The sequence below is a fragment of the Mucilaginibacter sp. P19 genome (assembly GCF_050632265.1).
GTDB classification, from domain to species: Bacteria; Bacteroidota; Bacteroidia; order Sphingobacteriales; family Sphingobacteriaceae; genus Mucilaginibacter; species Mucilaginibacter gossypii.
The window spans coordinates 4844145-4900073 of record NZ_CP192586.1; the positions used below are offsets into that span (position 1 = coordinate 4844145).

General features: G+C 41.9%; 62 protein-coding genes, 2 tRNA genes, 4 pseudogenes and 1 riboswitch (3 of these 69 only partly in view). Of the genes and pseudogenes, 33 read left to right on the forward strand and 35 right to left on the reverse strand.

The genetic code is table 11. The features are described from left to right. Positions 1 to 12, reverse strand: the beginning of a protein-coding gene (locus ACQ86K_RS23450; RefSeq protein WP_431198908.1) for a TonB-dependent receptor domain-containing protein. Its footprint begins 1746 nt before the window's first position; 12 of the gene's 1758 nt are visible here — the first part of the coding sequence; the start codon lies at positions 10 to 12; its stop codon lies off the left edge, out of view. After that, positions 1 to 1529, reverse strand: the 5' portion of a protein-coding gene (locus tag ACQ86K_RS23455; RefSeq protein WP_431198909.1) for a carboxypeptidase-like regulatory domain-containing protein. Its footprint begins 61 nt before the window's first position; only the first 1529 of its 1590 coding nucleotides appear in the window; it begins with the start codon at positions 1527 to 1529; its stop codon lies off the left edge, out of view. Before ACQ86K_RS23455 ends, ACQ86K_RS23450 begins: the two co-directional genes overlap by 73 nt. Positions 1530 to 1843: 314 nt before the next feature. Next, on the reverse strand, positions 1844 to 2857 hold the full coding sequence (locus tag ACQ86K_RS23460; protein ID WP_091175168.1) for a FecR family protein: 1014 nt from the start codon (positions 2855 to 2857) through the stop codon (positions 1844 to 1846). 91 nt (positions 2858 to 2948) lie between these two features. After that, a complete protein-coding gene (locus ACQ86K_RS23465) occupies positions 2949 to 3344 on the reverse strand; it encodes an RNA polymerase sigma factor (RefSeq protein ID WP_431198910.1) in 396 nt (131 codons plus the stop codon). Between the two features lie 666 nt (positions 3345 to 4010). Here ACQ86K_RS23465 and ACQ86K_RS23470 point away from each other — a divergent pair. Then, positions 4011 to 4979, forward strand: a complete 969-nt coding sequence (locus ACQ86K_RS23470) for an SDR family oxidoreductase (protein ID WP_431198911.1) — start codon at positions 4011 to 4013, stop codon at positions 4977 to 4979. A 111-nt stretch (positions 4980 to 5090) separates the two neighbouring features. Continuing rightward, positions 5091 to 5777, forward strand: a complete 687-nt coding sequence (locus ACQ86K_RS23475; protein ID WP_431198912.1) for a helix-turn-helix domain-containing protein — start codon at positions 5091 to 5093, stop codon at positions 5775 to 5777. Positions 5778 to 6040: 263 nt separating this feature from the next. On the opposite strand, the gene ACQ86K_RS23480 is transcribed toward ACQ86K_RS23475, so the two are convergent. The 5 genes from ACQ86K_RS23480 to ACQ86K_RS23500 form a co-directional block, all read right to left on the reverse strand. Next, positions 6041 to 6114, reverse strand: a tRNA-Arg gene (locus tag ACQ86K_RS23480). 141 nt (positions 6115 to 6255) lie between these two features. Next, positions 6256 to 6945: a polysaccharide deacetylase family protein gene (locus ACQ86K_RS23485; protein ID WP_431200919.1), complete on the reverse strand. Its 690-nt coding sequence runs from the start codon at positions 6943 to 6945 to the stop codon at positions 6256 to 6258. Next, positions 6858 to 7061 (reverse strand): hypothetical protein, encoded by a 204-nt coding sequence (locus ACQ86K_RS23490; RefSeq protein WP_431198913.1) that lies wholly within the window; start codon positions 7059 to 7061, stop codon positions 6858 to 6860. The genes ACQ86K_RS23485 and ACQ86K_RS23490 overlap by 88 nt, the downstream gene beginning before the upstream one ends. Next, a complete protein-coding gene (locus ACQ86K_RS23495) occupies positions 7042 to 8010 on the reverse strand; it encodes a glycosyltransferase family 2 protein (protein ID WP_091175157.1) in 969 nt (322 codons plus the stop codon). The genes ACQ86K_RS23490 and ACQ86K_RS23495 overlap by 20 nt, the downstream gene beginning before the upstream one ends. Positions 8011 to 8285: 275 nt before the next feature. Continuing rightward, positions 8286 to 9467, reverse strand: coding sequence for a glycosyltransferase family 87 protein (locus tag ACQ86K_RS23500; protein WP_091175154.1), 1182 nt, complete (start codon positions 9465 to 9467; stop codon positions 8286 to 8288). 107 nt (positions 9468 to 9574) lie between these two features. Here ACQ86K_RS23500 and ACQ86K_RS23505 point away from each other — a divergent pair, with 107 nt between their 5' ends. After that, positions 9575 to 10504, forward strand: a complete 930-nt coding sequence (locus ACQ86K_RS23505) for a Nif3-like dinuclear metal center hexameric protein (protein WP_091175151.1) — start codon at positions 9575 to 9577, stop codon at positions 10502 to 10504. 328 nt (positions 10505 to 10832) lie between these two features. Next, positions 10833 to 11692: pseudogene (locus tag ACQ86K_RS23510) on the forward strand (N-acetylglucosamine kinase). A 207-nt stretch (positions 11693 to 11899) separates the two neighbouring features. Here the strand turns inward: ACQ86K_RS23510 and ACQ86K_RS23515 are convergent. Then, complete coding sequence (locus tag ACQ86K_RS23515; protein WP_371328320.1) at positions 11900 to 12592, reverse strand: NUDIX hydrolase; 693 nt, start codon at positions 12590 to 12592, stop codon at positions 11900 to 11902. Positions 12593 to 12720: 128 nt separating this feature from the next. On the opposite strand from ACQ86K_RS23515, the gene pfkA reads away from it, so the two are divergent. The 6 genes from pfkA (at position 12721) to ACQ86K_RS23545 (ending at position 17316) form a co-directional block, all read left to right on the forward strand. Beyond that, the gene (pfkA, locus tag ACQ86K_RS23520) at positions 12721 to 13707 is read left to right on the forward strand and encodes a 6-phosphofructokinase (protein WP_091175145.1); all 987 of its coding nucleotides are present in this window, start codon (positions 12721 to 12723) and stop codon (positions 13705 to 13707) included. A gap of 7 nt (positions 13708 to 13714) precedes the next feature. Then, positions 13715 to 14377, forward strand: coding sequence for a hypothetical protein (locus ACQ86K_RS23525; RefSeq protein ID WP_431198914.1), 663 nt, complete (start codon positions 13715 to 13717; stop codon positions 14375 to 14377). Positions 14378 to 14388: 11 nt separating this feature from the next. Beyond that, positions 14389 to 14562, forward strand: a complete 174-nt coding sequence (locus ACQ86K_RS23530; RefSeq protein ID WP_431198915.1) for a hypothetical protein — start codon at positions 14389 to 14391, stop codon at positions 14560 to 14562. A gap of 6 nt (positions 14563 to 14568) precedes the next feature. Then, positions 14569 to 15564 carry a type I glyceraldehyde-3-phosphate dehydrogenase gene (gene gap, locus ACQ86K_RS23535; RefSeq protein WP_091175140.1) on the forward strand — a complete coding sequence of 332 codons (996 nt, stop codon included), beginning with the start codon at positions 14569 to 14571 and terminating at the stop codon, positions 15562 to 15564. Positions 15565 to 15666: 102 nt separating this feature from the next. Further along, positions 15667 to 16668, forward strand: a complete 1002-nt coding sequence (locus tag ACQ86K_RS23540) for a hypothetical protein (RefSeq protein WP_143020889.1) — start codon at positions 15667 to 15669, stop codon at positions 16666 to 16668. Between the two features lie 270 nt (positions 16669 to 16938). Further along, positions 16939 to 17316 carry a hypothetical protein gene (locus ACQ86K_RS23545; protein WP_431198916.1) on the forward strand — a complete coding sequence of 126 codons (378 nt, stop codon included), beginning with the start codon at positions 16939 to 16941 and terminating at the stop codon, positions 17314 to 17316. Between the two features lie 395 nt (positions 17317 to 17711). Here ACQ86K_RS23545 and ACQ86K_RS23550 read toward each other — a convergent pair whose 3' ends face one another. The 6 genes from ACQ86K_RS23550 to ACQ86K_RS23575 all read right to left on the reverse strand — a co-directional run bounded on the left by ACQ86K_RS23550 (position 17712) and on the right by ACQ86K_RS23575 (position 22938). Continuing rightward, entirely contained in the window at positions 17712 to 18956 is a 1245-nt protein-coding gene (locus ACQ86K_RS23550; RefSeq protein ID WP_431198917.1) for a DUF5103 domain-containing protein, read from the reverse strand. Between the two features lie 2 nt (positions 18957 to 18958). Beyond that, positions 18959 to 19393 carry a hypothetical protein gene (locus tag ACQ86K_RS23555; RefSeq protein WP_143020888.1) on the reverse strand — a complete coding sequence of 145 codons (435 nt, stop codon included), beginning with the start codon at positions 19391 to 19393 and terminating at the stop codon, positions 18959 to 18961. Positions 19394 to 19520: 127 nt separating this feature from the next. After that, positions 19521 to 19715 carry an ABC transporter C-terminal domain-containing protein gene (locus tag ACQ86K_RS23560; RefSeq protein WP_431198918.1) on the reverse strand — a complete coding sequence of 65 codons (195 nt, stop codon included), beginning with the start codon at positions 19713 to 19715 and terminating at the stop codon, positions 19521 to 19523. A gap of 26 nt (positions 19716 to 19741) precedes the next feature. Beyond that, positions 19742 to 21442, reverse strand: a complete 1701-nt coding sequence (locus ACQ86K_RS23565) for an ABC-F family ATP-binding cassette domain-containing protein (protein ID WP_431198919.1) — start codon at positions 21440 to 21442, stop codon at positions 19742 to 19744. 240 nt (positions 21443 to 21682) lie between these two features. After that, positions 21683 to 22456: an SGNH/GDSL hydrolase family protein gene (locus ACQ86K_RS23570; RefSeq protein WP_091175127.1), complete on the reverse strand. Its 774-nt coding sequence runs from the start codon at positions 22454 to 22456 to the stop codon at positions 21683 to 21685. 122 nt (positions 22457 to 22578) lie between these two features. Next, positions 22579 to 22938: a hypothetical protein gene (locus tag ACQ86K_RS23575; protein ID WP_091175125.1), complete on the reverse strand. Its 360-nt coding sequence runs from the start codon at positions 22936 to 22938 to the stop codon at positions 22579 to 22581. A 158-nt stretch (positions 22939 to 23096) separates the two neighbouring features. Here ACQ86K_RS23575 and ACQ86K_RS23580 point away from each other — a divergent pair, with 158 nt between their 5' ends. Together ACQ86K_RS23580 and ACQ86K_RS23585 are read left to right on the forward strand one after the other, a co-directional pair. Then, on the forward strand, positions 23097 to 23594 hold the full coding sequence (locus ACQ86K_RS23580; protein ID WP_091175123.1) for a TspO/MBR family protein: 498 nt from the start codon (positions 23097 to 23099) through the stop codon (positions 23592 to 23594). Between the two features lie 66 nt (positions 23595 to 23660). After that, positions 23661 to 24194 carry a hypothetical protein gene (locus tag ACQ86K_RS23585; protein ID WP_091175120.1) on the forward strand — a complete coding sequence of 178 codons (534 nt, stop codon included), beginning with the start codon at positions 23661 to 23663 and terminating at the stop codon, positions 24192 to 24194. Positions 24195 to 24342: 148 nt separating this feature from the next. Here ACQ86K_RS23585 and ACQ86K_RS23590 read toward each other — a convergent pair whose 3' ends face one another. The 3 genes from ACQ86K_RS23590 to ACQ86K_RS23600 are packed head-to-tail and all read right to left on the reverse strand — an operon-like array spanning position 24343 to position 26701. Further along, positions 24343 to 25104: a BamA/TamA family outer membrane protein gene (locus tag ACQ86K_RS23590; protein ID WP_431200920.1), complete on the reverse strand. Its 762-nt coding sequence runs from the start codon at positions 25102 to 25104 to the stop codon at positions 24343 to 24345. 2 nt (positions 25105 to 25106) lie between these two features. Next, positions 25107 to 26393: a hypothetical protein gene (locus tag ACQ86K_RS23595; protein ID WP_431198920.1), complete on the reverse strand. Its 1287-nt coding sequence runs from the start codon at positions 26391 to 26393 to the stop codon at positions 25107 to 25109. Between the two features lie 53 nt (positions 26394 to 26446). Then, a complete protein-coding gene (locus ACQ86K_RS23600; protein ID WP_431198921.1) occupies positions 26447 to 26701 on the reverse strand; it encodes a hypothetical protein in 255 nt (84 codons plus the stop codon). Here ACQ86K_RS23600 and ACQ86K_RS23605 point away from each other — a divergent pair. The 3 genes from ACQ86K_RS23605 to ACQ86K_RS23615 all read left to right on the forward strand — a co-directional run bounded on the left by ACQ86K_RS23605 (position 26692) and on the right by ACQ86K_RS23615 (position 27762). Beyond that, positions 26692 to 27441 carry a TrmH family RNA methyltransferase gene (locus tag ACQ86K_RS23605; protein WP_091175116.1) on the forward strand — a complete coding sequence of 250 codons (750 nt, stop codon included), beginning with the start codon at positions 26692 to 26694 and terminating at the stop codon, positions 27439 to 27441. The genes ACQ86K_RS23600 and ACQ86K_RS23605 overlap by 10 nt on opposite strands. A 46-nt stretch (positions 27442 to 27487) precedes the next feature. Further along, positions 27488 to 27558 (forward strand) — tRNA-Cys (locus tag ACQ86K_RS23610). A 30-nt stretch (positions 27559 to 27588) separates the two neighbouring features. Further along, positions 27589 to 27762: a spore protein gene (locus ACQ86K_RS23615; protein WP_090527770.1), complete on the forward strand. Its 174-nt coding sequence runs from the start codon at positions 27589 to 27591 to the stop codon at positions 27760 to 27762. Between the two features lie 240 nt (positions 27763 to 28002). On the opposite strand, the pseudogene ACQ86K_RS23620 reads toward ACQ86K_RS23615, so the two are convergent. Further along, positions 28003 to 29051: pseudogene (locus ACQ86K_RS23620) on the reverse strand (quinone-dependent dihydroorotate dehydrogenase). Positions 29052 to 29344: 293 nt separating this feature from the next. Here ACQ86K_RS23620 and ACQ86K_RS23625 point away from each other — a divergent pair. Both ACQ86K_RS23625 and ACQ86K_RS23630 read left to right on the forward strand, forming a co-directional pair. After that, positions 29345 to 29947, forward strand: a complete 603-nt coding sequence (locus ACQ86K_RS23625) for a DUF998 domain-containing protein (protein WP_091175110.1) — start codon at positions 29345 to 29347, stop codon at positions 29945 to 29947. A 23-nt stretch (positions 29948 to 29970) separates the two neighbouring features. After that, positions 29971 to 30333, forward strand: coding sequence for a hypothetical protein (locus tag ACQ86K_RS23630; RefSeq protein ID WP_091175107.1), 363 nt, complete (start codon positions 29971 to 29973; stop codon positions 30331 to 30333). 149 nt (positions 30334 to 30482) lie between these two features. Here the strand turns inward: ACQ86K_RS23630 and ACQ86K_RS23635 are convergent, their stop codons facing one another. Further along, the gene (locus ACQ86K_RS23635) at positions 30483 to 30905 is read right to left on the reverse strand and encodes a hypothetical protein (RefSeq protein WP_129570539.1); all 423 of its coding nucleotides are present in this window, start codon (positions 30903 to 30905) and stop codon (positions 30483 to 30485) included. A gap of 120 nt (positions 30906 to 31025) precedes the next feature. Between ACQ86K_RS23635 and ACQ86K_RS23640 the strand changes: the two genes are divergently transcribed. From ACQ86K_RS23640 to ACQ86K_RS23655, 4 genes are all read left to right on the forward strand, one after another. Then, positions 31026 to 31169: an ACT domain-containing protein gene (locus ACQ86K_RS23640; protein WP_431198922.1), complete on the forward strand. Its 144-nt coding sequence runs from the start codon at positions 31026 to 31028 to the stop codon at positions 31167 to 31169. Further along, entirely contained in the window at positions 31144 to 31848 is a 705-nt protein-coding gene (gene purU, locus ACQ86K_RS23645; protein WP_431198923.1) for a formyltetrahydrofolate deformylase, read from the forward strand. Before ACQ86K_RS23640 ends, purU begins: the two co-directional genes overlap by 26 nt. Positions 31849 to 32084: 236 nt before the next feature. After that, positions 32085 to 32579: a hypothetical protein gene (locus tag ACQ86K_RS23650; RefSeq protein ID WP_431198924.1), complete on the forward strand. Its 495-nt coding sequence runs from the start codon at positions 32085 to 32087 to the stop codon at positions 32577 to 32579. Continuing rightward, complete coding sequence (locus ACQ86K_RS23655) at positions 32567 to 32965, forward strand: endonuclease/exonuclease/phosphatase family protein (protein ID WP_431198925.1); 399 nt, start codon at positions 32567 to 32569, stop codon at positions 32963 to 32965. Before ACQ86K_RS23650 ends, ACQ86K_RS23655 begins: the two co-directional genes overlap by 13 nt. 53 nt (positions 32966 to 33018) lie before the next feature. Here the strand turns inward: ACQ86K_RS23655 and ACQ86K_RS23660 are convergent, their stop codons facing one another. After that, positions 33019 to 34479, reverse strand: coding sequence for a glycoside hydrolase family 30 protein (locus ACQ86K_RS23660; RefSeq protein WP_091175098.1), 1461 nt, complete (start codon positions 34477 to 34479; stop codon positions 33019 to 33021). A gap of 277 nt (positions 34480 to 34756) precedes the next feature. Next, the gene (locus tag ACQ86K_RS23665) at positions 34757 to 35137 is read right to left on the reverse strand and encodes a chorismate mutase (RefSeq protein ID WP_091175095.1); all 381 of its coding nucleotides are present in this window, start codon (positions 35135 to 35137) and stop codon (positions 34757 to 34759) included. A 315-nt stretch (positions 35138 to 35452) separates the two neighbouring features. On the opposite strand from ACQ86K_RS23665, the gene ACQ86K_RS23670 reads away from it, so the two are divergent. Continuing rightward, positions 35453 to 35803: a hypothetical protein gene (locus tag ACQ86K_RS23670; RefSeq protein WP_431198926.1), complete on the forward strand. Its 351-nt coding sequence runs from the start codon at positions 35453 to 35455 to the stop codon at positions 35801 to 35803. Between the two features lie 44 nt (positions 35804 to 35847). Beyond that, positions 35848 to 36486, forward strand: coding sequence for a sterol desaturase family protein (locus ACQ86K_RS23675; protein WP_431198927.1), 639 nt, complete (start codon positions 35848 to 35850; stop codon positions 36484 to 36486). 121 nt (positions 36487 to 36607) lie between these two features. Here ACQ86K_RS23675 and ACQ86K_RS23680 read toward each other — a convergent pair whose 3' ends face one another. Together ACQ86K_RS23680 and ACQ86K_RS23685 are read right to left on the reverse strand one after the other, a co-directional pair. Continuing rightward, positions 36608 to 37591, reverse strand: a complete 984-nt coding sequence (locus ACQ86K_RS23680; RefSeq protein WP_091175091.1) for a GlxA family transcriptional regulator — start codon at positions 37589 to 37591, stop codon at positions 36608 to 36610. 128 nt (positions 37592 to 37719) lie between these two features. After that, positions 37720 to 38367: an ankyrin repeat domain-containing protein gene (locus tag ACQ86K_RS23685; protein ID WP_090527806.1), complete on the reverse strand. Its 648-nt coding sequence runs from the start codon at positions 38365 to 38367 to the stop codon at positions 37720 to 37722. Positions 38368 to 38641: 274 nt separating this feature from the next. On the opposite strand from ACQ86K_RS23685, the pseudogene ACQ86K_RS23690 reads away from it, so the two are divergent. After that, a pseudogene (locus tag ACQ86K_RS23690) lies at positions 38642 to 41253 on the forward strand (DNA translocase FtsK 4TM domain-containing protein). A 69-nt stretch (positions 41254 to 41322) separates the two neighbouring features. Further along, positions 41323 to 42000 (forward strand): LolA family protein, encoded by a 678-nt coding sequence (locus ACQ86K_RS23695; protein WP_091175087.1) that lies wholly within the window; start codon positions 41323 to 41325, stop codon positions 41998 to 42000. A 219-nt stretch (positions 42001 to 42219) separates the two neighbouring features. Here ACQ86K_RS23695 and ACQ86K_RS23700 read toward each other — a convergent pair whose 3' ends face one another. Genes ACQ86K_RS23700 through ACQ86K_RS23710 form a run of 3 tightly spaced genes read right to left on the reverse strand, consistent with a single transcriptional unit; the run spans position 42220 to position 43844 of the window. After that, positions 42220 to 42759, reverse strand: a complete 540-nt coding sequence (locus ACQ86K_RS23700; RefSeq protein WP_091175083.1) for an AAA family ATPase — start codon at positions 42757 to 42759, stop codon at positions 42220 to 42222. Between the two features lie 24 nt (positions 42760 to 42783). Beyond that, entirely contained in the window at positions 42784 to 43275 is a 492-nt protein-coding gene (locus tag ACQ86K_RS23705; RefSeq protein WP_431198928.1) for a hypothetical protein, read from the reverse strand. Next, positions 43275 to 43844 (reverse strand): polysaccharide deacetylase family protein, encoded by a 570-nt coding sequence (locus tag ACQ86K_RS23710; RefSeq protein ID WP_431198929.1) that lies wholly within the window; start codon positions 43842 to 43844, stop codon positions 43275 to 43277. Before ACQ86K_RS23710 ends, ACQ86K_RS23705 begins: the two co-directional genes overlap by 1 nt. A 117-nt stretch (positions 43845 to 43961) precedes the next feature. On the opposite strand from ACQ86K_RS23710, the gene ACQ86K_RS23715 reads away from it, so the two are divergent. Both ACQ86K_RS23715 and ACQ86K_RS23720 read left to right on the forward strand, forming a co-directional pair. Then, on the forward strand, positions 43962 to 44234 hold the full coding sequence (locus ACQ86K_RS23715) for a hypothetical protein (protein ID WP_091175078.1): 273 nt from the start codon (positions 43962 to 43964) through the stop codon (positions 44232 to 44234). Beyond that, positions 44231 to 44993 (forward strand): annotated as a pseudogene (locus ACQ86K_RS23720) (MBL fold metallo-hydrolase). The gene ACQ86K_RS23715 and the pseudogene ACQ86K_RS23720 overlap by 4 nt, the downstream one beginning before the upstream one ends. Positions 44994 to 45090: 97 nt before the next feature. Here the strand turns inward: ACQ86K_RS23720 and ACQ86K_RS23725 are convergent. Together ACQ86K_RS23725 and ACQ86K_RS23730 are read right to left on the reverse strand one after the other, a co-directional pair. Further along, positions 45091 to 45369 (reverse strand): DUF3072 domain-containing protein, encoded by a 279-nt coding sequence (locus tag ACQ86K_RS23725; protein ID WP_091175073.1) that lies wholly within the window; start codon positions 45367 to 45369, stop codon positions 45091 to 45093. Between the two features lie 67 nt (positions 45370 to 45436). Then, positions 45437 to 46063: a hypothetical protein gene (locus ACQ86K_RS23730; protein ID WP_431198930.1), complete on the reverse strand. Its 627-nt coding sequence runs from the start codon at positions 46061 to 46063 to the stop codon at positions 45437 to 45439. 26 nt (positions 46064 to 46089) lie between these two features. Between ACQ86K_RS23730 and ACQ86K_RS23735 the strand changes: the two genes are divergently transcribed. Together ACQ86K_RS23735 and ACQ86K_RS23740 are read left to right on the forward strand one after the other, a co-directional pair. Then, positions 46090 to 47670, forward strand: coding sequence for a GDSL-type esterase/lipase family protein (locus tag ACQ86K_RS23735; protein ID WP_091175070.1), 1581 nt, complete (start codon positions 46090 to 46092; stop codon positions 47668 to 47670). A 204-nt stretch (positions 47671 to 47874) separates the two neighbouring features. Then, the gene (locus ACQ86K_RS23740) at positions 47875 to 48459 is read left to right on the forward strand and encodes a hypothetical protein (RefSeq protein WP_431198931.1); all 585 of its coding nucleotides are present in this window, start codon (positions 47875 to 47877) and stop codon (positions 48457 to 48459) included. Here the strand turns inward: ACQ86K_RS23740 and ACQ86K_RS23745 are convergent. From ACQ86K_RS23745 to ACQ86K_RS23755, 3 genes are all read right to left on the reverse strand, one after another. Then, the gene (locus ACQ86K_RS23745) at positions 48451 to 49389 is read right to left on the reverse strand and encodes a DUF72 domain-containing protein (RefSeq protein ID WP_091175066.1); all 939 of its coding nucleotides are present in this window, start codon (positions 49387 to 49389) and stop codon (positions 48451 to 48453) included. The two genes, ACQ86K_RS23740 and ACQ86K_RS23745, sit on opposite strands and share 9 nt — an antisense overlap. A 126-nt stretch (positions 49390 to 49515) precedes the next feature. Beyond that, positions 49516 to 50277 carry an SDR family oxidoreductase gene (locus tag ACQ86K_RS23750; protein WP_091175065.1) on the reverse strand — a complete coding sequence of 254 codons (762 nt, stop codon included), beginning with the start codon at positions 50275 to 50277 and terminating at the stop codon, positions 49516 to 49518. Between the two features lie 279 nt (positions 50278 to 50556). After that, positions 50557 to 50671, forward strand: a riboswitch (SAM riboswitch). Between the two features lie 146 nt (positions 50672 to 50817). Next, entirely contained in the window at positions 50818 to 52263 is a 1446-nt protein-coding gene (locus ACQ86K_RS23755; protein WP_091175064.1) for a DUF3943 domain-containing protein, read from the reverse strand. A gap of 253 nt (positions 52264 to 52516) precedes the next feature. Between ACQ86K_RS23755 and ACQ86K_RS23760 the strand changes: the two genes are divergently transcribed. Continuing rightward, positions 52517 to 52684, forward strand: coding sequence for a transmembrane 220 family protein (locus ACQ86K_RS23760; protein ID WP_431198932.1), 168 nt, complete (start codon positions 52517 to 52519; stop codon positions 52682 to 52684). Next, the gene (locus ACQ86K_RS23765) at positions 52630 to 52917 is read left to right on the forward strand and encodes a transmembrane 220 family protein (protein ID WP_431198933.1); all 288 of its coding nucleotides are present in this window, start codon (positions 52630 to 52632) and stop codon (positions 52915 to 52917) included. The genes ACQ86K_RS23760 and ACQ86K_RS23765 overlap by 55 nt, the downstream gene beginning before the upstream one ends. 75 nt (positions 52918 to 52992) lie before the next feature. Here ACQ86K_RS23765 and ACQ86K_RS23770 read toward each other — a convergent pair whose 3' ends face one another. Both ACQ86K_RS23770 and ACQ86K_RS23775 read right to left on the reverse strand, forming a co-directional pair. Continuing rightward, entirely contained in the window at positions 52993 to 53841 is an 849-nt protein-coding gene (locus ACQ86K_RS23770; RefSeq protein WP_091175059.1) for a transglutaminase-like domain-containing protein, read from the reverse strand. A gap of 4 nt (positions 53842 to 53845) precedes the next feature. Continuing rightward, a complete protein-coding gene (locus ACQ86K_RS23775) occupies positions 53846 to 54583 on the reverse strand; it encodes a peptidase (RefSeq protein ID WP_091175057.1) in 738 nt (245 codons plus the stop codon). Between the two features lie 140 nt (positions 54584 to 54723). Between ACQ86K_RS23775 and ACQ86K_RS23780 the strand changes: the two genes are divergently transcribed. After that, positions 54724 to 55725, forward strand: a complete 1002-nt coding sequence (locus ACQ86K_RS23780) for a nucleoside hydrolase (protein WP_091175053.1) — start codon at positions 54724 to 54726, stop codon at positions 55723 to 55725. A gap of 68 nt (positions 55726 to 55793) precedes the next feature. After that, positions 55794 to 55929 carry the 5' portion of a hypothetical protein gene (locus tag ACQ86K_RS23785; RefSeq protein WP_091175051.1) on the forward strand. 92 nt of this gene lie beyond the right edge of the window, so the window shows 136 of its 228 coding nt (coding positions 1-136); the start codon lies at positions 55794 to 55796; the stop codon falls past the right edge of the window.

Here is a 55929-nt window from a genome sequence, read left to right on the forward strand (position 1 = left end):
TTGAACCAACATTGCCACCGGGTTTGAATAATCAACGAAGTTGGATTCAAAAAACCCCCGCCGGTTAAATCATATAAAGGATCTGTAGAATGCACCGGTGCTGTGGGGTTAAAAATGGTTGCATATTTGAAAGCATCGGGAAAACCAAATTGTGAGTTTCTGTTAGTAGTATTTATATTTAAATTGAGGACCAATTTGTTATCCAACGCCTTGTGTGTGATATTCAAACGGCCATTTAATTGCTGAAAACCAGTTCTGATTGCAACACCCTGACTATTGCGATAGTTTAAAGTTGCATCATAAACAGTACGCTCATCACCTCCCGAAATGCCTAAATTATGTACATGTGAAAAAGCCGAACGGGTTATTTCTTTATTCCAATCGGTAGAAGAGCCATAGTTTGTCCCTTTGCCAAGCGCAACAAACTCGGCGGCTGTCATATGCTTGGTAAATTTGGCAGGGGTTTCTTCAGTACCTGAAACGTTATAAGTAAGCTTTGACATCCCTCTCTTTCCTGCGATGGTTGTTATAATGATAACGCCCGCCGACCCGCGTGTACCATAAATGGCAGCGGCCGAACCATCCTTCAGTACGTCAATACTTTTTATATCATTTGGATCAACTGTATTAATATCAGCCCCCACCTGGCCATCAAGCACTATTAGCGGCTGTGTGTTAGCTCCTAAAGTAGAAAGTCCCCTTAACCTGATGGCAAAACCACCGTTAGGGTCGCCACCCGGGCGTGCGATAGAAAGACCGGCTACTTTACCTTGTAATAACTGTGCAACATCGCTGATATTACCTTTATTAAATTGTGCTGCACTTACAGAGGTAATTGCGCTGGTTACTTCCCGCTTTTTCTGTGTTCCGTAACCAGTTACAACAACTTCGTCCAGGCCATTTGTACTTTCCGTTAACACCACATTAATTACACTTTGCTGATCCTCCCCTAATGCTAATGTTTTTGTTACCGATTTAAAACCAACAAAAGTAAAAGTGAGCGTATAGTTACCTGCCGGTAAATTAGCGAAGCTATAGTTACCGTTAACGTCTGTTGCTTTATTTAATGAAATTGCGCCATCCAGTTTTACCGTAACACCCGCTAACGGACTCTCCTTTGAATCGGTCACCGTTCCTTTAATTATGCCTTTGGATGCTACTATATCAGTAGTGACATCTGCTTTTTCACCGGTTGCCGCTTTATCCTGATTTGATTTTGTAATTAATATCTGGTCATCAATCTGTCTGAATTTGAGTAAAGTGTTAGACAAAATGGCCTTCAGAACTACTGCTATCGATTTATTACTGGCAGCAATATCCAGGTTGAGAATATCCTTCACATCATCATTGCGATACATAAAATGAAAACTGCTTTGTGATTCGATTTTATGAAAAGCTTTTACAAGTGATTCATTCTTGAGTGTAAGACTCACCGCTACCTGGTCAATTGTCTGACTCTTTACAGGGGCTGCTGAAAATACAGGAATTGAAGTAGCTAATATGAACATTGAAATTATCCCGATTCTCATACACTGTTTAAAATTTAAGTCAATTAGCAGATGAAATCTGAGCGGGTATTTAACAAAATGCCGCGGTTCTGCCAGAATTATGGAAAAATTCATAATTTAGTTTGTTTTAAGTGATTAATGTCTTCGATTGAATGTTAAAATTTAAAACACCCGGCTAATACAATCGATTGCAGTCGAATAGCGTTAGCGACCCTCTGAGGTTATTTCCCCGGAAATGGTTCAGAGGGTTTTTTATGCCGGAGAACTATCCGGACTTCTTTTAAACAGGATCTGTTTGTGATTTTTGAGGTACTTTTTCTTCATATACTTTAAGTTTAATTGGTTTGAGATTTAGTTGAATTGGCTTGAGATTTAGTGGTGATGGTTATGGTAGTCTTCGCTTTATCGTACGAATAAGTGGCGTCATTGAACTCACAAATGCTCTTTAATGCCTGATCCAGGTTGGCAGATTTATTGAAAGTAGAGGTGAAGTGTTTTGAGCGAACCAACTGATCTGTAAATAATATCTTAACCTTAAACCTGTCTTCCAATACCTTGGCTGCTTCCCCAAAAGTTACATCTTCAAAATACAAATCATCCTTCGCCGTCCAGATTGTATAATTTTTTGCATTTATGTTAGTTTGCATTGAAATAGATTTTTGCCGGTCAAAGGTGATCTGCTGATTGGGAACAATAATGCCCAGGAGCTTGTTATTATTGCTGACTTTTACCTTGCCTCTGGTAACGGTGACTGTTATGGTTTTATCACCGGGCACTGCTTTTACATCAAATGCAGTACCCAACACGATTGTTTTTATTTTACCGGTGTGTACAACAAACGGTTTTAAGTTGTTGTGTTTTATATCGAAAAAGGCTTCACCCGTAAGATATACTTCGCGTTTCGTAAGGCCATCAAATGATGAAGCATAACTAAGTTTGCTACCATAGCTGAGTATTACCCTGCTTCCGTCAGGCAGTACCAGAAACAGGTTAGGTTTTGGCCGATGGGCCGAATATGACTGGGGCGGTTTAACAACCGATTTATTGTGTAAAAACAAATACCCTATGCCACAAACCCCAATGATTGCCGCTGCGGAAGCTATTTTTCTGCCCCAAGTCTTGAGGCGTATTATTTTTTTATCAACACCGGTATGTTTATCGATGTTTTCCCAAATTGAGGCATTTATTTCTTCCCTGATTTCCTTCTTCTGCTCATCACTCAATAGAGAAACAATATCTGGCTCAGCAGAAAACAACTCATAATATTTAACTAAAAATTGTTGTTCTTCATCTGTTGCTTCATTATTGAGATATTTATGCAACAGTTCAAGAAAATATTGCTTGTCCATTTAAAATAGGTTGTACTACTGATTATAGATATGACCTATAAACAAACAAAAGTCCCACTCTGCTAAAAAATTTTTTTCAGACTTAATTATTTTATTGCCCAAATAAAATGATCAATAAAGAAAGGAAGGGTAATAATGACACTTTCAATTTTTCAATAGCTTTTCCGAGCTGATTTTGAACTGTTTTTCTTGTGAGACCTAATTGTGCCGCGATTTCTTTCGTTGGTAAATCGTTCTGATAATGAAGCCGGAAAATAATTTGCCTTTTAGGAGGAAGTGTATTTAAAAGTGCCTCATAAGATATTAAAAACTCTTTCCAAAGCAAATTGTCGTCAGCTTGTTGGCAAGATGCAGGCAGGTCATCAATGACATCAAAAAATGGATGAATGATTTTCTGCTTTTCAGCCAGTTTAAACACCTTATTACGTATAGCTACTGTTAAATAAGCCGGTAGATTATGAATACGGAGACTTTCTTTTTGAGCCAAATATGGGTAAATACTTCCTGGACTATATCTTTTGCCTGATCCGAATCCTTTAAACGTTTATAGGCTTCAGAATAGGCGTTTCCCCAATGCTTTTCATACAATAAATTAAATGCATGTTGACTGCCCTGTTCTATTTGCTGTAACAATAAAACGTCGTCAGTATGATTTAACTCAATTGATTTCATTATAAATTTGATGTTTATAATAGTTACAGTCCGTCTTCATTGAAAACAACTAATTTGTTTACCAGTCAATAAAAATTCACCGTGTAGAGGGAACTATAATTAGGTTTTAATTGTATTACTAATCTAAATCAATTAAATCAATAATCAAATAAAAACTTAAATTAATTGTTAAATAAACATTCATTTTAAGTTCGATAGATATACCGAAAAAACAAATATTAATATTTACTTGCCAGCGATATGAGAATTTTTCATAAGGAATTCAGTGCAATTTTAAGTGTTACTTTAACATCAATAAAAAGACAGATTGGAATTAAAATGCTTTATCCGCTTGGTAAATAACACAGTTATGTGCTAAACCTTATAGTCAGCGGCTTAAAGCAAAATCAAATCTCCTGGACTTTTAAACAAAACAAAATTGAACTTCTAAACAAAACAGGCAAGCCGCATTAGCGCCATCTTTGTCAAAAGAAAATTCAACATGGAAAATAACATCAAACAGCCAACCGTATTAGTAACAGGCGGCACAGGCTTCATTGGCATCTATTGTATCCTTCAACTCTTACAACAAGGCTACACTGTTAAAACAACCCTTCGCTCCTTAAAAAGAAAAGACGAAGTAATTAACCTGCTCAAAGGAGCCGGAATGAAATCCATTGAAAACCTCGCCTTTGTGGAAGCAGACCTGACTAATGACCTGAACTGGAATTGGGCAGCTGATGGCTGCACCTATGTGCTGCACGTAGCTTCCCCATTTCCTGCCGAAGAACCCGAAGATGCCAACGACCTTATTATACCCGCACGGGATGGCGCATTAAGGGTATTGAAAGCCGCCCGCCATGCCGGTGTGAAACGCGTGGTATTAACCTCATCCTTTGCTACCATCGGCTACAGCAAAGATCCCAAAGGCTACACCTTTACCGAAGAAGACTGGACAGACCCCGAACTGACAGACCGCGCCTACATCAAATCTAAAACGATTGCCGAAAAAGCTGCCTGGGACTGGATTAACAGCGAGGGCGACGGCATGGAACTCACCGTAATAAACCCGGTAGGCGTATTCGGCCCTGCCCTGGGAAAAGACTTTTCCACCTCTATCGGCTTTGTGAAAGGCGTATTGGATGGCCAGATCAAAGAAACGCTGCCCTTCACTTTTGGCGTGGTGGATGTGCGTGATGTAGCCGATATTCACCTCAAAGCAATGACACATCCGGCCGCAGCGGGTGAGCGCTTCCTGGCAACAGCCACCGGGGTCATGAGCCTTTACGACGTGGCTGAGCTTATCCGGAAAGAAAGACCCGAATACGCCGGAAACATCGCCGACTTGAAACCGCTGGATGAATCCTTCTATATCGCCATTTCCAACGAAAAGTCACAGCGGGTATTGAATTGGCATCCTCGCAGTAAGGAAGAAGTGATATTGGCAAGTGTGGATAGTCTTTTGAATTAAGTATTTTTGAGCATGATCACCAGTAGTCTGCAATCCTGTCATTTAGGGCCCGGAATATCTCCCGAACAGGTAATATCCGATCATTTCTTTCTGTACCTCCTAAAAGGCTCTATGCTTGCATACAGTGGCGACAAGCATTACCACTTTCATCCCGGCGATAGCTGCATCGCCCGTAAGAACCATTTGCTACGCTACACCAAGCAGCAACAGGACGGTGACTTTAAAAAGATCGTCATCGTGCTGGATGAAGCTTTTCTAAAACGGTTTTTAGCCCGGCACAGGGTAGATACCGGCATCGCCACGTCAGACGATTCCATCCTGCCGGTCAAGGACGATCAGCTGCTTACCAGCTTCATCCATTCCCTCGAACCCTATTATAGGGGCGAGGCCGAGATCGAGGAAGCTTTTGCAGATCTCAAGCGGGAAGAACTGCTATTGATCCTGCTCAAAAGCGACCCAGGCCTTGCTGCCGCATTGTTCAACTTCGGTGCGCCGCAAAAGATAGACATCGAAGCCTTCATGACCCGGAACTTCAGGTTTAATGTCCCTTTAGAGCGCTTCGCGTTTCTGACGGGCAGAAGCTTATCCGCTTTCAAGCGTGACTTCCAGCAAATCTATAACGACACGCCCGGACGCTGGCTGACAAAAAAGCGATTGGAAGAAGCTTACTTTCTCATCCACCAGCAAAGCCAAAAGCCCAAAGACATTTATCTTGAGCTGGGCTTCGAGAATCTGTCCCATTTCTCCTTTGCCTTTAAAAAGCAATTCGGGCTTGCGCCGACTGCTGTGCTTTACTGAAAAAAGCATCAGACTTTCGTATAGTCTATAGCTCGCTTACCGGGGAAGCAGCACACATGAACTCACTTAGCAATGACTTTTACAACTGGCTATAAAGTCGATACGATACTCGTTGATAGGTGGAGATTCTGTTGAACTTGCCCACTGTGTTCCGGGACAAGCTGTTACGACGAGCGTCTATTCAAGATATGGCCGGCCCTCAAAAGTGCCCTCATGTACAAAAAAAGCCGTTTCTATGTATACGAAACGGCTTTTCTTATAAGTGATCCCATTTGGATTCGAACCAAAGACCTACAGATTAGAAATCTGTTGCTCTATCCAGCTGAGCTATAGGACCATCGCACCTAAACTACAAATATAAGCATGGTTTCGAACCCATGGTATACTGTATATTTTTTTGCGGTGCAAATATGCAAAATTATGCTGAAAATAACAATCAATTTGGTAATTGATTTGCTATAAGCTGCTTAACAGCTCGTTAATGTAATACGGCCTCTTGTTTAATTTTGTTTTTGATTATTTCACAAAATCCGTCCGTCCGTCCAAAGGTGTAACCCTTGTCCATTGCCCAATCAATAAAATCAGCTATCCTTCGTGCAAAAGCTTCGCCCGAGTTTTTGGAAACATAGCCCGGGAAACCGAACTTTTCTTTATCGTGCAGATTGGTAAATTCCCAGGGGTGAAAATAAAGGTTCAGGTAGCCATCTTTTTTTAGCGTTGCCGAGGCCATCCTTTTTAATAAAGAAAGCGGCAAATTATGAAAGCTCAGCCAGAAAAGCGGAAAACGTATTACCGGCGAAACCGAAGCCGGAATCTGCAGCACATCATGATCATAAAACCAGGTACGTGGTTTATCAAAATTATTATACCTTCCTGGCAGCCATGTCGGATTTATGGATGAGTTATACTCGTAACCCGCTTTCGCAATCTCAGCCTCATCCACCGGCATCATCCGGGCCATCCGAAAACCTGTTACTTCAGTTCCGGAAATATTCTCCAAAGCCAGCTTTGACTGCATTAAATGCTCAACCTTAAAATCGGAATGATAATACCCGTGCGAGGCTACTTCATGTCCTTCGGTCACCATCTGTTTGATGACATCCGGCCTATTGATGGCATAATTGGCAGTGCAAAAAAAGTAACCTTTATATTTTTCTGCCCCAGTAATTTGAGTATAGTATTGGTACCCCTTGTTGAAATTTCAAGCTGCTCATCAAATGGTATTGATTTGCCGTACTCAAACGGCATATCAAACTCCTCAACATCAAACCCTAATAAAATCATTATCTACAATAACAACATTTGATGACCGGATAATATAATGCGGGCGATGTTTTGACTGCATAAAAATTTTTCCCACATATACCCCTATAACACTCATCACAAGCAACTGAAGGCCGCCAAAAAAGGCTATGGTAGCAATAATTGATGCCCATCCCGAAACTGCGTAACCTAAAAAGTAGCTTACTAATACATAAGGGATATACAAAATAGCCAGTGATGAAATCAATAGCCCAATTAACGATACAATATAAAGCGGGCGCGCGCTGAAAGCTACGATACTGCCTACAGCAAGCTTAACCAGCTTTGAAAAAGAATAGCTTGCCTCGCCTGTATGTCGTTTTGATGGTACATAAGGAATGCCAACCTGTTTATATCCTGCCCATTTAATTATCCCCCTAAAAAAGATTTCGTATTCGTCAATCAGTTTAAGCTGCTTTACTACTTTTTCATCAATCAACCTAAAATCGGCAGTGCCATTTTCCATTTTGATATCCGAAAGCATGTTAAGGCCTTTGTAAAACAATTTTGAGGTAACTTTCTGATAACCTTTACCATGAGGGTTTTCGCCTTCGCGATAGGTATAAACAATATCATAGCCATTTTCCCAAAGGTTTAACATCTTCAGGATCAGTTGTGGCGGGTGCTGCAAATCAGCATCCATTGTTATCACGGCATCGCCCTGCGCCATTGCAATACCGGCCTTAAGGGCATAATCTTTACCAAAATTGCGCGAAAGCTCTACATAAAAAACATTGGGATGCAACTCGGCATTGATCTTTAATTCATTTAAGGTGTTATCACGGCTACCATCATCAACAAATATCAACTCATAGGCATATCCTGTGGGCGAAAGCGTCTCGCGGAGTTGCTCAATTAGATAACTAATATTCTTTTCCTCGTTATGGGATGGTATAACAATAGAGATCTTTTTATCAGCAAGGTATGTCATAGTTATACTATGGAAAATTTTAATTGTAACAGGCGGTATTAATAATTAAAGCTTATATTTGATTACAATCTCATGTACCCTTTTTATAAAATAACCTTACGATAAATTGTTACAAAATGTAACTGCCGTCATCAAGTTTTAATAAAAGGTGCCAAAGCTCTCAAATGTAACTTTCCAGTTACAAACATAAATAATAATTATCTATTAACCTGCAAGTTTTCGGGGCTCTACAGTAAAAAATAATCATTCAAGACTGTTTTCAAACCGGTGATCCTCTAAACTGCTGCCTGGGTCAATACACCTTCCTTTTCATTAACAAAATCCCTGGTGAGCGTTTCATAAATTATTTTAAGCCAAATTAAAAAACAGGGTATCGATTTTAGTTTATAAGGAACGATATATTGGGTGCGGATAAAAGACGGAAAAAGATCTGAAGGGGAAAGACTTGTGATCAACAATGCTAAAACCAGCAAAAAAATCTCGAAGCCGGTTACCTGGCGGTTCAGATTCATAAACCAAACGGCAACTCCTACAAAAGCAATAATATAAGTTGATGACTCGGCCGAACTGCTGAATATCACAGCGAAGATCAATACCGATGAAAGGATCAGGCGCTGGTATTCCAAAACCTTATAAGCCTTAACGCGCAGGTACGACAAGCCAAACAACACCAGTGCAGGTCCTATTACGTACATATTCTTAAGATCCTGGAAATGAAACGCTCTCCGTATAAAACCAGTAACACAAATTTCCTGCATATATGATTGCTGGTTATCCGAATTTTTAATCACCAGGTCGGTATACCAGTCGTGATAAGTTTGTATAATAAACGAGGGAGATGAAATGGCCATAGGCAAAACAAACAACACTGCCGACCAGAAAATAAAGCTTAACACAAACTTTGGTTTATTTGTGGAGAAGAAAAAGAAGGCCAACCCAACTATACCGTAAAGCTTAATAAATGCGCCGAGGGCTATCATTAATGCAGCCCAAAAATCCTGTTCACGTTTTATAAAATTAAAACCTAATATAATCAACGCTGCTATCATCGGATTACTCTGCACATTGGCTGATGCTGTCATTAGTTCGTGGGCGCACAGTAAAAGCACAATAACATACTGGTCCTTTTTCAGCGGTAAAAGCTGGATAGCTTTAAACAGGATGAATGCATTAAACAACACCCATAAAATAACGCCTATACTATCTGGCAAAATAGCAAAAGGTGCCATGATTATTGAAAATACCGGCCCGTAATGGTTCAGGTCGTAATAATGCTCCGGCTGATAAGCGTATAGGTTATGCTGATGGATAGTATTTAAAAAATTGTATTTAAATATGGTATAATTGTTAAACCCCTGATGGGTTAAAACACCTTTAATTACCAGAAACAGACTTAGGCCAAACCATAAAGAATAAACAAAAGGTTTGTTGGTGATAAGCTTAGCAAGTTTTTGCACGGATTAGGGGTCTTTAAATTTATGCGAAGATATAAATATGTCACACAATTATTACAAATCTGAAATTAACTTGCCCTGTGTTATCTTTGAACAAACCCAATCATACCATGAATTCAAACCTCTCCCCCATTAATCATAATCCCGATCGCCGTAAGTTCATTACCCAGTTAAGTGCTTTAGCAGGCACCGCTGCGTTATTATCAACTTCGTTTACTGTAGATGCCATCACCTTCACTAACCCTGATGAACACATTACGGTAGGGCAAATCATTGATCTGTTTATGAAACAGGTGCCGGGCGCACCCTTCCCTAATACGGTTGACACCCTAAAATCAGGCAACCGCGATATTGTTGTTACCGGCATAGTTACCACCATGTTTGCAACCATAGGCATTATTGAAAAGGCCATTAGCTTAGGCGCTAACTTTATTATAGCCCACGAGCCAACTTTTTATAACCATGCCGATGAAACCACCTGGCTGGCTAATGATGATGTATTTCAGTACAAAAAACAACTGCTTGATAAACATAATATAGCCGTTTGGCGCAACCACGATACCATCCACAGTCTTAAACCCGATGGTGTTGGTATTGGGCTATTGAAACAGCTCGACTGGGTAAGCTATTACAAGCCGGAAACCGGAAACCTGTTAAGCATTCCATCTACCTCGTTAAGCTCCCTTATCGAAACACTGAAAAAGAAACTTAAAATAGAAAAGGTACGCTACATAGGCAATCCATCACAAAGCTGCCAAAAGGTGCTGCTGTTACCTGGAGCGGCCGGCGGTAAAAGACAGATCACCGAAATGAGCACCAAAAAGCCCGATGTACTGATTTGCGGCGAGATTTCGGAATGGGAAACCGCCGAATATGTAAGGGATGCCCAAGCCAAAGGCGATAAACTTTCATTAATTGTATTAGGGCATATTGCCAGCGAAGAACCCGGCTCCGAATTTATGATAGGCTGGCTAAAGCAAAACGTGCCAGGTATTAAAGCCACACACATTCATCCGGGCAATTCACTTGCGTTTCTGTAACGAGTTTGTAATACAAAATACACGTTTTAGCATTAATTAAAGCCAATATTTTGCTTAATAATGTAACATTGCGTACAATTGTAAATTACTCTGTTTTTAAATTGTACGGCGCACTGCTTATCTGTAAACTTTACATTTAAAAAAAGGTATAGTTGACCTGATTAATTATTGATAACAATGGTATAAAAACACCATTTAAAGTTTAATTTATACAAAAAAGTAGCTATAACTTAAGTAAAAATCGCAATTTTCAATTTTTAAAATACTAAGTGTTTTTTTTACAATAAGTAAATCCTACTTTTAACCGATTTTTAAAAAAACAAAATTTATGATCATAATTGCTGACGGTGGCTCAACCAAAACAAATTGGTGCCTGGTTACCGAAGAGGGAAAAAAGTTTACTTCAATACCGAGGGTTATAACCCATACTTTTCAAGTACAGAGTATATTATACAGTCACTGAACGAAAGCCTGCCAACCGATCTTGAAAAAAACCTGATCACAGAGGTAAATTACTATGGTGCCGGCTGTTCAACCCCCGAAATGCGCAAAATTGTTGAGGAAGCTATGAAAGTAGTTTTCACAGGCGCAAAAGTTAATATTGGTCATGACTTGCTTGCTGCTGCCCGTGCCCTGCTCGGCAACACCGAAGGCTTTGCTGCCATATTAGGTACCGGAACTAATACCTGCATTTATGATGGTAAAGAAGTTGTACACAATATTGATTCGGGCGCTTACATCCTGGGTGATGAAGGCAGCGGTTGCTACATTGGCAAAAAGCTGTTAACAGATTACCTGCGCGGATACATGCCTGAGCCTGTACGTGCCCTTTTCTGGGAAACTTATAAACTTACTCCTGATGATATCAACGAGCAGGTATACACCCAGCCCCGTGCTAACCGTTTTTGCGCAAGCTTCAGCAAATTTGTTTACGATAACAACGTACACATCGAATACTCACGCAACCTGGTGCGTACCTCGTTCGACGATTTTTTCCGCAACCTGGTAACCCACTACCCTGATTATCAAAAATACACTTTCAACTGCATCGGTTCGGTAGGTTATAACTTCCGTAACGTGCTGGAAGAGGTAGTTACTGAAAATGGCATGGTTGTTGGCAACATCATCCGCTCGCCTATAGATAATCTGGTGAAATACCATTTGGAATTAGCACCAAGCTCTTTGTAAGATTCAAGAAGTCAAGAGTCAAGACCTAAGACGTTACGATTTTAAAAAGAAAGGACCGGAAGATTTTCCGGTCCTTTCTTTTTAAAATCGACGCAATCGCGAACTGTACGGAGGCGCTTGCAAAAGCCCTCTATTACTTTCGTGCTTACTGAATCTTGACATCCTGTTTCTGTCTTAATTCCTGATTCTTGACGTCTTGCTTCTATCTTACACCAAATTCATCTCTCCCTGAAAAATCTTCCCGTATTTGCGTTTATCAAATTTGTAGAGCTTAGCGGCGCGGTACGATACACCTTTCTGCTTTTCATCAAGCTCCTTCAAAAAGCCATAGCTGAGCATCTTTTTGCGGAAATTGCGTTTATCAAGCTTCTTATCCAAAACAGCCTCATAAAGCGACTGCAGTTGAGTGAGCGTAAATTTTTCGGGCAACAGCTCAAATGCTATCGGCTGGTAGTGTAGCCGGCGCTTTATTTTATTGAATCCTGTTTTAAAGATCTCACTATGGTCAAACGCCAGTTTAGGTAGTTCGCTTACCGGGTGCCAGAACGCTTTTTTGGCATATTGGGTAACCGGTCGTAATTCCTTTTGCCCGTTTATGCGGATCAATGCATAGTAAGCAACCGTAATTACACGACCCTGGGGGTGGCGGTTCACTTCGCCAAAAGTATGAAACTGTTGCATGTGCAAATCGCGCAAACCCGTAAGTTCATACAGGATCCGCTCGGCAGCATCATCAATACTCTCGTCTTGCTCAACAATATAGCCAGGCAGTGCAAGCCAGTCTTTATATGGCTCCTCGTTTCGCTCAATAAGCAAAATTTTGAGCTCGCCGGCTTCAAAGCCGAATATCACGCAGTCAATCGAGAATACGGAATCAAACTTGGGTAACATTAGTTCCAAACTATTAGTGAGATTTAGTTAATAAGTTTAAATATATAGCCTTAATTCCTAATCCAAAAAAAATAAATAAAATTTAATGGTGTAATCTACACACACTATCTTCGTAGCGTAAAATTAAGGAGCGAAAGATGCGTAAAATTTCAAAAATAGGGGTTTTAACTTCAGGTGGTGACGCCCCTGGAATGAACCCTTGTATACGTGCCGTTGTGAGGACCGCACTGTATAACGGGCTGGAAGTTGTAGGTATAAGGCAGGGTTATAAAGGCCTTATCGAAAACGATATGTATGAAATGGATAAACGCTCGGTAAGTAACATCCTTAATTTGGGTGGCACCATTTTAAAAACCGCGCGTTGCCTGCCTTTCAAAACCGACGAGGGCATGGAGATAGCATACCAAAACGCCAAAGCCCGTGGTATCGATGCCCTTGTGGTTATTGGCGGTGATGGTACTTTTACTGGTGCCCTGCGTTTTTCACGTAAGTATCCCGACATTGCAGTAATGGGCGTACCGGGTACAATTGATAATGACCTTTGCGGTTCAACCTATACCCTTGGTTTTGATACCGCTACCAATACGGTTATCCAGGCTATCGACAAAATCCGCGATACTGCCGATGCGCATGACCGCCTTTTCTTTATAGAGGTTATGGGCCGCGACTCGGGCGCTATTGCTTTACGTGCTGGTATATCATGCGGTGCCGAAGCTATTTTACTTCCTGAGCGCGCTACCGCTATTGATGATTTGATCGTAAACCTTAAAGAGGGCCACATGAACAAAAAATCATCAAGCATTGTAATTGTTGCCGAAGGTGATAAAAACGGCGGCGTTTATGATGTTGCAAAGGCTGTACAACAAGAAGTTAAAAATTACGACATAAAAGTTACTATCTTAGGCCACTTGCAACGTGGCGGTGCACCCTCAAGCTTTGACCGTATTTTGGGCAGCAGACTTGGCTTTGCAGCAGTTAATGCTTTGGTTGCCGGCGAATCACAAAAAATGGTAGGTTTGCAGGCCAATCAGATCATGATGACAGACCTGGAAGCAGCACTTAACCACCATGAGTTTAAGCTTGAAGAAGACCTTTTACAAATGATGGATATATTATCGATATAGATTATTAATGATTGCAGTTGTTTATAGCGGATCGTACTTTGCACATTGGAGGCTTACTGATAAGGGAAGAACTGTTGCTTCCTTTAAAACCAATGGCATAAATCCCTATTTTAACGACGAAAAACATATCCTTCAGCTTCTCAACAAAAACATCAATCTTATACACCATGCCGAAGTGATCAGACGCATCTACTTTTTTGGTGCGGGCGCCTCGTCAGACGAGCGGAAGAAGATAGTACATAGTGCTTTTTCAACCTTTTTCAAGTTCGGAAAAGTTTCTGTTGAGCATGACATTGCCGGGGCAGCGATAGCCTGCTGTAAAAACGAACCCGGCATTGTGAGCATTTGCGGCAGCGGCACCAATGCCGCTTGGTATGATGGAAGAAGAGTTTGGCCAAACAATTATGGCTTGGGTTATATCCTGGCCGATGAAGGCTCGGGCAACTGGCTGGGCAGGCAGCTCATCAAGGAATTCATGAACGATACCCTGCCTCTATCTATCCGTAAAAAGTTTATACACAAATACGATGCCGACCGTAAAAACCTGCTCGAAAAGGTTTACCGGCAAAAACAACCTGCTTTATTTTTAAGCTCATTTACCGATTTTTATCTCGATAATAAAAACGATCATCATCTGCAAAACGTCATAAAAAAGGATTTAGCAAGCTAATTTCCACATATTTGTTACCTTTATATCAGCAACACCCGGGTACGTCTGTTCACTTTGCAGGCTCTGTTGCTTTTAATTTTCAGGAACACTTGTATGAAGCTGCCGCCGAAGCTGATCTGCAAATCACTAACATAATTAAAGAACCCATAAATAATTTATTAACCTACTATTCAAGTAAAAATTAAAAAATCATGAAAATAGGAATTAACGGTTTCGGCCGTATTGGCCGCCTGGCATTCAGGGCTGCAATTGAAAGACCAGACATTGAAGTTGTTGGTATTAATGACCTTGTTGAGCCAGATTACATGGCTTACATGTTAAAATACGATTCAACCCATGGTCAGTTCAATGGTACTATTGCTGTTGAAGGCGGTCATTTGGTTGTTAACGGTAAAACCATCCGCGTTACTGCCGAAAAAGACCCTGCTAACCTTAAATGGAATGAAGTAGGTGCTGAGGTTGTAATTGAATCAACCGGTTTGTTCTTAACTCAGGAAACTGCTCAAAAACACATCGACGCCGGTGCTAAAAAAGTAGTAATGAGCGCTCCTGCAAAAGATGATACCCCTACATTTGTTATGGGTGTTAACCACAAAGCTTTGAAAGCCGATCAAAACATCGTTTCAAACGCCTCATGTACTACCAACTGTTTAGCTCCTATCGCTAAAGTATTGGACGATAAATTTGGTATCGAAGAAGGTTTGATGACTACTGTACACGCTGTTACCGCAACTCAAAAAACAGTTGACGGCCCATCTGCAAAAGATTGGAGAGGTGGTCGTGGTGCTTACCAAAACATCATCCCTTCATCAACAGGTGCAGCTAAAGCGGTTGGTTTAGTTTTACCTCAGTTAAAAGGTAAATTAACAGGCATGAGCCTGCGCGTACCGGTTGCCGACGTATCTGTAGTTGACTTAACTGTACGTTTGAAAAACGGTGCTTCTTATGAAGCCATAAAAGCTGCAATGAAAGAAGCTTCTGAAGGCGAATTGAAAGGCATCCTTGGCTACACCGAAGACGAAGTAGTATCTGAAGACTTTAAAGGCGATTCACGCACTTCAATTTTCGACGCTAAAGCCGGTATCGGTCTGAATGAAAACTTCGTAAAAGTTGTTTCATGGTACGATAACGAGTGGGGTTACTCAAACAAACTGATTGACCTTGTTCAGGAAATTGGCAAATTATAATCGCTGATTTTATCAGATATAAAAACGCCCTTCGGTTAGCCGGAGGGCGTTTTTGTTTGTCTGAACCGAGATGTGGGGAGATTTTTTGGATAGGCAGGATTTTTGTCAGATTTTCTATCCGCTAGTGGGAGCGTGCTTGCCGGTAATTTATTAAAAATCAGCGCGAAAAATCTCGTAAATGAAATTGGAGAGACATGGCCACCTGAATTCGCTACAGACTCGCGGGGGGTAGAGGCGCGCGAATCAATCTTAAAGCTGGCTGGTATCGAAATTGCCGAACATTTCGATAACTATAAGAAAAAAGTCAACTCAGAATTGGAACGCTTATTAAGTTTAGAGAAGCCCAATACATTCTCCTCAGTAGGTTTACTGGGAATGCCTCGTCATAATCCTGAAGTGTTGGCGGAAGTTATGCAAATGGCTTATGATAGCTCGACGCCTGCAAGTGAAATAGCGGGTCTGATACATATCAGTTATCGAAATAGAAAGCTGATTGAATCTGAAGAATTTATATTGCGGGTAAAATATTACATTAATGTTACCAAAGTAAGGAAGTATGTAGCTGGTTTCGCCCCTATGGAGAACTATCAGGATTTCTGTACTGATGTAAAGGATAACTTTAATAAAGCATTAGCACAAATGGGAGAAAAGCTTGGCGGTGATTTTCGATCGATTGAGTATGAATTTTATATGCAGGGCTCCGCTGTCTGGAAGCGTTATCCTACGGATCCTTTTCCTGAAGGGGTCGATCCGAATGATTATACCGAATTACCGGCTCCGGGGGATGTGGAGTTCGCCATAATAATGGACAGCGAGAACTTTGACGCATTTATTAGAGAACTGGATAAATGCAAGGTAAAAGCCACTGGGAGACTGAAAGATAAAATTAAAACTACGATAAAGTATACTGAAAAGAATAACGAGATTGGAAATAGTTTTCTTAAGTATTTTAAAGTTGATGACACGGATGCTCTTTCCATGATTCAAAATGCAGGCTTCACCCATCTTACAGGTGTTGCATCTTCGAAAAAAATAGGTTTTAAAATTTTCAAATCGGGAACGATTGGTGCATTGGAACCTCTCATTCCTTTCAAATACAAATAATGTTATGGCAATTGAAATAAAATATAAAAATTCATTGGGCGTAGAAGTATCCGCTCAACAGGCTAACCTTTTACAAGGTGATTACAGTTCTGAACATTATGTCGACGATGTTTTACAAAAAATTGACATATATGAGAACGGAGAGTTAAGCACCGGAGAGTATTATTTGTCGGAGGGGAAAATCTACAGAGCGTGCTTGCGGAATACCAGTCACTATGGAGGTCTGGAACGTTCTTCACCAATAAGCAACAAGTGGGAAATTATACTGTCATGAACTGGGGGCTCTATGAAAAAACAGAAAAGTTAGAAGAAGGGCGAAAGGTCTGGGATAACCAAGGTCGAATTATTGCTGAGGAACATGTTGATGCTGCAACACATCAGGTCCTATACACGGTTAAATATTTTTATTTAACAAACTTTGGAAGTTTTGCCTATACAGATAGGGTCCTTAACTACGGTACACTTGAGTTTACTTATGGTCTTAGTGAGCCAGATGAAATTACGGTATCGGTTAATTTGCCCGATTTCGATAATGAAATATATTATATAACGGAAGAGGAAAATATTTTAAATCATCCTCTTATAGCTCCTTTATTCTCATGGGATACTCAAACTTATTATCATTCTGATCAACTGTTGCCGATTTAGAAGTGGTGATCGTATCGCATCATTTATTTGAATGCGGGGAGGTTCAACGTTTGATAAATAATACTAAAAATACAGTTATGCCTACTTTAAATAAAGCGGTTACAAAGAGGTATTATCCAAGATTGTCCGAGCTAATGTCGATAGACGCGCTTCCAGAATTTCTGCATTTTGCAGAAACCCCCACTGGCGCGAGTATGCAGCGCTGACGAAAGCGTGGCGTACTCGTGACTTTTTTATTGTAAACGTATAACAGGATTTAGCAGTTAAACTCTAAACTTTTTTAGGATGAGACAGCCTTCTCCTAAGCGGAAGCTTTTAATTCGCAAACGCTGTTAAGTTTGTTTTTTAAAGTCCGCTCCTTCGTAGAGAATTTAGGTGAGGCCATTATCTTTTTGTCACCAATTCCCTGAAACCCACCAGTTCATCCCAACGGGCTGCGGGGGGCGATAATAGGTAAGCACCTGGTATTCGTTTTCGGTTTCAAAGTGACTGCCTTCAAAAGGGATATCATCTGCTTTGCCGGTTTTGGCATCCACCCAAACGTATTCATAGTCATAAACGCCTTGTTTTAGCAACATGTTTACGGTGTATCTCCCGTTATCAAGCGGGTGCAATTTGTTACTATCATCAAGGCGGTAGTTGTTGAACTGGCCTACCACATATGGCGCTCCGTCGTTAGGATTTTTATTGGTTGATAACGTGAAGTATACATGAGCATAGTCAGCATCGGTGGCTGGCGTGGTACCGTCGTTATTCAGGATGTAAAACTTGCCGTCGTTATCGTATTGAAAAATGTAGTTGGGCTTGTCGCGCACCGGGTCGCCAAGCAGTACAACAACGTTGGTAGAATCCTTATAAATTTTGGCTACCCTTTGCGAATTAAGCTTGAGCGTACGCGTATCAAACAGCCTGAACTCATTACGGCCAGGAAAATCATTAATGCTTACATCGTTATAAATTAACTGCGAACCACGGATATAGGTTGGCTGCCCGTTAAGCACTGTAGTTTCAGTACGGGCGTTTTGCATAATAAAAGTACGCAAAGCATAAGCCGGGTTCTGCACAACAAGCCCCGAATAATCAACCGTAAAGTTGATCTTCTGATTGGTTTGCCGTGTGGCATTATTGGGCGATGCTACCATATCAGCTGCGATAGATATCCTTTTGCCCAACACATACAACCTGCGGGTAAGCACCATTTTGTTTTGATCGCCATCTTCATAAACCTTCAGCACATAATTGCCCGATATTTTGGGAGCGATGTTATTGTTGGGCAGCGAAATTTCATAATGGGTATATTTTTGCATAGTACCGGTTGAATAGCTGTAGTTATACAACCGGTCATCAGTAAAGCTTTGCAGGTACTCGGCAGATGAAAGGTTTGACGAGTTCCAGTTGGCATCGCAATGCTCAATGGTATAATAGTAATTACGGCTGCCCCCGCGCAGGTCATCGAAAGTTAGCAGCACCCTTTCATCGGTCCCCAAATTAATAACCGGGAAAGAGCCCTGCTTCGCGGTATTATAAAACTCAACGCTTTTTATGGCTGAAGAGTAAACGTTGTTGTTATAGGGTGATTGAGCGAAGGTTTGTTGTATAAGCAAGGTAAAGATCACCATGCCTAAAAATATCTTTGTCAATTTCATTCCGGTTCAATATCTATTTTATCCCGCTGCAAATATTGTTTAACGTCAAAACTAAACAATGTGATTGATAATATTAAGAAGGGCGTAGCTGAACCCAGGCTAAACTCTGAAAGGCTATCGCCATTGAAAATATTATGCGTCAGAAAAAGCAGCGCTATCCACATAACAAAAAGCGCTATAAGCCGGGTAATTATGTGCTCTTTGTGAGTCGCAATAAATAACAAAAGCTGTCCTGTCAAAAGAATTAATGCGGATGCTAAAATTGAATTATCGTAATTATTTGATAAGCTAAACGACAATTTGTTTTCACTTGCAAAAGGAAACATTACTTCAAACAATATTATTGGCCCGACGCTATGCCCGGCACCAATTAAAATAAAACAACTGGATATTAATACAGCGATGGTAAGCCCACGATATTGATTGTCCATGTACTAATTTAGGTTTAACACGAATATAAAAAAGCCACTATCATAATGCAATAGCGGCTTTCATTCACGATACTTTACTCTACGCTTATCAAAGCCCTCTCCCTTTAGGGGAGGGTTTGGGTGGGGCTTACGATTCCAACTCCAAAATCTGCTCGGCCAGGGCTTCCCACTTGTCCTGCATTTGTTTCAGCTCGGTTTGTTTAGCGCTATAGGCAGCATTGGTTTGTTTTAGTTTGCCGTTATCGCTGTATATTTTTTCGTCGGCCAGCTGGGTTTCAAAGTGCTTTACCTCTTTTTCGAGGTCGGCGATCTGCTGCTCCATTTTGGCCAGGTCCTGGTTCAGTTTCTTTAATTGCTGATGCTTATTTTCGCCTTGCGGCTGTTTAACGGGCTCGGGCTTTTTCTCTTCTTTTTGGGTTGAGGTGCAGGTGCAGCTGCTTTGGGTTCCAGTTTACGTTTGGCATACCATTCGTCAAATTCGGCATAAGTACCCGGATAAATTTTAATCTTTTGATCTTCTATAAACCAGATCTTGTTGGCTACGTTATCAAGGAAATACCTGTCGTGCGATACCACAATGAAAGTACCCTCGTACTGGTCAAGCGCCTGGATCAGGATATTAACCGACTGCATATCCAGGTGGTTGGTAGGCTCATCCAGTACCAGGAAATTAGCATCAGCGGTAAGCGCCTTAGCCAATGCTACACGTGATTTTTCACCACCCGATAATACCTTGATCTTCTTGAACACATCATCCCCGGTAAACAAAAACGAACCTAAAATGGTACGCAGCTCGGTATCTGTATGCTTAGGTGCAAATGATTGCAGTTCCTGCAATATCTGATTTTCGAGGTGTAAAGATTCCAGCTGGTGCTGGGCAAAAAACGTAGTAGTTACGTTATGGCCGGTGGTTACCGTACCAGTGTAATCTTTATCGGCAGATGCAATAATGCGCAACAGGGTTGATTTACCTTTACCGTTGGCACCGATGAGTGCAATTTTATCACCTTTTTCAATTACAGCTTCGGCGTGGTCAAGAATATCGATAGCAGGGTATTTTTTGGTGATATCCTCTAAAGTGATCACGTGCCTACCCGACTGTTTGCTGAAACGGAAAGCGAAGTTAACGGATGGATTATCGTCATCCACATCGTCAATACGCTCCATTTTATCCAGCATTTTGATGCGGGACTGCGCCATTTTAGCCTTAGAAGCTTTGGCACGGAAACGCTCGATCAAACGCTCTTCCTGTTTAATTTTTGATTGCTGATTTTTAAACTCGCCACGCTGAATTTCTTCACGCAGGGCTTTTTCTTCGAGATAGAAAGAATAATTACCTGCGTAAACGGTCAACTTGCCCTTCCTCGATTCAACCGTACGATTGATCACTTTATCCAGGAACCACCTGTCGTGCGATACGATGATGATAGCACCGGGGAATGATTTCAGGTAATCCTCCAGCCATTGGATAGACGGTAAGTCAAGGTGGTTGGTAGGCTCATCCAGCAGCAGGATATCAGGTGCTTGTAACAGGATCTTGGCCAGCATTACACGCATGCGCCAACCGCCCGAAAAGGTACTCAGCTTGCGTTTGCAATCCTCGTCGCTAAAACCCAAGCCGGCTAAAATCTCATGGGCTTTATATTCGATATTATAACCATCGAGCAATTCAAACTCGTGCTGCTTGTCGCTCAGTTTATTTAATAGTTCTTCGCTATAATCCGTTTCCAGCTTTTTGAGCAGGTTCTCGATCTCATCGTGCAGCTGGTTTTGGCGCTCAAAGGCTTCCATGGCCACGTGTACGATATTTTTATCAGATGAATAAGAAAGTAGATCCTGGTTAAGGTAACCCATGGTAAGGTCCTTAGCCATTGAAACAGTTCCGGAGGTAGGCTTATAGTCGCCTACAATAATTTTTAAAAGGGTAGTTTTACCAGTACCGTTGGCACCAATTAAACCAATTTTTTCACCGGGTTTAATATGCCAGTTGGCTTCATCATATAAGGCCCGCGCACCAATCTCGAACGTAAGGTTATTTATAGCAATCATTTACGCGCAAAGATACGCTTTTTTGAGGTGAAAGGCTAAAGGCGAAAGGTCTTTAAAAAGCGACAGACAAATAAAAAGGCCAAAGATACACCAAGCCGTATGCAAAGTTGTAGCTACCTTTAGCCTTTTACCTTTTATTTGCAAAGCTGAAGCTACCTTTCACCTTTAGCCTTTACCCCTTCACCTTTTATTTGCAAAGCCGCAGCTACCTTTTGCCTTTCACCTTTATCCTTTTACCTTCTAAAGAGCTCCAACCGCTTTCAACCATGTTTGTGCCATAAGGGCTTCGCCGGCTACGCTGGGGTGTACGCCATCAAGGTTCCAGTAAGTTGCCGGTGCTCTTTGCTCGGCTTTATCAAATGCCGATTGGTAAGGCACAAATACCGCGTCGAACTCAGCAGCGATATCCTTAGCAGCTTTGCGAAACGAATCAAACGTTGGGTACCATTTATCATCAACGGCCTTCACATTTTTTTCGGCAAAGGGTTCGCAAATCACCAGTTTAATATCGGGCAGGGCCTGTTTGGTACGTGTGAGCAGTGCGCGGTAATCAGTAATATAAGTATCTATTGTGCCTTTATAACCACCGGTAAGGGTATGCCAAAAGTCATTCACGCCTATGTGAATGCTCAATATGTTTGGTTTAAGGGCAAGACAATCGGTATCCCAGCGCTCGGCAAGCTGATATACTTTATTGCCGCTGATACCTTTATTGTAAATCTTCAAACCTTTATCAGCATGTTTAAGCAGCAATTGTGAAGCAGTTAGCAAGGCATAGCCCGAACCTAAAGCACTGGTAGTATTCGGTTCGGTTTTGCTATGGTCACGCCCCCAGTCGGTAATGGAGTCGCCCTGAAAAAGCACTACATCGCCCTGGTTAAAAGTTAGCTTTTTTGCAGGTTTTTCGGCAGCTAAAGCCGATGAAACAATTGATGGTATGCCCATAGCTGCAAGCGTGCCTACAGCAGTGGTTTTTAAAAAATGACGACGGTAGTTTTGTTTGGTATCTTTCATTTGAGGATTATAAAGGTATTTGTCGAAAATACTGATTTAGTGTAACTATTAAAATTTTGTTGGGTTCTGTATCAGTATTTGTAAAAGGAATATTACGTGCATCACTACTGCAGCAACGGTTCTTATTTATCAGCCACAAAATTTATCGGCTTTGCCGGATCAAAGGTAACATACACCCGTTTCCAGGGCTCATCATCCATCAACCGCCATTTGTGCGCAGTTCCCGTAGTATCCTGCGCTATCAGTATTTCGCCGGGCTCAAGTATAAATTTTTCGCCGGGATAGGTTTCAAATTCAAGCGTACCGGTAAGGGTTATCACGTACTGATTTGTAGGGGCATTATGGTAATCATAAAATGCATGCGGTTCCGATTCCTGAAACCTAAGCGCAAGGGCTTCATTAAGTGTCCCTAAATCAACCATCCCTTTTTGTATATGTGAATGACCGTCATCACCGGTATATAACCTGTAGGCTTTTATCATACAGGCTAAACTAACATTTAACTGTTAATACTACCTGCCCCTTGTGTATTTATTGCAAAACAGTTGCTTTATTGAGCATTAATGTTTATTTTATTTAGTTTTAAAGATTATTCATTCACAGTAAAACTTAGGCTTCCTTTAAGGGTTCAGATAATATTATGTCCGTAGCTGTATCTACCAAACGTTTTCAATTTTTCCCATACCTCATCAGTTTGCTGATTGTATTATTTATTGGTTTTGTTGCCTCACTGGTAACCCGGCCCGAAATTGCCGGCTGGTATAGCACACTCAAAAAGCCATCGTTTAACCCACCACCCTGGCTGTTTGCACCGGTATGGACTGCAATTTATATTATGATAGCGACCGCCGCTTATCTTGTATGGAAACACCGCAGCCGTAAGCCGGTTTACATTATTGCCCGTTCGATATACTTTATTCAGCTTATTTTAAATTTTTCGTGGTCGATAGTATTCTTTGGCATGCATCAAATAGCCGCAGCTGCGGTTGTAATCATTTTACTGTGGCTCAGTATTGTGGCAAACATTAACTGGTTTAATAAATTTAGCCGTACTGCTTCGTGGCTGCTTGTGCCCTATTTACTATGGGTAAGCTTTGCCAGCATACTTAACATGAGTATTTATTTCCTTAACCGATAGCTCATAAAAAACACTATTTTTATTGCAGATAATTGCAGCATCGATAAAGAATCTCTCTATCAAGCCATGAAAAAACTTTTACTTATTTTTTGCCTTATTACAGCGGCACACAGCTTTGCTTTTGCCGATAAAACCGCTATCAACAACTTTGTAGTTAAAGAAAACCCCTTTGCGGTTGACGAGGTAGCTGTAGTTGCAACCGATACGGCAGGCGTAATACAGGAAAATGTAAACGGCGTTTTCACCTTTGTAATGAATGGTTTTACCGAAGAACTTAAGTTTGACAAAGGCACTGCTTTTTACCGCCACAAGCTTGATCGTTCAACCTTCCTGTACGCCAAACACATGAACGATTCCGGCACACACGCCATACTATACTACATTTACAAGCACGACAGTAAACTAAGTCCATTCCATATCAGCTGGGTATTACTGATAGCTATCCCTCTTTTACTGGTGTTACTGGCCTATATGTTTAAACGGTTCATCATTATTGCTGTAGTAATATTTTGTATCTTCCTGTATTTCAACTACCACAACGGATTAAGTATCCCAACCTTTTTTGAAAGCATTATTGACGGGTTGAAGAATATGTTTTAGAAGGAAGGTAAAAGGTCAAAGGCGAAAGGTTAAAGTTTTTTTAGGGAGAGGTGAAAGCAAAACGAAAAGTAAAAGGTTTAAAAACAGATGCAAACGTAAAGCTGCAGCTACCTTTTGCCTTTCACCTTTATCCTTTTACCTAAAAATCTTAAAACGGTAATCCAATACCAAAGTTCAACTGCATAAAGTTGTAATCTTCTCCGTTGGCTGCTTTGTAAGCTTGTTTGAATGAACCTTTGCTAAACAGTTCGCCGGCATGGTTAATCAGCACCCATTGGTTAGCTCCGCTAAATTGCGGGTCTTTTAGTTTAAAGGCTGCATCGAGTCTAAAAACGAAGAAACTTAAATCAAACCTCAACCCAGTGCCGATACCTAAAGCCGTTGAGCTTAAAAAATTGTTCAGTTTAAACTGCCCGTTGGGGTTGTCAGGCTCGTCATGCAAGCGCCATACATTACCGGCATCAACAAAAACCGCACCTTTGAGTTTTGCACCAAAAAAGTTATTTGCCAACAGGTACCGGTACTCGGCATTGGTGATAAATTTAATCTCGCCAAACTGATCAAGATATTTCAGGCGTGCCCGGTTATTAACATCAGTTCCATAAAATGAAGCGCGGTTAAATTGTCCCGGGCCTAATGTGCGCGGCAGCCAGGCCCTGATATCATTGGCTCCACCTGCATAAAAATTCTTTTCAAAAATAAGCTGATTGCTATTACCGTAAGCGATGCCTATACCCGGGTTTATGCGGAAAACAAATTGTTTTTCGCCGCCAAAATTTCGGTAGATGCGCGTATCAAGCTCAACTTTGGTATACTGCGCAAAGGTATATCCAAAAAGCTTGTGTTGCCCAAGAGTATCTTTAGGAGCATTGGTGAGATTGCTTACCAGGTTAAGAAAATTTCCGCCAATATCTAAACTCCCCGGAAATAGGTAAAGTTTTCATAACCATTAAGCTTTATGGCATTAACCTGGTAAGTGTATTGGCTACCGGATGTAAAAACCGTACGCCCGATTAAATAAACATAGGAGTACCTGTTTTGAGCAAGCAGCGCCGCCCTTGCAGCCGGATCAATTATACCTCTCGAAAACTCAATGTTAATGGGCGTAATAGTATGCGTTTTATACGGCGTATCAAAAAAGTCGTAAGTGATGGAATTGATAAAACTTTCGCGCTTAACCAAATCTTTTTGGTAAAACAATGAATAGTTTGATGAAAACGTGGTATGCGGAACCGCAAATTTACCAAGAAACGGAAATTTGAACGGAAGCAAAAGTCGCGGATAGACAAGCTGTGCCCCTACCCTAAACTCCTGGTTTTGAATACTGCTGTGATCATTACCAACAGTATTGCCGTTATCAAAAAGGATGCTCCAGTTAACTTTTAGCTGCAATATAGCAGCCTGTTTAAATAAATTCCTGTCGGTAAAAGTATTACCCACGTTATAACCAAAACGACCGCCGCTAAAAAGCACCTCACCCTCTACACGGTCACTCATCCGTTTAAGCGGCACAATATCTATCCGGGTATTAAGCCTGTTAGAGCTATCCTTCAGTTTTTCGTAAACGGGGTTGGGCACATTTCTGAAAACATTTAATTCTGATAAGCGAGTGGTGGTGCGTGTTTGCTTATCAATATCGTATATTTCGCCTTTTTTCTGAAAAACGTAATCGGTTACTACCCTTGGTTTAAACCTTTTTGAGTAGTCAACAAACCTGAATTGTGAATCAACCTGTATCGTATCAACTTTGCCCGGTGTACGCCCCTGGCTGTTTGATATCGTAATTAATGTATTGTTGATAGTATAAACCGGGTGCTGTGTTTTCCCCGCCGGATTATCAATGATCATTTTTACATCAACCACACTGCTGTTAAAGGTAGAATCATAGGTAAAATTGATATACTGCCTGTAAAAGTCGTAGTAGCCGTTATGCTTCATCAGCAAATAGAGCTGATCGCGGTCGTAAGCTAAACTATCAGTGTCAAACCTGCCGCCCGGCTGTATGTGTGATATCCTGTTGCGGTTACCATTATACAATGCTTTAATATTATTATCGGCAATACTATCAGTAAATTTGCGGATGCGGAACATAGGTCCCTCATTAGCAGTAAAAATCAGCTCAGCCTTTTGCTTTTTTATCACTACACTGTCGGTGACCTTTGCTTTGAGGTAACCACGGCTGCGGATGTATTTTTCCATCTGTACACGCGAGTACTCGATCAGGTTACTATCAACAACAACGGGGGCTTCGCCTATATTTTTTTACCTTTATTGCTAAAAGTATAGTACAACTGCAGATTGAGCCAGTTATTGGGTTGTTGCTCCTTATCCACATAATTTATAGCGGTCTCGGCAAATTGCTCATCAATACCTTTTATAGTAATTTTGCGTATAAGCGCCTGATCTTTACGGATGCCACGGGTAATGCTGCAGCCCGAACCGATAATAACCAGTAAAATACTTAATATTGTAAGGCGGTAAACAGCAGGCTTAGTATATGCTTTCAAAATCACAGATCAGTTTATTAAAATCCTTACAACATAAAAAATTCCGTAAAGAGCATGGCTTGTTTTTGGTTGAGGGTTACAAATCAGTTGTTGAATTTGTAAACGCTGCATACCAGGTTGATGCTATATACCATACATCCGAAATTGCTCCAAAAATGATGAATTTATCCCGAAAAATAAATTTTCAGGAAATTTCATCTTCAGATCTGGAAAAGATCAGCAGTTTGAAAACCCCGCAGGATGTAATTGGTTTGATTAAAATACCAAAATGGCCCCGATTAAATTATAACTTACTGAAAAACAAGTTCTCGCTGATACTTGATGGGGTGCAGGACCCCGGCAATATGGGCACCATTATCCGCACGGCCGACTGGTTTGGCATTACCGATATTATCTGTTCTGACGATACCGTTGATGTTTATAACCCCAAAGTGGTACAGGCTACCATGGGCTCATTAGCTCGGGTAAACGTGCATTACGGCAATTTAACGACCATCCTCGCCGAAATAAAGCTTCCTTTATTTGGCGCCATGCTCGATGGCGAAAATATCTACAGCACCAATTTCGGCCATGAAGGTTTACTGGCTATGGGCAACGAGGGTAATGGCTTACGCCCTGAAATACAGCAGTTAATAAATAAAACAGTAACTATACCCCGGATAGGTTATGCCGAATCATTGAATGTAGCTATAGCTACGGCCATATTATGTTCAGAAATAAAAAGAAATTCGTTCAAATAAATTTGCCCGCTAAAAATAATTACTATCTTTGCAGTCCTTAAAAAAGGGTCGGATGGCCGAGTGGCTAGGCAGAGGTCTGCAAAACCTTTTACAGCGGTTCGAATCCGCTTCCGACCTCAGGGTTAAAAAAATTTAAAATAAAAGACAATGGGCGTTACTCGTTTAAAAAGAAAAGACAGGAGAAATAAAACTTTTTCACGCTTGGAAGTACAGTTCTTGAAACTGGCTACTAACCTTGAATACGGAAGCCGTTCTGCTGAGTCAAAACACAGCCAGATAGCTAAAAACAATGCAGCTTTAGATATCGCATTAGGCAAATAATTCTCTCTTTCTTCGGAAAAAAATTTAAAGTCCTGCCGGTTTCCGGCGGGACTTTTTTGCATTATGATTTTGAACCATGATTGTCAGGATTTGAGGATGGACTTGATATTTTCTTCCGAAGCCCATGTCCTTACGGATTCAGACAAAAATATCATTCAATAAACTAAAAGGCATAAGGTCTCCGCGAGGAAACGGGGATATCCGGCATCAAAATGTATATTTCAGGGCAATCCTCAAATACTAAGAATCACGGTTCAGAAGCTTCCTGTTAATCCTTCCAATCAGCCCAGGCCCTTCATAAATAAAGCCAGTATAAAGCTGTACCAAAGATGCACCTGCATTCAGCTTCTCAATGGCATCTTCGGCAGAGTGAATCCCCCCACTCCGATGATGGGGAATGATCCGTTAGATTTTTTATGCAGATAAGCAATAACTTCTGTTGAGCGTTGGGTAAGTGGCTTACCACTCAAACCGCCGGTTTCTCCTTTTAATTTCGATGGAGATGAAAGGTTTTCACGGCTGATAGTGGTATTGGTGGCAATTACCCCGGCTATGCCTGTTTGCTGCACAATATCAACAATATCGTCCAGTTGGGAATCAGTTAAATCAGGCGCTATTTTTAGCAGGATAGGTCTGCTGATACCGTTTTTATTATTACGTTGCTGTAATGTATTCAAAATTTCCATCAAAGGTCCCTTTTCCTGCAGGGCACGCAAGCCCGGAGTATTGGGTGAACTTACGTTTACTACAAAATAATCAACTACATCAAACAGGCGGTCAAAGCATTTAATGTAGTCGTTAACAGCATCCTCATTAGGGGTAACCTTGTTTTTACCAATGTTGCCGCCAATGATCAGTTGTTTGTTGATATTTTTCTGATCGCGCCTGAAAGCTGCGATTCGTTCGGCAGCTATGTCTACACCAAAATTATTAAACCCCATGCGGTTAATGAGCGCGCTATCTTCCGGCAGGCGGAACATGCGTGGCTTTTCGTTACCAGGTTGCGGCAGCGGTGTAACAGTACCAATCTCAACAAAACCAAAACCAAGGTTGGCCATTTCGCCCATCATTTCGGCGTTTTTATCAAAACCTGCAGCCAGTCCAACCGGGTTCCTGAACTTCAGACCAAAAACCTCGCGTTCAAGCTTCGGATCTTTTACATCCCACATCGCTTTACTTAACGATGCACCACCCGGAAAACGATTAAAGCGCTTCAGGTTGCGGGTAACAAAGTAATGCACATTTTCCGGATCGAACTTAAACAGGATGGGTTTTATCAACTGATACATGCCGCGAAGTTAGCACATTTTTGTGATGGTGAATAAATGTATGGGTATAACCGGTATCTGTTTCATCTCTGTGATATTACGCTGTGTTGCCCCCTCCCTGCCTGACAAGGGCGAAGTGCATCTAAATCAAATTCAGGTTTCGTCAATCCATTTTTAAACTAACACATTTTGGCGAAGCCATTAAAGAGTTTTGAAAAAATAAAATAAAAAACATAGTACTATGTATTGTATAGTACCATGTTTAATATTAACTTTGTTTTAGTCGAAAGAAAAACAAGTTGAATATTATTAAAATGGACACTAAACCGCTACTCTATACCGGCATCATTATTCCCATTGTATTTTGGCTTTCAACCATTGTTTGCGGGTTTGTGCATGGTAATTACAATCATTTCAGCAATACAATCAGTGAGCTGGGCGCTATCGGCACAAAATCTGAAACGCTGATGGAAACATTTACGCTGCTCAATACAGTGCTCAGCGTGTTTTTTATGGCGGGCCTGTTTATTGCTTGCAGCCAGTTGGGGCTTAATATCCTGCCGGTGTTTGGGGTGATAGGTTTCCCTATCATGTTTGGCTGGGCGGCTATATTTCATGCAGGCAACCCGCTGCATTCGGCATCCGGGCCGGTGTTTTTACTCCTTTACGCAGGTGCGCTGCTTTCTGCTATCTTATGGCGGGGAGAGGAGTTTAGACAGATCAGGAAGCTTTCGCTATTAAGCCTGGGTATTATGCTGCTCATCTTTATCCGCTTCATTCCTTCGGCTACTATTCAAAACAATTATACCGGGCTTATTCAAAGATTGGCCCACCTGGGTTGGTCGGTTTGGTTTATATCGCTCGGCTCCTGCTTTATTAAACTGCTCAACATCAAAGAGCAGCGTCAATTAAAATAATCAACATTAAAAAAAACAACAACATGAAAAAATTATTAGGTTATGTATTGGTTGTCATAGGTTTGATAGCCTTATTAGATGCCTGCCACATAGGCGGAAGGCATACAGTGATTTCTGAAAACGCTGATGGTAGAGTAAGACGGATTGAATACTGGGGGCACGTGTATTTTACCGCTGATAGCACGGGCATCAGCAGGATCTCGCCTAATGGGAAGGTAAAATACAAAAATAATGACTTTGAAATAAGTGCCGAAAGCGATTATAACGGGCGTATTACCTATCAGTTTAATGATGGCGAAAAGAAAAAAGAACTCGATAATAATGAGAAGTCCTCATTAGCAAGCGCCGTACGGGATATGATGAAGATAGGGCATTACGCTAAATAACTATTATATAAGGTAAGTGTAGCTTACAGTTTACTTACCCCCTCCTGTGTTCTTCTCTGCGTTGCAAAGCGGGCAAAAAACACCTCCTCTCTTTATGCTTATTTAGAGAGGAGGTAACGAGCATAGCGGTGCCGGGGGAGTAACGGCAATTATTTCATCCGTACATATACCTCACTATACCCATCGGCTATATAAATCTCATTCAGGTAAAGCGTATCGTGCCTTATGAGGTATGAAACCGGGCGAGTATCAAGCGTAGGCCCGGAGATCAATAATATATCTGCCTTTTCTGTTGGGCTATATTGATAGTTTGGAGTAGTGCGAAAATTGCCGCTAATCTGTAGCACGTTGTTTTGGAACCTTTTGAAACTGCTATCAGCATAAAATTCATTTCGAATATTGTAGCCGCTGCTTTGTGGCGTAACGGTAAAGCCGCCAATACCGCCAACTGATTTTATCCAGCGCCATTTGCCAACAATACTGCTGCTGCCCGGGCCGGGAAGATCGCCTTTATTACAGGCGGTTATACTACCTAATAAAATTATGGATACTGCTAACAGGATAATTTTCATAATTGTGGGTTTATAAGATACCTTACGGTACAGCACATGGCTTTGCTACAATAAGTTGTAGAATAATTTAAAGAGAAATGCTTGTTATATATTCAGCAAAATTCTTTGTATCATTAAACCATGATTATTGTAATACAGTGTAAAGACAAAGTGGGCCTAGTGGCGGCCATATCTGCAACATTAGCCAAACACCTGCTCAATATAGTTTCCATGCGAGAGCATGTTGATCATAACGAAAATGTTTTTTACGCGCCTGGAAGTTGAACAAGGCGACGACGCCAGCCTCGAAGATTCATTACGTAAGATACTGCCCGAAGGGGCTTATATTTCAGTAAACCCTGAGCCCGTGAAGAAAGTGGTTGTACTGGCTACCAAAGAGTATCATTGCCTGAGCGATATCCTGGTGCGTAACCACTTTAATACCCTGGGCGCAAGTGTGCAATGCGTTATCGGTAATCACGCCAAACTGCAAAACATATGCGAGCGATTTGACATTCCTTTTTATCATATCAGCCATGAGCAGGTAAGCAAGGCTGAATTTGAACAAAAGGTGATTGGTACCATTAAACGATATACTCCTGATTACGTGGTACTGGCTAAATTTATGCGGATCCTCTCACCCCAATTTGTGGCTGAATTTCCGATGAAGATCATTAATATCCATCACTCGTTTTTACCCGCGTTTATAGGTGCCAATCCCTATAAGCAGGCGTTTGAACGGGGTGTGAAACTCATAGGGGCAACAGCGCACTACGTATCAAATGAGTTGGACGAAGGGCCGATCATTGCCCAGCAAATTGTTCCGGTAAACCACTCATATAGCTGGACAGACATGGTAAAAGCCGGCCAGGAAGTGGAAACTGCCGTATTAGCCAAGGCCCTAAAGCTTGTTTTTGAAGACCGGGTATTTGTGTATAAGAACAAAACGGTAGTGTTTGAGTAAACTCACCCGCCAATGTTCGGGATAGTAGCGATACCAGCTAATGCCAGGCTAAGCTTGTTATCGGTGTCCTTGCATGTTTCTTTAAATTCTGAATAGAATTACTCCTGGCTTACAAAATTTTGAACCCTCGTAAGTTTTCGCCGGTTAAATACTCTTCAGTGTATAACTTATGTTATAACGTAATATTTACTTTTAACTTTGTTCAAGTGCCGTTGGCATCTTATCTAAATATTACTATGAAAAAACTACTTTCTTTATTATTTATGGCTATACTTTCTGTTTCAGCAAGTTATGGCCAACATCAGCTTACTATTGCCACGTATAATTTACGTAATGATAATGCCACAAATGATGATTCTGTACGAGGCAATGGCTGGAAACAGCGCCTGCCGGTTATAACGCAGCTCATCCGCTTTCATGACTGGGATATTTTTGGCACCCAGGAAGGCTTGGTACACCAGCTTGAGGGTTTAAAACAGGCCATGCCCCAGTACGTTTTTACCGGCATAGGCCGGGATGATGGTAAAACTGCCGGCGAGTTCTCGGCCATTTTTTACAAAAAGGATAAATTTAAACTGTTGAAACATGGCGATTTCTGGATGGCGCCGATTACCAACAAGCCCAACAAAGGCTGGGATGCCGCACTTCCAAGGATATGCTCATGGGGATATTTCCGGGAGAAAAAACCGGTTACAAGTTTTACTACTTTAACCTGCATATGGACCATATAGGTGTGATTGCCCGCCGTGAGAGCGCAAAACTGGTATTGAAAAAAGTGAAAGAGTTAGGCGGTAACTCGCCTGCTATTTTATCGGGCGATTTTAATGTTGATCAAACGTCTGACAGCTACGCGGTAATCAATAACTCGGGGACGTTGAAGGATAGCTATGGGCTATCGCCCATAAAATATGCTACCAATGGTACTTTTAATGACTTCGATGCTAATGGTAAAACCAGCGGCCGTATCGATCATATTTTTGTAACCAAAGATTTTACGGTAAAGAGATACGGGATCTTAACGGATACCTACAGGGCAAAGGCTAAAGGATCGGATAAATATGAGGCTAAGGAGCCCAGCGACCATTTCCCGGTAATGATAATGGTGGATCATAAATGACCCACCATACCAGAGATTTAGTTGATTGATTGAACTAAAGATTTTTATAAAAATCACTTCACTATAAGTGTAGCAATTGAGTGCGGCAGGGCAGTAGTGCCTGCCGCTTTTCCTTTTATCCAAAGGCTGTAATCTATTTTTTCGTCGGTTTTGTTCATTACCACCACCGCAATTGAGCCATCGGGGTTTTGGTAAGCGGTTGTTAATAGCTTATCCCTGCTGGCCACCGCGCTAATGCGTTTTGCACCGGGGTGAATATATTTAGAGAAATGGCCTATGTAATAGTATGAACTGGTGTAGATGAGGCTTCCGTTGCGCAGGTCGGCATGTACCGGGGCAAAGCAAAAGTTACCTACGTGATTTGGCCCGCCGTTTTCGTCAAGCAAAACGTTCCAGTCGGTCCAGGCAACGGTACCGGCGTTAAAGTCATTGATCATTGAAAGGCCGTAACGTTCGCCAAGCGACCAGTCATTGATCTTGTTGAAATCAAATTTTTCGATACAACCTTCGGTAAATACCAGGTTTTTGCCGGGGAATGCTTCATGGGTACGGCGGGTAGCTTCAAAATTTTGGCCCGCCCCGGTCCAGGTTTCATACCAATGGAAACCGATACCCCAGATATATTTGGCCGCTGCAGGATCTTCCAGGATAGTGCTGGCACGTTGGTAAAGCAAATCTCGGTTATGGTCCCAAACTATCAGTTTTTTATCGGCCAGGCCTCGTTTTTGCAAGGTTGGGCCTAAAAAGTTCTTTACAAAATCACGCTCCTCTTCGGCAGTATACATGCATGATTCCCATGTTTGCTTAGCCATCGGTTCGTTTTGTACCGAAAGGCCCCATATAGGAACCCCTTCTTTTTCATAAGCTTTAATAAACTTAACGTAAAAGTTGGCCCAGCTTTGATCAAATTCCTTTTTGAGCTTACCTCCATGCAGTACATCGTTATTATCTTTCATAAAAGCAGGAGGGCTCCAGGGTGATACAAACATGGTCAGTTTACCTCCCGCAGCCGCTGCGGCCGCTTTAATAAAAGGAATCCGGTAGGTTTTATCATGACTAATATCAAAGGTTTTTAATTCCTTATCACCATCTTTTACATAACTGTAGCTATCGCTCGAAAAATCACAGCTTTGAATATTGGTGCGGCCAAAGGAGTAACCAATGCCTTTGGCTTTATTATAGTAAGCAGTTAAAAATTCCTTTTGTTTATCTTTTGGCAGTTTGGCATAAGTTTCGGCTGCCGCATCTGTAAGCGCACCGCCAATTCCTATCATCGTTTGGAATGTTTTGGACGGATCAATAAAAACTGCCACCTCTGTTTCTGCAGGTTGAGGCTTATCTGCAAACTTCAGGGTTTCGGTTTCTTTAAATTTATACCCGGCCTTTTGCTCAGAGACAATCACCTTGACCGATTTACCCATTACCGAATAAGGCGCTTTACCCTGGGCGCTGACAAAGCCAATCTTTAATAATCCGCCCGCGATGAAACAGGCAATTAAATACTTTTTTTGCATGAGTTTAATTAATAGGCTTACCGGCTTGGTTACAAGCCTGGACTGTGGCTAACCGGAGTTGTCAAATTTATTAAACTTAATTAAAAAAAGCAAAAATCACGATATAAATTATCACCTCAAAAGGTCGTGCCGGGCAAATTGATACGCCTTAATACCAAATTTTATCTTAGTTTAATCAATTGATAATAAATACATTGAACGATAACTCGTATAGAAATAGCTTACAAATTTGATGCGCTAAAATGCTTTTTAAATTATAGTGTATTTTTTACACCGGCTATTGTTTTTGAGCCTTAATTTCTTCCTCAATGCGCAGACTTTCTTTATGGATAGCGTTCATAAGTTCTGTAATGAATGTGGCGGAGAGCCCCTCCTGTTTTCCGGCTTCGACAGTTTTCTCCAGTACCTGTTTAAAACGGTCGGCTTGGAGGGCCGGTATATTGTTTTTTGCTTTGTAAATGCCTATCTCTTTTACTACCCTCTCGCGTTCGCCCAATAAGGCTATCAATTTTTTATCGAGGGAATCAATTTTGATGCGGTTGTTTTGTAGCGGACTGTTGGCAGAAGTTTGGGGCAAAGGTGTTGATTGTGCGTTAACTAAACTGTACCGGATCATACACACTAAAAATAATATAAAAGCACGGTTAAATAATTTCATATCAGATGATTTTTTGAGGTAAATTTAGAGAAATAACCTTGCTGTTAATAGATTGTTTCGGGATTGATGCAGAGTTACTCACTCCTGGCATCACTACACTCGTTACCCTTTTTATTTGATGCTCCCTCATTTCTTTTCACTTTATTTAATAAGCTAATTTATCATTGATAATAAAAAGGACCGAAGAGCACAGGCAGGTCAGCCCTGATGTGTGATGTTGATATCCTTTCAAAGAATTTACATGTACCTACATATATACAAATTAATTTTCCTAAATTTGAATAAAACCTTTTACCGGTAAACCTAATTTTCGATATGGATTTTTTAAAAACGATATACGAGCATATTACAGGATTTTTTGGCCTCGGCGGATTGTATACCATCATCAAATCGGGCGATTATGGCAAACTGCTTACCTATGATGGCATTACGGCTTTATTGGGCCCTATGCTGCCTGTACTTTTGGTGTTTGAGATCATCAGGGGAGCCTTTTATAAAAAATTCAAGGTGATCCATTACAAGATCTCTTTTTGGACATATGTACTAAATGCTTTTATAGGCAGCGTACTTTCCATTGCCATGGTAGGTTTTTGTATCGGTTTTTTTCGCGGTTTGCTATTTTCAAAACCACGTTTACCTGGTACTGGTTTATTTACGGCTATATAGTATGGGAGTTTGCTCATTTTTGGTATCACTACCTTGCGCACAAGGTGAGGATCCTGTGGTGCCTCCACTCAACCCATCACGCGCCCGAAAGCATGAACCTTTCAGTTACCTTTGCCCATTTCTTTCTTGAAGCGCCTTATGCAGATCTCATCCGCACCAGCATTTGTATTTTATTAGGTGTAAACCCGCCTATGCTGTTTGTAATTATGTTTATTGATGGATTTTGGGGATCTATGATCCACATTGGTGAAAACCTTATTGAAGATGGACGACTTGGCTTCCTCAACAGAATCGTACTTACACCATCGCATCACAGGGTACATCATGCGCGTAATCCATTATATATGGATACCAATTTCTGTAACTTGTTACCGATATGGGATAAAGTTTTCGGCACCTTCCAAAATGAAGACCGCAAGATCCCTATTGAATATGGCATCAGTCGCCCCATGATTAAAAACAGCTTTTTGGATGCTTATTTTGGCGAGATAATAGCGCTGGCCAAAGATGTACGCAAGGCGCCCGGTATTAAAAACAAGTTTCTGTACGTTATAATGCCACCCGGCTGGAGCCATACGGGCGATCATAAAATGACAACAGTGGTTAAAAAGACCTATTTTGAATCGCTTGGGGAGCAAGAAAAAACTGATAAGGTAAAAGAAAGTAAAGCTGAAGTTGTTTAAAACCCATACTATAAAAGTGTCATTGAGGTACGAAACAACGAGCCTCACCCAACCCTCTCCAAAGGAGAGGGCTTAAGAGTTTTTCAAGTCTCCCCTCCCGGGGGAGATTTACAGGGGGCATTCAATTCTCCAGCACTGCCCTGCGGCAATATTTACTCCTGTAATCCTGCGGAGTTAAGCCTGTTATCCGTTTAAAGATCTTCCTGAACGTTTTCAGGTCGTTATAACCAACTTTGTACATCAGCTCGCTGATATTGAAATTGGTTTTCTCGAGGCCTTTTTTTACAGATTCGATCTTTACCTTTTGCAGGTATTCCATTGGCGTATTCTGCGTGGCACTTTTAAACCGGCGAATGAAATTACGCTTACTCATATTGGTTTGTCCGGCAATCTCCTCTACCGAAATAGGCAGGTGGTAATTATTTTCGATAAACAACTGCGAACGCATTATTTCCTGGTCTTCATGCTGATGCTGCCCTTCAAATACTTTAAAGTGCGCCTGGCTGGTACGGTCAATATCCAGCGAAAACATTTTACTTGCCCAAATACCGGTATCCCTGCCACAATATTTTTCAATCAGGTACAGGATCAGGTTCATGCTTGAAAAAGCACCGCCACTGGTATAAGTCCCGTCTTTATCGGTGGTTACCATATCGGGTAAAATATTCACATCCGGATAGCGGCGTTTCATATCATCAACAGCAACCCAATGTGTAGTACAGGGTTTGCCGTTAAGCACACCCGCTTCGGCCAAAAAATAACTACCGAAACACAGGCTGGCCACTTCCGCGCCCTTATTGTACATGTCCCTTATAAAATCAATCAGGTTTTTGTTTTTACGCATCACCAAATCAGGCGGACCATAAAACGCCGGGGCTATTACCAGATCGATATCTTTGATCTCATCAATGGTTTTAAAACCGGTAAACTGGGCAGGGAAATAAAGCAGGTTATTGTTTATTTTTTCGCCTACAAGCATTACACTAAAGGCCTCGGTTTTGCCGCTTTCTACCAAAAAACGGTTAGTATGCCTCACCATATCCAATACGCCCGATATGGTTGAAAGATTAATGTCTTCGTGAATAAGCAGCGCTATTTCTTTCATTTGTTATAATTCAGGTTATTACAAATATATAAAAGCCCCCGGTACGAAAACATGCGATAAGCCTTAAAAAACGCTCATCTTTAGTAAAAAGCTATCACTTAACCAGTTTAAAATTAAGCGTTTAAACATCAACTCAAAATTTCAGCTATCTCTTCAAAACCTTTTTCGCGGGCCAGGTCGGCGGGGAGTTTGCCGCCTTCCATGCGTATAAAAAGCTCGGCACCATTTTCCAGCAACAGGATAATGAGTTCCAGGTTGCCATTTTGTGCAGCCGAATGCAGCGGTGTGGCACCGGCCTGCTGTATCACATTTACCTTCGCACCGTTTTCAATCAGCATACGGGCAATCTCAGTATAATTACCTGCCGCCGCCGAATGAATTGGAAACACGTTGAAACCATTATTTGATTGCAGGTTAACATTTGCGCCTTTGAGCACCAGGTAGCGCGCAACATCAAACTGCCCAAAATAACAGGCAAGCCCTAAAGCAGTAAAGCCATCTTCGGCGTAATCATCAAGAGTATTTGGGTTAGTAGTAACCAGGTGGGCAACCGTATCAAATTTGCCGGCCGCAGCCGCTTCAAACAAACTAATATCGTTTACATAGTTTAACAGTAAACCGGTAACCTCCGGCTTTTTATAATAGCACGAAAGCATAAGCGGCGATACCCTGAGGCTTGTTTTTTGAGTAGCCAGCGCAGGATCTCGGCCAAGCAGGGTATTGATACTATCTAAATCAGCTGAGGCGATATATTCTTCTAGTCTTTCTATGCTCATTACTTAGTTAAGTAAAGCGTTTACTATTAACGGCGCTACTATATTCACTTTGTTAAATTTACGTTTATGTTACGGGTAAATGTTGTTTTTCAATTATACTAAAAAATTAAAAATGTTGCCAATAAGTTATATAATCTGTTAACTTTATATTGATTCGGCCTGTAATTTTTTGCAGGTTACTGAATCTTATATAAAATATTTACCGGGTGTAACTGCAAAGTTCACATAGGTGAAATTTTACGTAAGTTTGCACATAAACGATTGTTACATCAGGATGCCGGCAAAAGGAAACCAGTTTAGATCAAATAATTTCAAGGGAGAAAATCAGCCTCGCCAAAGCGGCAAGGCCGAACAGGAACGGGCGAAAGGCAGGAAATTACCTAAACTGCCCAGCTTTGACTATGACTATGAAAACGGCAAGGCTGTTAAAATAGCAGGTTTGTTTTCACTGCTATTATCCATTTTTTCCTCATTGCTTTTACATCATACCTGTTTACCTGGCAGGAAGACCAAAGCTATATTTCCAAAACAAACGGCGGCTGGCATAACCTTTCAACAGGCACTACCGTTCATGAAATTGCCGACCTGAGCGATCCAACCATCAGGGCGCAAAACTGGCTGGGCAAGTTTGGCGCGTTATTATCCAATCAGTTTATTTATGAGTGGTTTGGCGTAGCTTCATTCCTTTTTATTTTTGTTTTTTTTGTTGTAGGATATCGTCTGCTTTTTAAAGCGAGGCTATTTTCTATACGTAAAACACTTGCATATTCGTTATTCAGCATTGTTTTTATTTCTGTGGCGATAGCTTATTTTCATTCATTTGTGATTGATTATCCCCACTACCTTGAAGGCGGTTTCGGTTTTTGGACCAACCGCTTACTTGCGGCTCAGATAGGTGAAGCGGGTACCGGCGGATTGCTGGTGTTTTTGGCACTTACCGTATTGGTAATAGCCTATAACATCGACTTTAAAATACCCCAGCGTAAAAACCGCCCGGTTGCAGCAATGAGTGTTGATGAGATAGCACCTGAACCTGTTGAACTGATTGATGAAGAGCCGTCAATGCCGCTTGAATGGCCCCGGGGCAATAACAACATCCGCGAAACCCATGTAAGCAGCATCATGCCCGAGCCCATGGTACAGGAACCGCTTATACCTCCATCACCGCTTAGGCACCCTCCTATGGAGCAAATGCCCGGATATCATGAACCTGTGGTGTTGCGTCCTGAAAATACAATTAAACACGAACCCGAAGAGGAAGAAGAAATCCCACTCACCATTGATACCAACAGGCCTCTGCCCGAATTAAGTGTTGAACAGGCTGATGGAGCCAAACAGGATGACCTGCTAAGCAAATTTGGTATATATGACCACAAGCTCGATCTGGCTTCATACAAACTTCCGCACCTGGAGTTATTAGAAAACCACGGTTCAAACAAGATTTCGGTTAATGCCGAAGAGCTGGAAGCCAACAAGAATAAAATTGTTGAAACGCTGAACCATTACAACATCGAGATTGATAAGATCAAGGCAACCATTGGCCCAACGGTTACCTTATACGAGATCATCCCTGCCCCAGGTGTAAGGATCAGCAAGATCAAGAACCTGGAAGATGATATCGCACTAAGTTTAGCTGCATTAGGCATCCGTATCATTGCCCCTATGCCTGGCAAGGGAACCATCGGTATTGAAGTGCCTAATCAAAATCCCGAGATGGTTTCGATGCGCTCTATTCTATCCACGGAAAAATACCAGAATACCACGATGGACCTGCCTATCGCTTTAGGTAAAACCATATCTAACGAAGTTTTTATTGCCGATTTGGCCAAGATGCCACATTTACTGGTTGCCGGAGCCACCGGCCAGGGTAAATCGGTTGGTATTAACGCCATTCTGGTATCGCTGCTGTATAAAAAACACCCTGCCGAGCTCAAATTTGTACTGGTTGACCCTAAAAAGGTGGAACTTACGCTTTTCCGTAAGATAGAAAGGCACTTTTTGGCTAAGCTGCCTGATGATGGCGATGCCATCATCACCGATACCAAAAAGGTAGTAAACACGCTCAATTCGCTTTGTATTGAAATGGACCAGCGTTATGACTTGCTGAAAGACGCGCAGGTACGCAACCTGAAAGAGTACAACGCCAAATTTGTAAACCGTAAGATCAGCGACCCTGAAAAACATCGTTACCTGCCGTTTATAGTTTTGGTGATTGATGAGTTTGCCGATTTGATGATGACTGCCGGTAAAGAAGTAGAAATGCCTATTGCCCGTATTGCGCAGCTGGCACGTGCGGTGGGTATCCATTTGGTTATTGCAACGCAGCGCCCTTCTGTTAACATCATTACCGGTACTATCAAAGCCAACTTCCCGTCAAGGCTGGCCTTCAGGGTACTTTCTAAGATCGATTCGCGCACCATTCTGGATGCCGGCGGCGCTGATCAGTTGATCGGTCGTGGGGATATGCTATTTTCAACAGGTAGCGACCTGATCCGTTTACAGTGTGCATTTGTGGATACGCCGGAGGTTGAAGCTATATCTGATTTTATCGGCAACCAGAAAGGTTATCCATCGGCCATGTACCTGCCCGAATATGTGGGAGAAGGTGAAGCCAGCAGCGGCGCCAAAGAATATGACCCGGACGACCGCGACCCGATGTTTGAAGAAGCTGCCCGTTTAATTGTACTGCACCAACAAGGCTCAACATCGCTTATCCAACGCAAAATGAAACTGGGCTATAACCGCGCCGGCCGCATTATTGACCAGTTGGAAGCAGCCGGAATTGTAGGGCCGTTTGAAGGCAGCAAGGCCCGTGATGTACTCTATCCCGACGAATACAGCCTTGAGCGCTACCTCGAAACACTGCAAAAACCAATTAAAGATTAAACCAAGCAAAATTTAATTACTCTAATCCAATAACTATTAATAACAATAGTTGTTGTTGAATAAAACTGAATGAAAAGGATCATAGCATATACCATTTTAGCAATAAGTACATACAGCACTGCCTTTGCACAAAAAGACAGCCAGGCAAAAGCGATTTTAAACCAGGTAAGCCAAAAATACCGGTCGTACGATGTTATTAAAAGTGATTTTACCTTTAGCCTGAATAACCAACAGGCCAATATTAAAGAAACACAAACCGGCACCCTGATATCAAGGGCGAAAACCGGTAAATACCGCGTTACCCTTTACAGCGCAGCCGCAAAACCCGAAGTAGACAAAGAAATTTTGAGCGACGGCAAAAACCAGTGGACATACCTTAAAAAAGATAAAGAAGTACAGGTAAGTGACGCTGACAAAAGCGGCGACGGATTGAGCAACCCTGCCCAGATTTTTACCATGTATGAAAAAGGGTTTAAATACCTGTACACCGGCGAGCAAAAGATATCAGGTAAAACTTACCAAAATATTGAGCTTACACCCGAAGATGATAAAAAAGCTATTTTTAAAGTGAAGCTTACTATCGATAAAGTAAAAAAACAGCTCTACAGTGCTTTGCTGTTTGATAAAAACGGCAACAGGTATACTTATACCGTGCGTACCTTTACCCCCAACGTACCTGCTCCTGACGCTACTTTTGCATGGGATGCCAAAGGTCACCCGGGTGTTGAACTGGTGGACTTGAGGTAATCTTTCTTAGATGTGCGATTTGAGATATTTTGAAGCGGGGGGTTACCTCCCGTTTTTTTTATTTTAATTATTTTGCCGCCGCTCGCCTCTTGGCGAGTGGCAACTATTACCAGGCCTCTGGCCTGCGTTAAACACCTGATTTATTTGATCCCGGCGGCGGGACGCCGCAGGATAGTTGCCACTCGGCAGGAGCCGAGCGGCGGCGAAGAGTTGTTTTTATTACAAAATTAACTCCTTAATTTTCCCTAAAACAGCCTCTACCCTTTCCTCAACAGTTGTATCACCTTCTATAATCAGCAAAGGAGTTGTGAGCTTGTTCATCCAATTCTTATGCGAATGCAGGCTTCGGCTGTTGGTGATGAGCTCATCATAACCGCGTGCCCAGTCAATAAATTCATTATAAAGCTTATTTCGCTCCCTACCGGTATAGATAATATCGCCATAACGTTCAAGCTCTCTTTGCTGCAAACGCCAAATCCTGATGGCTGGCGGGATATATAAAAATACCGACAGATCAAATCGCCAGTTATTGTTCCAGTTGATGACGGACCCGCCAAGGATCCAGTTTTCATTACCGGCCATTTCACTGTTAATCATAGCATTTCGTTCTTCAGGCGGTCGCCGGTTAGTAAAAGGAGGATCGGAAGGGAACCAGAAATAATGATCGCTGTCGAAATACGGGTAATCAAGTCTCTCGCTCAAAGTTTTGCCCAGCGTAGTTACCCCTGAGCCAGACGCGCCGAAGATGTTGATATGCACGGGTTGTTATATTTAAGTTCAAACTTACTCTTTTCCGACCTTAACCCTCCGCTCCATTACCTCTTTCCAGGTGGTTAAAATAAAGCCTTTTTGTTTAAGATAAGCTTTCAGGCGAGGATCGGTCATGGCCAGCAGGTCGCCTTTCCGTTTCTGGCCTTCGTTACAGATATTTTTAAATTGCGGCGACGGTTGTGTGCAGTGCATCAGTACCATCGTTAATCCCGGCGAAAAACGGTCGAAGTTTTCGATATAGTGGTCTGTGTACCATTTTTGCAGTTCCTTATCAGTAGCCTTGTCAATATCGGGCATTACCCAGTCATAGCTTGAATTATCGAGATCGTCCAGTACCGGCAAACCTCCTTTCCAGACTACGTCGCCAAGCTCACGCGCTTTTGCCAGTTCGGCAGGTTCGGGTATCGTCATTCCTTCAGTATATTTACCATCTTTTTTAAGCTGTGCTATCGTAGCATTCTTTGCTTCCTCGCGGTAAAAAAGATCCTCGCCTCCGGGCAGCATTACCGGTATCTTTTTTCAATGCCGAGGTTAATATATTTTTCGAGAAAAGCCGGCTTGGCAAATAAAGTACCCATATGCGAGTCGAGATGGGTTGGTATAAAGCCCATGGTTAAGGCACGGTCAAGCTGGGCGCGGATCTCCTTATCAATCTCATCGGCAGTAGCATGGAAATAAACGGCGACTACTCCGGGCCAGAAAGCGCCTTCTTTATCAATCAGTCCCGGAACTGTTGCCTTACCCGCAAGCGGCCCCCATCGGTAATTTTTCCATTCGGAAGTTAAGGTTAAGTGCAGCCCTGCATCAATTCCCGGGTGCTGATCCATATAATGCTTAAAATCTGGTACCCAGGGGCAGGGCATCATCACACTGGTTGAAGTGGCTATACCCTCACCAATGGCTTTCTCCACCCCTTCGTTTGATTCGTGCGACATACCGGCATCGTCAACATGCAGGATAATTACACGTGCGCCTTTAGGCCAGCCAAGCTTTTCGGCATAGGTTTTGGTTTGCTGTGCATAAACGGCAATGCTAAAAACAATGCCTGTTGCTATGAGCAGTAAGTTCTTCATCCGGATGGTTTTAGGTTATAAAAGGTAAATAAAAATAGAAATTTAATTACCAAATGTGACATGCAAATGCCAATTTAAGCCCTGCAAATACACCCATTTTTACTACTTTTGAAATTAATGCTTCCCGCAACTAACCATACACTCGAGAAACTGGAACTGCTGTTAAAAACAGCCGGTTATAAAGTGCGTTATGAAAAGGGAAACTTTAAAACCGGTGCCTGCCTGCTGCTTAACAGTAAAATGATTGTGGTAAACCGTTTCTCTAATCTGGAAAGTAAGATCCTTGCTTTGGTTGAGCTATTGCGCGAACTTGAGGTAGATTACAAGCTGCTTGATGATAAACAGATTACATTTTTGCAGGAAATTAAACAAACTAAACTGCAGCTGTGACCATAACATTTTTAGGAACCGGAACATCGCAGGGGGTACCTGTTATAGCATGTAACTGCGAGGTATGCCTCTCAACAGATAAGCACGATAAGCGGCTGCGCAGCTCTGTTTTAATTGAAACCGAGGAAAAGGTAATTGCCATTGATTCGGGCCCCGATTTCAGGTACCAGATGCTTCGTGCAAAAGTACAGCACCTTGATGCTATCGTTTTTACACATGAGCATAAAGACCATATTGCCGGTATGGATGATATCCGCGCGTTTAATTACAAACAAAACGCCCCGATTGATATTTACGCTGATGAAAGGGTGCAAAAAGCCCTGGTGCGTGAATTTCCCTATATTTTTGATGGCACGGGTTACCCGGGCATTCCGCAGGTAAACATGCACATTATTGCGCTTGATCCCTTTATGATCGGTAATGTTGAGTTCTGTCCCTATCGAGGTGTTTCATTACAGATTGCCTATAAAAGGTTTCAGGATTAAAGATTTTACCTACCTCACCGATGCCAAAACAATTCCGGATGCAGAAAGGAAAAAAATAAAAGGCACAAAAATATTAGTGATCAACGCCCTGCAAAAGGAAACCCATATTTCCCATTTTACGCTTGAAGAAGCCATAGCTTTTGCTAACGACATTGGGGCCGAAACCACCTACTTTACACATATAAGCCACAGGCTGGGCAAACATGCTGACGTTTCCAAAGAGCTGCCTGCAGGCATTGAACTGGCGTATGACGGCCTGAAACTGACTATTTAATATCGATATCAATCCACGGTTTTAAACGGCAAGCATACATTTACAAAGAACTCGAGCCTTTACTGCAAGCAACGGGTTTTAATATTGCTTATTTTAATTAATTATTCAATCCCCTGCCTGTTTTATGCTGCAGCTCGTCTATCCGTTTTGATGCTTCGGCTTTGGTAAGCGATCCGTCAAACTCTTCACCGGCCTCGTCAGATAATGTTTTGAGGTAGGAATGCTGTGCGCCGGTCATGGGTTCATCACCTGTTGACCATTCATCAGGGTCTTTTACCATATTTGAACCTTTTATTTGATTTTGATTGATGATCTCCTCATCATCTGATTCATCGAAAAAGCCATTGTCTGGTGCATCATTGGGGTTGATAGCCATAACTATTGTTTTTATAATTACAACTGATACCGGGGCGCATTGTTTTTATTTTCAAAAGCATTGAAGATCACAGTTCGATAAAACTCACCCTGTCGATGGTACCTCTGTATTGTTTTAAATGGCCTTTATCGCTGGCATCAACCACGCCCCGAATAGTTACTTTACGTTTATTCATACGGATAAACTGACCATCATTATAGGTAAACAAACCTATATGAGTACCCGGCAGATAAAGGGGGCAATCCTGACTAAAATCAACCCAAATGGCATTATGTAATGCGTGGCTCGAGAACAGGCTGTCATTAAAAAGCGCGGATTGCTCGTTCCCTTCCTTGTATTTACCGCTCACTTCAACATATTGTTTATCATATTTTTCAATATGACTGGTCAGCTCTGTAAATGAAATCTTTTTATAATCTTTTGAACTATTGCAATCGCTTTGGAAAACTTTTTTTGTTTGGCACACGCACCAAGCAAAACCAACAGCGGCAAAATCCGGAGCAAATTTTTGATATGGATAAATACCACGGTCATTCAAATCAGGAGTGATTAAGATAGTGAAAATATCTGTCAATAATCCTGATAACAGATATTTTACAGCGAGGTTACAGATGTTATAATAAAAATGGAATTTGTCTTTGCTAAAACGTTTAGGCACCTTGTAGTTTAGCTTTATGCTGTTATTTTTGTACATCAACATTTAACCTGAATTAACCTCCCATGAAATTAAAACTGATAGGCACCTTACTCCTATTGTCGGCCCTTTGCGTACAGGCCCAGCAAAAAGTTATCCCACTTTACCCCGGCGCGGCTCCCGGTTCCGAAAACTGGATCTGGAACGAGGGCGAAAGCGACAACAACGCTTTTAATACCAAAGTTGTTTACAACGTTACGCGCCCTTCCCTGGGTGTTTTCCTGCCCGATTCATCCATCGCTACCGGCACCGCGGTGGTTATTTGTCCCGGCGGCGGCTTCCATACCCTGTCAATCAACAGCGAGGGGTATGACGTAGCTAAATGGCTCAACAAACAGGGGGTAGCCTGCTTCGTACTGAAATACAGGTTGGCTCACAGTTTAACTAACGACCCGGTAAAAGAATTGGTAGCCAAAATGAGTCAGAAGGATTTCCCTAAACAGGTAGCGCCTATCATTCCCTTAGCTATCGCTGACGCGCGTGCAGCGCTGACTTATGTGCGTGAACATGCCTCCGAATACCATGTTTCGCCGCAACGAATCGGGATCATGGGCTTTTCGGCAGGCGGCACACTGGCCGGTGCCGCAGCTTTCAATTACACAGCAGCTAACAAACCCGATTTTGACGCGCCTATTTATGCATACGTGCCTCCAGAACTGATCTCAAAAATCCCTGACGACGCGCCGCCGATGTTTATAGCTGCAGCTACTGATGATCAGCTTGGCCTTGCTCCGCACAGCATTGAGCTTTATAGCAAATGGCTGGCATCAAAACACAGCGCCGAGCTGCATATGTACGCTAAAGGAGGCCACGGTTTTGGCATGCGCAAACAAAACCTGCCTACCGACAACTGGATAGACCGCTTTAACGAGTGGCTCGATCTGAAAGGTTTTTTAAAACCCATAGACCCTAAAGTAAAAACAGTTAAAGAGAGAGCCGATCAATGGGAAGCCTACCATAAGCAATGGGAAGATGCATTTCATAAAGACTGGGCAAACATGACCCGTTACCAGGCCGATAATGAAAAGGTAAAAGCATCAGCCCCAAACCCTAAAAGTGTAGTTTATATGGGCGATTCCATTACCGATTTCTGGATCAGCAGGGATTCAACCTTCTGGAGCGATAAACCATATTTTGACCGCGGCATCAGCGGACAAACCACCACCCAAATGCTGGTGCGTTTTCGTGATGATGTGATAGATCTGAAACCTGGTGCCGTGGTGATCCTGGCAGGAATAAATGATATCGCCCAAAATAACGGCCCGATAGCTATTGAAGATATTTTTGGCAATATTCAATCCATGGCATTGCTGGCTAAGGCCGCCAATATTAAAGTAGTATTATGTTCAGTACTGCCCGCCTATGCCTTTCCATGGCGCCCGGGTATGGAACCTGCGCAAAAAGTGGTGCAGCTTAACGCCATGATCAAAGCTTTTGCCGATGCCAATAAAATGGTTTATGTAGATTACCATAGCGCCATGGCCGACGAGCGCAAAGGTTTGCCGAAAAATTTAGCCGCTGATGGTGTGCACCCTACTGTTGAAGGATACAGGTTAATGGAGCCATTGGTTGAAAAGGGTATTGCGGAAGCGTTGAAGAGGAAGTAGGCCAGATAAACTTTAGCAGATGTTGCAGAATTTTGAAATCCGGCGGACTTTCGAGGTACGATGATAAGCAGGGACAGACTTGCGAAGTTTTAAACACTTCGCAAGTCTGCCTTATACAACATGGCCTGAGGACACACCTTTAAAACCGGTAAGCAAATACCTTCTTTTAAAAATGTTGGTGTTTTTAATTTAGTAAATTGCATATTGGGGCTTAAATGCAGCAGCAAGGTTGATGGTACCGATCAACTTGCCGATGAGATCCTCATAAAAAAACAGAAACATCCCATGAAAAATATATTCAGGCTCCTGATCATCATATTATCGCCGCTGGCATTACATGCTCAAAATCCGGTAGTTGTAAAACAACAGGCAATCCTGATGGCCCAAAGCATGACCAAAGGAGATTATAAGACTATTATTAGTTATACTTATCCCAAAGCGGTGCAAATGGCCGGGGGCAAAGAAAAAATGGCCGATATGATTGGTACAGCTATGCAGCAAATGAAAACTGCGGGCATCAGCTTTGAAAACATTACAGTTGGCACCCCTGGTAAATTTTATAAAGCCGGGAAGGAAATCCATTGCCTGCTGCCCGAAACTATCATTATGGCAAGCCCAAAAGGCCGTATGGCCATGCACAGCAACTTATTGGCGGTTAGCGGCGATGGTGGCAAAAACTGGTCGTTCCTGGATATGAACAATTCAACCGCGGATAAGGTAAGGCAACTGATCCCCAACTTTAACCCGGCTATGAAAATTCCGCCGGCTACTACAGAGCCATTACAATAACAGCGAGGTTTGGGCGGTTGGCTTATTATTGTCTCTCTGGATAAATTGAGGGCGCATTAATTGGGTGCCCAAAGCGTCATTTAGTTTTTCAACCACATAATCAGCAAGCTCTGGTGAGTAACGCTCATCATGCTGGTGCATAAAAAACCATACCGATTTAAGGCCTTGATCTTTCCAGTTTTTGATCCGCTCAACCCATTCATCAACGCGGGCATAATCTGTTGGGTGCAGACTGTTGCCTACAAAGCGGATAAAGGCGTGTGGTGTAGGCAATGCCATATGCACCACATCGCGGCGGCCGCTGGCATCAGTTATGATAGAGCCAATATTCAGATCTCGGAAAAGATTAAATACCTTGTCGCGGTTTTCGGCAACGGCAAACCAGTCTTTATGGCGCAGCTCAACAAATACGGGAATATCTTTTGGTAGTTGTTCAAGATAGGCCTTAAGCTCCGGAAAACTCTTTGGTGTGTAATTATCGCTCAACTGCAAAAACAGCGGACCAAGCTTATCGCCGAAAGCCAAAATACCTTCATAATACGTGGTCGTGATATCCTCCGCGTTTTTTAACCGGCGAATGTGACTAATGCTTTGAGAAAATTTAGGGCAAAATTTAAAACCGGGATTGCTATCGGCTTTTTGTTTCCATTTGGAAATGGTATCCGGACCGTAAACCTGGTAAAAGGTAGCGTTAAGCTCAATGCAATCAAAATGCTTAACGTATTCATCTAAAAAATTGGCGTCCTTGGTTTTTGGCGGATAAATTTTGCCAATCCATTCTTTGCGCCCCCATTTTGCGCAGCCAACATGTACCTGCAAAGGCACATCATTTTTTGCAGCGGCAAGGGTTTCAACAGTTATCTGCGGGTCGGCCGGCAAGGTAAAATCAACCCGGGATAATTCTTCGTCCGTTACTCTACCAAATTCCATGTGCTTTTTTGTGCGAAAGATAGGAAATTGTCTGAATCAGAATTTACAGGATTAATGAATTTTCAGAATAAATAATTTATTTGCATTACATTCTGTTAATTTAAAAATTCTGATTCAGACAATCAACTACAAGAACATCCCGCCCGAAGCTTCAATACGCTGAGCATTGATCCAGCGGGCATCCTCAGTGCATAGAAAAGCTACTATGCCACCAATATCATCCGGCTGGCCTACCCTGCCCAAAGCTGTTGACTTCGACATCATTTCTTCCAAACCAGGGTGCGAATCAAATGCCGCTTTGGTAAAATCGGTTTGAATAATACCCGGAGCCACCACATTTGCGGCTATACCACGGCTGCCCAATTCTTTCGCCAGGTATTTGGTGAATACCTCGATAGCGCCTTTCATGGATGCATAAACGGCATACCCCGGAGTTGAGAAACGGGCCAGCCCGGTCGAAAAATTAATGATCCGGCCGCCGTCGGCAATTACCGGTAAGCTTTTTTGGGTTAAAAAGTAAACACCTTTAAAATGAACATTAAACAGGCTGTCAAAATCTTCTTCGGTGGTTTGTGCAAATGGCGAGGCAGCGTCGATACCTGCATTATTGATCAGAAAATCAAAGGTATCACGGTTCCATTTTTCGTTTAGGGTTGCTTTCAGTTTTGTAATAAAAGCATCAAAGGTGGATACGATACCTGTATCCAGTTGTAAAGCAGCAGCCTTTTGTCCTGCCGATTCAATTTCTGCAACTACAGCTTCAGCTTCCTCTTTTTTACTGCGATAAGTAACTATTACATCAATACCTTTTTTAGCCAGGTGCAATGCAGCATTTTTACCCAGCCCGCGGCTTCCACCGGTTATCAGTGCAATTTTATTTGTTCCCATTGTGATGTTTTTTTAATGTTTTAACAATACAAAGGTGCAATAGTTAGGAATGAAAATTATGGTGACTACTTCAGATTAAATGGTGACCATTTCAGTTTTTTTCAAAATATTTCTATCGGAAAACTCCCAGAAAGTATGGACTGAGACAGCATTAATAAATTTATCTACCTCAAAATGAACGGAAAAGAAATAAATATCAATTAAACTACTAAAACTATAGGAATTATATAATTTATTGTTATATTTGCATTGTCAACAACGACAAAGTGTTCTTTTAATAACTTATCAAGAAAGACTGAGGGAAAGGCCCAAAGACGTCTTAGCAACCTGTACATCCGCATAATGTAAAAGGTGCTAATTCCTGCTCCTGTGCAAAACGGGAGAGAGATAATTATATCTACACCCCACAACCGATCTGATTAAGTGAATTTTTATGGTTTTCAAGTCGCGTGACCGAGAGGATAGGTGGGGGTCCGCAATACCCTAAACGGCAGTTCGAATCTGCCCGCGACATCAAATTTTTCCAATCCTTTTTTTAGCTTACAGGTTAACTCTGTACCTTGTTGAGATCCGCAGGTACGGGTAAGTTTTGTCTACATCCGGGTGATTTTTATAGTTTCCTTCCAGCCTGAAATATCCGGGTTCGGCACTTATCGAGAGATCTTTTAACACGCGGTAACTTATCTCATTGGTTATGGTATGTAAAAAATAATGCGACTTATTACCATTAATAGTCATGAGCCAGCTACCGCGATAATTAATGCTATAATAAAATCTGTTACCTATATTAAAACCAGCTCTGCCGTTTATGGCAAAACCCGAGCCGTAATCATAATTGCGCCCTCTATACAGGTAGGGATCGGGAGCGGCTCCTAAAATGATAAGCCCCGCACCCACCGCGGTATTCACTTTAAAGCCATTCAATAATTTAAATTCAGATAGTAGATTAGCCTTTACGCTTTGCCCTCCGTAAAAGAACGCAGCATTGCGTATGTAATCATAATTAGCTGATATGATGATCAGGTTCTCCACGCTATCCGATAACGAAACGTCCCATCCTGCAAGAGATCCATAAACACTGATCACATTAACCGCACTGCTATCGTCTTTCCCAAACTCGGCTGTGATGGAAATATTGCTGAAAGGTGTGTGCAAATTTTCGTTTGAAGCGCCGTAAAGCAGCTTCGCCCTGCCAAACCAACCAAACCGTCCGTGGGTCAACAGTCCCTGGTTGCCGCTGTTAAACTTACGCGCGCCCAGATCAAATTCTGCACTCACTTTTGATGAATCATCCTGCGACCTATTTGCCGGCCCAACAACCTTTCCCCATTTTCCATCAATAATGCGGTTAAGGCCATTCATCGGGTTAACCAAAAAACCCAGCACCTCACTGGCTTGCCGTTTAAAACCGCGGCGGTGGTTATTAATAATCTTATTTGATAGTCGATAGGTCATTTCGCCCAATACTATGCCGCCAAAGCTGGTGTTGATAAAATCGTTAGGGGCGGGTGCCTGGTTTTCGGCAAATGTTTCCCACAGGTAACTGCCCACCATAGTAGCCGGTACTGATTGCCAAAAACTATAACCATTACTCCTGAAGGCGCTGTAAAACATGCTGCCGTGATATGGATGTCCAAACTGGTTGGTTTGAAACGGATCATTGTCCCAGGTCCAACTGCCCGGGTTCAGGTTATGACCTGTTGTTTTCCAGGAAATCCGGGCGTAATCAACGTTGACTATATAGCGATCATATGTCCAGGGCGCAATCTCGGCGAGGCCAAGCTCTAAAGCAGCCCTTCCAAAACGTTTCTGTTTTACCGGCGGATCTGAAAATCGTGTTATGGTATCTTTTTGCTTACGCAGGTCAAAAATATTAACCTGGGCCCCTACTTGCTGGCTGCAGAAAAGTATGAACAGTAAAAGCGGCAGTATAATCCTTAACCTTCCGGAGTATTTTCTGGTAAAATGGTAAAGCGTTAAAGTCATATACACTAACAATTTAAAAGATACAGCTACGAAAGTTATAAAGGATGAAGTGAATTAGGTTAAAAAATGTTTGAGCAATATTTAATTAATGTTAAGGCGGATATAATTTTGATAATGCATTGGGCGGTACTGGGTACCAATAATTGTTATTTCCTTATTTAAGTACTGAAACATATTTTCATATATTTAACATTGCTTAACCTGTATATTAAGCACCATAACCAGTATAAATTATTGCAATTGCTTTTTACTTATGAAGATCTTCAATATCATATGGGTTGTACTTTTTGTCACATTTGCAGGTTTACAGTATAACGATCCAGATCCTTACCTTTGGATGCCCATTTACCTTTATTGTGCCTGGTTTTGCTACCTGGCAGCAAAAAAGAATTTTACCCCATTGGCTATGCAACCGGCATAATCATTTTTACAGGTTATGCCATTTATAAGATATTTGATAACAACGGCCTGATCGACTGGTTTAAGTTCCATCATGCCGAAAGTCTTGTGCAAACCATGAAAGCCGAAAAGCCCTGGATTGAAGAAGTGCGTGAGTTTTTCGGGTTACTGATCTGTGTAGCAGTACTGGCGATTAACTGGATCTATGCTATAAGAGAAAACAAAAAAGTACCGGTAAAAAAGCGGAGACGATAAGCCCCCTCTAAATCTCCCCCGGGAAAGGGAGACTTGTAAAAATATCTTTTTCATAGGGGTTAAGGTCAGGCTAAGCTACAAATATGACAATCCCTTAAATTCCCCATCAATATAATAAAAGGGCACAAAACCGTCTTCGGCAAGTTCACAACTTACCTGCATGGTGGTAAAAGTAACATCGCCAAAAATATTGGCTATGGCCGAGTCGGCAGCATCATGGCCGGTAGCTATTTTAATAAGGCCGTTTAAAGGTACCAGCCGTGTTGCATCAAACAGTATCCACTTACCACCAAGATAAGCCTCAAAGCAGGCGTGGAAATCGGCTGGCTTAAGGTGATAGGCATAACCTGTAAAATAGCGGGCAGGTATGGTAAGCGCACGGCAAAGGGCTATGCCTAAGTGTGCAAAATCGCGGCAAACGCCGGCCTGTTCGGTAACGGTATCAAAAGCTGATGTTTGTGAATTGGTTGATCCGCTTAAATATTGTACGTTTTTATTGATCCAGTTGGTCAATTCAACCACCTGCTCAAAAGGGTTGGTAACATGCCCGAACATATTATGTGCAAGGCGGTATAATTTGTCCGACTGACAATAGCGGCTTGGATTTAAATATGGCAGCACCGGCGAGGGCAGCTCAGAAACGTGGGTTTCCTGTAAATTACCGAAATCGGTTATTTCATAACAATTATCAACCGTAGCTTTGTAGGTAACTTTAACATTGGGCGTATCGGCACTTACATCAAAGCGCACCAAACGATTTTCGCCCTGCAGAGTTTGCAGTTCTTCAAACTTGATATAGGGTTCCAGGCCAAATTCTTCACTTATTACCGTTTGATTTGGGCTGCGTAATGCGTGTATGTTTAAAATCAATGTGCCCGGCGACCGTACTACATATTCCATTTGGGTAAACACATCGAACTTCATGTTATCAGCTTCCTGTTTTTAATTCTTCTAATTTGTTAAATGTGGCATCCATCCAATCCTCCGAAATATGGTCAAGTGCCAGTTTCAGTTCCTCGGCCCATTGGATTGAGATATGTTCAAGGTCCTGTTTGTTATAACGCTGCTCAACAATATTGAAACTATCCTTTTTATAAACAGCCACATCTATCGGAAAATCGACATTGTTCGAGCTTACCCTTGTTGAATCGAAGGAAAGAAAACCTGTTTTAAGCGCCAGTTTCAGGCTCGAATCTTCATTAAGGATGCGATTAAGGATAGCTTTACCATGCCCCGAATTACCGATAACCACGTATGGCGCCCCTTGCCCTAATTCCACCCAATTCCCTTCGGGATATAGCAAAAAAAGCTTGTGTTCATCGTCATCGCGCAATTGTCCGCCAATAATGGTATTCAGGTCAAATCGTAACCCGGCGGCATCAAGCGACACTTTATCTTCTTGTGCTGCACGCTTTACCTGTTCGCCAAATGCATTCACAGCCTTGTACATCTTATTAAACTCGGCTGTCTCCAATAATTCATTAAAATATATCACGGCCTTATCACGCACCGAGCGCAAACCGCTGGTCATGATAAACAGCGAAAAATGATCCTTTTGTTCTATAGTGATCTTCTTTTTTACAGTGGTATCCGTCCCCGAAGTTATACGAGTATCGGCAATGGCCAATAAGCCCTCTTTAACTTTAATTCCCAGGCAATAAGTCATTTGATTAGCGTCGTTCGTTATAAATTAATACTTGCCAAAGTAATTAAATAATGCGAGATTTAATTACCGATCATTCATAAACCAATTATTTGCCGATACATCTTTTTTGGGCCTAACTGCCTTTTATTTTATTGCATACAATGAAATTCAAATCAGCATTACTCATCCTGGCATTCATTTTTCACCTCAACTTTGTCAAAGCGCAAAAACACAGCCCTGTTCCTGTTATTTTCGACACGGATATTGCCGGAGATTATGACGATGTTGGTGCCATGGCTATGCTGCATGCCTTTGCAGACAAGGGTGAGGCCCAAATATTAGCTACTATATCATGCAACGCCTTTGAAACTACCGCACCAACCATCAGTGTGATCAACACCTATTTTGGCAGGCCTAATATTCCCATAGGTATTGTAAAAAAAGACAAGCCCAATAAAGACTGTGCACAGCAATGGGCCCAGGCTATTATTGCCAAATACCCGCATAACGTAAAATCAAACAGCCAGGCAGTTGAAGCGGTAGCACTTTACCGCAAGTTGCTGGCAAAGCAAGCCGATGGCAGCGTAACTATTATTTCGGTTGGATTTTTCACCAACCTGGCCGATCTGCTCCGGTCGGGAGCTGATAAATACAGCAAACTGGATGGAGAACAACTGGTGAAAAAGAAAGTAAAAAAACTGGTATCCATGGCTACAGGAATAGGTACCGACGGTAAAACGTTTAGCGAATACAATGTAAATGTAGATGCCGCTTCGGCACAGGAAGTATTTAAAAACTGGCCCACTCCCATTACTCTGAGCGGTTTTGAAATAGGTGAAAAAATCTTGACAGGGATTCGCCTGATCAATAATACATCAATAAAAAATAGCCCGGTAAAAGACGCCTTCCAGATAGCGCTTACAAAAGACAACAACACAACCGGCCGCAACAGTTGGGACGAAACAGCCGTACTAACAGCCATCAGGGGGCTCAAACCTTATTTTACCTATCGCAAACTTAACATGGAAATAAAGGACAACGGTACCGATGTAGTGGTACCGGGAGAGCGGTTTTTATATCTTCAATTTGCAATGCAGCCGGGGGATATTGCAAAGGATATTGAACAATTGATGATGCACCAGCCTGTTAAAGAACAACGGTAATATACCGGTAAAAATACCAACTACTTGGTATTGAATTTTCACGAGATAGATAGCACCTTAGTTTAATTATGAGCGAACCCATTAAAATTCAGGTATCCATCTTTTGCGAGCCTTGCATTATCTGCGGCAGCAGGCCTGTAATTGCACAGGCTAAAGGTAAATTTATTGTAAGATGCGGTGCCAACCCAAATCATTATCAAACGC

Bases quoted from the DNA above. Each gene is read 5' to 3' on its own strand.
- ACQ86K_RS23460 (WP_091175168.1), bottom strand. From the start codon at position 2,857: ATGGACAAGCAATATTTTCTTGAACTGTTGCATAAATATCTCAATAAT.
- ACQ86K_RS23470 (WP_431198911.1), top strand. From the start codon at position 4,011: ATGGAAAATAACATCAAACAGCCAACCGTATTAGTAACAGGCGGCACA.
- ACQ86K_RS23475 (WP_431198912.1), top strand. From the start codon at position 5,091: ATGCTTGCATACAGTGGCGACAAGCATTACCACTTTCATCCCGGCGAT.
- ACQ86K_RS23490 (WP_431198913.1), bottom strand. From the start codon at position 7,061: ATGATTTTATTAGGGTTTGATGTTGAGGAGTTTGATATGCCGTTTGAG.
- ACQ86K_RS23495 (WP_091175157.1), bottom strand. From the start codon at position 8,010: ATGACATACCTTGCTGATAAAAAGATCTCTATTGTTATACCATCCCAT.
- ACQ86K_RS23505 (WP_091175151.1), top strand. From the start codon at position 9,575: ATGAATTCAAACCTCTCCCCCATTAATCATAATCCCGATCGCCGTAAG.
- pfkA (WP_091175145.1), top strand. From the start codon at position 12,721: ATGCGTAAAATTTCAAAAATAGGGGTTTTAACTTCAGGTGGTGACGCC.
- ACQ86K_RS23525 (WP_431198914.1), top strand. From the start codon at position 13,715: ATGATTGCAGTTGTTTATAGCGGATCGTACTTTGCACATTGGAGGCTT.
- gap (WP_091175140.1), top strand. From the start codon at position 14,569: ATGAAAATAGGAATTAACGGTTTCGGCCGTATTGGCCGCCTGGCATTC.
- ACQ86K_RS23545 (WP_431198916.1), top strand. From the start codon at position 16,939: ATGAACTGGGGGCTCTATGAAAAAACAGAAAAGTTAGAAGAAGGGCGA.
- ACQ86K_RS23555 (WP_143020888.1), bottom strand. From the start codon at position 19,393: ATGGACAATCAATATCGTGGGCTTACCATCGCTGTATTAATATCCAGT.
- ACQ86K_RS23560 (WP_431198918.1), bottom strand. From the start codon at position 19,715: ATGGAGCAGCAGATCGCCGACCTCGAAAAAGAGGTAAAGCACTTTGAA.
- ACQ86K_RS23565 (WP_431198919.1), bottom strand. From the start codon at position 21,442: ATGATTGCTATAAATAACCTTACGTTCGAGATTGGTGCGCGGGCCTTA.
- ACQ86K_RS23570 (WP_091175127.1), bottom strand. From the start codon at position 22,456: ATGAAAGATACCAAACAAAACTACCGTCGTCATTTTTTAAAAACCACT.
- ACQ86K_RS23575 (WP_091175125.1), bottom strand. From the start codon at position 22,938: ATGATAAAAGCCTACAGGTTATATACCGGTGATGACGGTCATTCACAT.
- ACQ86K_RS23580 (WP_091175123.1), top strand. From the start codon at position 23,097: ATGTCCGTAGCTGTATCTACCAAACGTTTTCAATTTTTCCCATACCTC.
- ACQ86K_RS23585 (WP_091175120.1), top strand. From the start codon at position 23,661: ATGAAAAAACTTTTACTTATTTTTTGCCTTATTACAGCGGCACACAGC.
- ACQ86K_RS23595 (WP_431198920.1), bottom strand. From the start codon at position 26,393: ATGGAAAAATACATCCGCAGCCGTGGTTACCTCAAAGCAAAGGTCACC.
- ACQ86K_RS23605 (WP_091175116.1), top strand. From the start codon at position 26,692: ATGCTTTCAAAATCACAGATCAGTTTATTAAAATCCTTACAACATAAA.
- ACQ86K_RS23615 (WP_090527770.1), top strand. From the start codon at position 27,589: ATGGGCGTTACTCGTTTAAAAAGAAAAGACAGGAGAAATAAAACTTTT.
- ACQ86K_RS23625 (WP_091175110.1), top strand. From the start codon at position 29,345: ATGGACACTAAACCGCTACTCTATACCGGCATCATTATTCCCATTGTA.
- ACQ86K_RS23630 (WP_091175107.1), top strand. From the start codon at position 29,971: ATGAAAAAATTATTAGGTTATGTATTGGTTGTCATAGGTTTGATAGCC.
- ACQ86K_RS23635 (WP_129570539.1), bottom strand. From the start codon at position 30,905: ATGAAAATTATCCTGTTAGCAGTATCCATAATTTTATTAGGTAGTATA.
- ACQ86K_RS23640 (WP_431198922.1), top strand. From the start codon at position 31,026: ATGATTATTGTAATACAGTGTAAAGACAAAGTGGGCCTAGTGGCGGCC.
- purU (WP_431198923.1), top strand. From the start codon at position 31,144: ATGTTTTTTACGCGCCTGGAAGTTGAACAAGGCGACGACGCCAGCCTC.
- ACQ86K_RS23650 (WP_431198924.1), top strand. From the start codon at position 32,085: ATGAAAAAACTACTTTCTTTATTATTTATGGCTATACTTTCTGTTTCA.
- ACQ86K_RS23655 (WP_431198925.1), top strand. From the start codon at position 32,567: ATGGACCATATAGGTGTGATTGCCCGCCGTGAGAGCGCAAAACTGGTA.
- ACQ86K_RS23660 (WP_091175098.1), bottom strand. From the start codon at position 34,479: ATGCAAAAAAAGTATTTAATTGCCTGTTTCATCGCGGGCGGATTATTA.
- ACQ86K_RS23665 (WP_091175095.1), bottom strand. From the start codon at position 35,137: ATGAAATTATTTAACCGTGCTTTTATATTATTTTTAGTGTGTATGATC.
- ACQ86K_RS23670 (WP_431198926.1), top strand. From the start codon at position 35,453: ATGGATTTTTTAAAAACGATATACGAGCATATTACAGGATTTTTTGGC.
- ACQ86K_RS23680 (WP_091175091.1), bottom strand. From the start codon at position 37,591: ATGAAAGAAATAGCGCTGCTTATTCACGAAGACATTAATCTTTCAACC.
- ACQ86K_RS23685 (WP_090527806.1), bottom strand. From the start codon at position 38,367: ATGAGCATAGAAAGACTAGAAGAATATATCGCCTCAGCTGATTTAGAT.
- ACQ86K_RS23695 (WP_091175087.1), top strand. From the start codon at position 41,323: ATGAAAAGGATCATAGCATATACCATTTTAGCAATAAGTACATACAGC.
- ACQ86K_RS23705 (WP_431198928.1), bottom strand. From the start codon at position 43,275: ATGCTGCCCGGAGGCGAGGATCTTTTTTACCGCGAGGAAGCAAAGAAT.
- ACQ86K_RS23710 (WP_431198929.1), bottom strand. From the start codon at position 43,844: ATGAAGAACTTACTGCTCATAGCAACAGGCATTGTTTTTAGCATTGCC.
- ACQ86K_RS23715 (WP_091175078.1), top strand. From the start codon at position 43,962: ATGCTTCCCGCAACTAACCATACACTCGAGAAACTGGAACTGCTGTTA.
- ACQ86K_RS23725 (WP_091175073.1), bottom strand. From the start codon at position 45,369: ATGGCTATCAACCCCAATGATGCACCAGACAATGGCTTTTTCGATGAA.
- ACQ86K_RS23730 (WP_431198930.1), bottom strand. From the start codon at position 46,063: ATGTACAAAAATAACAGCATAAAGCTAAACTACAAGGTGCCTAAACGT.
- ACQ86K_RS23735 (WP_091175070.1), top strand. From the start codon at position 46,090: ATGAAATTAAAACTGATAGGCACCTTACTCCTATTGTCGGCCCTTTGC.
- ACQ86K_RS23745 (WP_091175066.1), bottom strand. From the start codon at position 49,389: ATGGAATTTGGTAGAGTAACGGACGAAGAATTATCCCGGGTTGATTTT.
- ACQ86K_RS23750 (WP_091175065.1), bottom strand. From the start codon at position 50,277: ATGGGAACAAATAAAATTGCACTGATAACCGGTGGAAGCCGCGGGCTG.
- ACQ86K_RS23755 (WP_091175064.1), bottom strand. From the start codon at position 52,263: ATGACTTTAACGCTTTACCATTTTACCAGAAAATACTCCGGAAGGTTA.
- ACQ86K_RS23760 (WP_431198932.1), top strand. From the start codon at position 52,517: ATGAAGATCTTCAATATCATATGGGTTGTACTTTTTGTCACATTTGCA.
- ACQ86K_RS23770 (WP_091175059.1), bottom strand. From the start codon at position 53,841: ATGAAGTTCGATGTGTTTACCCAAATGGAATATGTAGTACGGTCGCCG.
- ACQ86K_RS23775 (WP_091175057.1), bottom strand. From the start codon at position 54,583: ATGACTTATTGCCTGGGAATTAAAGTTAAAGAGGGCTTATTGGCCATT.
- ACQ86K_RS23780 (WP_091175053.1), top strand. From the start codon at position 54,724: ATGAAATTCAAATCAGCATTACTCATCCTGGCATTCATTTTTCACCTC.